Origin of the sequence: Alicyclobacillus sp. SP_1, from assembly GCF_024706985.1 — a bacterium.
In the GTDB taxonomy this organism is placed as follows: Bacteria; Bacillota; Bacilli; order Alicyclobacillales; family Alicyclobacillaceae; genus Alicyclobacillus_I.
Genome location: NZ_JAMCCX010000007.1, coordinates 57,672 through 101,860, shown reverse-complemented (window position 1 = coordinate 101,860; position 44,189 = coordinate 57,672). Strand labels below are relative to the sequence as shown.

The following is a 44,189-nucleotide window of genomic DNA, read 5'->3' as shown; positions in this document are numbered from 1 at the left end:
ACCGTGAAGACCTCCAGCGCCGAGAATACTTGGGGTGCAGACCCCTGGGAAGGTAGGACGTTGCCAGGCGAGAGAGATTTCCTTCTATGCGGGTGTGGCGGAATTGGCAGACGCACCAGATTTAGGTTCTGGCGGGAAACCGTGGGGGTTCGAGTCCCTTCACCCGCACCAAATGGACTGGAATGGAAACTGTCAGAGATTCATGTCGTCGATATGAATCTCTTTTTATGTAGATTCTCGGTCTCTCATTGCCATGATGTTTGAAGAAAACTTGCATATTTCGTCGCCATCTTGCTGACCTTCCTTGTTATAGACTCTATTCCATTGATATCATTCTCCTATGACTACACTTAGGAGTGGCTCTGATGACTGTGACAATATATGATGTAGCACGCGAAGCAAAGGTCTCCATGGCGACTGTTTCGAGAGTAATTAATGGCACAGCTGTCGTTAAGGACGACACCAAACGCCGTGTTTTAGAGGCGATTTCACAGCTGGGATATCGCCCGAATGCAGTGGCTCGGGGCCTAGCGAGCAAGCGAACGAGGACCATTGGCGTCATTGTCCCAGACGTTTCTGCCGCGTTCGTAGCAGAGATTGTGCGGGGTATTGAAGACATTGCGACCATGTACGATTATCACATCGTCTTGGCGAACTCTGACGGACAAATTCCAAGGGAAGTCAGTCTGATTGGAACAATGTGGGAGAAGCAGGTGGATGGTATCCTCTACATGACCAACGCGCTCCGTGGGGAACATATTGAAGCATTTGAAGACGCTCAAATTCCGGTTGTGCTGTGTGCGACAGAGGATACGGAACGACGCATTCCGTCTGTTAATATCGACAATCGCCGAGCAGGTGCGGATGCTGCAAATTATTTGCTGGAAAAAGGGTGCAAAAGGATAGCCTTTGTTACATCGGATGAAGGTATTTCAGTGATTGCCGACCATCGCCTACATGGTGTGCGCCGACAACTGGATAACCACAATTTTCGTGTACTGCATGTTGGAGAAGGTCGATACGAACATGCAATACAGTTGCTTCGTGATGAGTTTCAGACATTAAACATCGATGGGTTGATTGCTGCGAGTGATGAATTGGGGCTGGCTTCGGTTCATGCCATTCAAGACTCTGGACACTCTGTTCCTGAAGATGTACGGATTATCGCTTTTGACAACACGCGTTTAGCGACGATGGTCCGTCCCGAACTGACCGTCATTGCACAGCCCATGTACGATTTTGGTGCCGTTTCTATGCGTCTTTTGACAAAGATGCTTTTGGACGAACCTGTTGAGAACTATACAGTGACCTTGTTGCACAATATAATTGAGCGGAAATCCAGTTGATTTTCTCAGGCCTTAGTTGTTAAATGGAGTGACACGATGCTATCCATCATCGTCTGTTCAGGTTCCGCAGATGCTTGGCGAGTAGTGGGCACATCCATCGATATGGAGTCGTTCGAAAGCCGCTTGATTTATGCGGGTTGAGCGTCTTTTCGTTTCCGAAAGCGAGGGTTGCGCATGAAGGTAGAACGCATCGCCCGAGACAAGGTGCGGATTTTTGTCAGTTACGAAGATTTGGCTCTCCGGGGTATCGATAAAGACGAGTTGTGGAGAAATGGTAAGAAAGTTCAAGAGCTTTTTTGGGACATGATGGAGACGGCATATTCAGAGGTGGGATTTGAGGTATCTGGGCCGATTGCCGTTGAGGCATTTACCATGCCCTCTGAAGGCGTTGTAATTATTGTGACCCGTGTGCCTGCGGTACCACCTATTAGTGATGAAGAAGAAGAGTTGGATGAGGATTACGACGATTCCTATGACTTTGAGCAACCGCAGGTCACAACCTTTAAATTCTACGACTTTGAAGATGTCTTAAGGGTAGCATTTGCAATGAATGGTGAGCATATTCTCTGCTCCTTGTACGCATATGAAGGGAATTACTACTTGGTGCTAAACGGGGAAGAGGAGTTGGATCAAAACCCCAACTTGCATTACGTACTGACGGAATATGGAGATGCCTCAAATACATCCTTGGCATTTCTACAGGAGTATGGAAAGTGCGTTTTGACCGAACAAGCACTACAACAACTGAATGACAAATTTGCAAAGCCGGAGTAAACTCTATATTTGGAGAGAGCCTCCGACATGCCAAAGGGTTGGACAACCCATCTCCAGCGTAGACGTCAGTTCATCGTGACCAAAGGAGTATTGATGTGAGTACGAATGAAACTCATGTGGAAGCAGCGGAGTCATTAAATGTATTACTCGCTACACAGCAGGTGATTAAAGAAGCCTTAAACCGCCTTGGATACGGAGATGACCTCTATAACTTACTGAGTCAACCGTTGCGCACCCTTACTGTACGCTTTCCGGTGACGATGGATGACGGCTCGGTCAAAGTGTTTACTGGTTATCGTGCTCAGCACAATGATGCCGTCGGGCCTACAAAGGGCGGAATTCGACTTCATCCGGATGTGAATGAAGAGGAAATCCAAGCTCTTTCCATGTGGATGTCAGTGAAATGCGGTATTGCGGACCTTCCCTATGGCGGAGGAAAAGGAGGCATAGTTTGCGATCCTCGTGACATGTCTTTCGCTGAAATAGAGCGGTTAAGTCGCGCATACGTTCGAGCTATTAGTCAAATTGTGGGTCCGGCCAAAGACATACCTGCACCGGATGTCTTTTCAAACTCCCAAAATATGGCTTGGATGTTTGATGAATACTCGCGGATTCGTGAGTCAGATTCTCCTGGTTTTATAACCGGCAAACCAGTTGTGCTCGGTGGTAGTGTTGGTCGGGAAAGAGCCACGGCTCGTGGCGTTGCGATATGTATAGACGAAGCCTGTCGCGTCAAGGGAATTCAATTAAGTGGAGCTAGAGTTGTTGTTCAGGGATTTGGCAACGCAGGAAGTTATCTTGCTAAATATATGAAAGACGCTGGTGCTTTGGTGGTAGGCATTTCCGATGCATATGGTGCTCTTTATCAGCCAAACGGGTTAGATGTCGATGAACTGTTAGAGCGTCGCGACTCTTTTGGGAGTGTTACGAAATTGTACAGAGACACCATCACGAATAAGGAATTGCTGGAGCTTCCATGTGACATTCTAGTGCCAGCAGCCATTGAAAATCAAATTACGACCGACAATGCGTCGAACATTCAAGCTTCAATTGTTGTAGAAGCAGCGAACGGACCGACGACGATGGCCGCGACGGATATTCTTGACCGACGCGGGGTACTTGTGGTTCCGGATGTCTTAGGTAACTCAGGCGGAGTCATCGTGTCATACTTTGAATGGGTACAGAATAATCAGGGCTATTACTGGTCAGACAGTGAAGTAGATACAAATCTCTCGAGAGTCCTGCAGCGAAGTTTTTCTGCCGTGTATGCGGCGTCTCAAAAATATTCGGTCAATATGCGACTTGCGGCCTATATCGTTGGTGTACAACGAATGGCCGAAGCAGCCCGATGGCGCGGTTGGGTTTAGTGAACTCGGTCGTTCGTCACAAACTTGTGTCTTAAGAGGGCAGATTCACCAAGTCATTTGAGCCATGAGCGATGTTTTCAATTTTGTGGGCAACCTATCACGGAACGGTGTCCCGTATTCGTAATTTCACAGTTGCTTCTCGGGGGGTAAAGTGGCATGCGGATGGATACACTCACTTGCGAGGGAGTGAGCGACGAGGTGATTGTTCAGAATCAGCGAGTAAAAGTACACATTCGTTGCAAAAAGTGTGGAGAGACATTTATTTTACGTGGAGTTCGAGATGTTAAAGGCAATATTGAGACTGGTTTTAAACGGTGCCTGTGCGATAACGAGAGTGATTTCGATATCGAAACCTTACAATAATGCCTGATGTACTCCTAGGACCCGTATGATGACTTGTAGACTGTTTGTGAGATGAGCCCGCGCGTCAGCGGGCATATTTTGTGTTTTTGGTGGAATCCTTTTCAGCGTGTAAAGTGCCATGCGCTGACGCAGGGAGAGGAGAATCCACGAATCATGGTTCGTTCATCCTATTGGTTAGGCTCAGCACTCGTCGTCCTTGGAATTATCAGTATAGCGGCTGTCGCCTTTGGTGTTGTGGAATCTCAACATAATGAGCAGTTAGAGAACCAGGCCGAAGCGACGCGCACGATATCTTTAGAGCAAGCCCGTTGGGATGCACAAAAAGTGGATCAGGAGGCGCTCGAGACCGAGATTCTCCGTCGCAATGAGGATTTACAAGCTCGTTTCGATAAACTTACCACGACGGCGACAGCGCTCGAAGAAACTGCTTCGTATCTACCACGTACGAATGACGTGCTTCAAAAAAACTTGCACATACTATCACAAATCCCAGAAAAGATCAATCAATGGAAAGCAAGTTCGAATGTGACCGAAAAAGAACGGCTCAGTACCTTACAGGCATGGCAAGGGTCATCAACCATCGTGCAAGAGCAGCTTGCGAAACTGACGCACTCGTCGGATGATAACGGGACTGACCTTTCAGCAACCATCCATAACTTTCATCGAAAGGTGAAGCAATGGATGGGCGGAGTGAAGAGTTCCGCGCCCATGGGCCCCAAACTTCCTGCATCCGGCACCGACGAGTTGATGACGCACTCACATATGTCAAAATCAACCTTGAATACCCTCGAAAAATTCACGTTTCCGATGACCATGACAGAAGTACAAAGCGTGGGTCAGGTTCCAGGCACGTCCGACCTGCACTCTTACGAAGCCAAACTTCATGGTACTGCGGCATGGTTTCAGGTGTCTGAACGGAATCATCAAGTCGTCGCTTATGAAGAGCAAAGTAGTTCGCAAGGACCAGCCCGTTATGACGTGGAAGAGGCGCGTACTGCTGCGAAAACGTGGCTCAACCGACGTGGATTCTCAAGTCTCGTATGGACAAATACGTCGCGAATTGGAAATGTGTGTTATATTACCTTCGTTGCTAAGCAAGGCGACCGCATGGTCGACAAAAAATCGGTGGTTGTCAAAGTCAATTTGGTGAACAACCACGTAGTTGGAATGAATGCGATATCTTGGTTCAATCACCAAGTTAATCCGGTCTCAGCGGCACAGACTGTCATGTCTTCCAACCAGTTCTCCGGATTGTTCTCATCCAGTTTCCACCCGAAGGTATATCGTCCAGCTTGGTATGCTGCAGCAGACGGGGCCTACATACCGGCCACTTCAATTCTCGGAACTGAACATGGACATACGTTTGACGTGGTGGTCAGTGACAAGTCAAAAGCCATCCTCGACATCCGGTATCTGGATTAATTTGCTGACCGTTGTGACGAACGACAATTTGCGTTTCATCGATACACAATTGCACACTGTCTAGTATAATCGGGATAATGAACTGGACAGGCGGTGATGCAAATGGCGTTAACACCCGCAGTGGGACAGCACATCAAAATTCGCTTTGCGCGAGAAGAGGAACAGTATTTTCGCTCGGAAGTGGCAGAACACGACGACGAGTGGATGTATTTACATATGCCCATCGACACGGCCTCCAGCAAGGCGGCCAAAGTAGCTCAGGGAACGCCGTTGTGGATTGAATATCAATCCTACGACGGATGCATCTACCGATACCAATCAGAGGTTGTCGAAATTTTATATCTGCCGATGCCGACATTACAAGTATATCCGCCAAGTCGCTGCACCGTGGAGCGAGATCAAAAACGGGAATTCGTCCGCGTTCCAGTGGACTTGCCTGTGACGTTGAGGTGGCTGAGCGGTGAGGTTAAACAGCAAGAAGTCGTGTATTCTCGAGACTTAAGTGGTGGTGGTCTTGCACTGTTGATTCCTCGCTCGGTTCGACTGACCGTGGGCCAAGAGGTATATGTTCAGTTCAGAATACCCAATAACTCGTTCGACGTACTGACGCAAGCGGTCGTCTCGCGCGTGGGGGAGAGAAATGACCGCGGTTATGCCGTAGCATCCCTTCAGTTTCGCGGAATGAAGGAAAGCACGCGTCAAAAAATTATTCAATTTACATTCAATCGCCAACGGATGATCCGTTAACGGCATGTGTGACCACGATGGCGAAAGAATGGAGGATATGTCGTTGGAAGACCATTGCAGTTTGACCATCGCGATTGACGGCCCGGCTGGGTCAGGGAAGAGTACCGTCGCTCGCGCCTTGGCGGATAGTTTGGGGATTTTTTATCTAGATACCGGTTCTCTCTACCGCACGTGGACGTGGCTTGTTCTTCATCTTGGTATTTCTCCAACATCTGAAGATCAGGTTTTAGATGCACTTCAGGCACACTCTATCGACCTCCAGATTTCCAGAGACCGTGAACTCATTATCGGGATTGATGGTCGGCGCATGGGGCCCGAGTTGCGTTCGCCAGAAGTTACAACATGTGTCCCACAACTTGCAGTTCATTCCCGCGTGCGCGAGATCATTACCGACTGGCAACGCCAATTGGCTGTGGGAAGAAAGATGGTCGTAGATGGACGTGACATCGGAACGGTCGTATTCCCTGAAGCAGATGTAAAGATTTTCTTGACTGCTGACGTACACGAACGAGCTGAGAGACGTCTTCAAGAAATGAATCGCCACGGACACATGAGCAGCTTTTCCGAGGTAAAAAAGGCGTTGGTAGAAAGAGATTTGGTCGATTCGACACGGAGTATATCGCCGCTGCGAGTGGCGGATGGCGCCATTGTGATTGACACGACCAACAGGGATGTGAAGACTGTGGTAGACACCATTCTTATCGAAATAAAAATGCTGCGAAAGCGAACGGCACGTGATTGCCTTGACTTCTAAAAACATGATGTATGTCAATCGATATTACCATCCAGTTTATCTGTTTTGCCGTTACGTGGTCTATGTTGTCCTACACGTTCTGTTTCGCATCTGCGTCGTACACCCCGAGAACGTCCCTCGGGAAGGCGGTGTGATATTGGCCAGCAATCATATTCACAATTTCGATCCGCCAACCGTCGGGATTACCCTTTCGCGCTATGTTTCGTTCATGGCCAAAGAAGAGCTGTTCGCACTTCCTGTAGCGTCTAGTCTTTTAAAGACCATTGGGGGGTTTCCGGTAAGGCGCGGAGGACAGGACCGGTCTGCACTACGGTTTTCCTTCGACGTTCTCGAACAAGGCGGTTGCCTGATGATGTTTCCGGAAGGACATCGCTCGAAGACGGGAGTTCTCGGAAAAGGCATGCCAGGAGTGGCAATGATTGCAAAGAGAAGTGAAAAGCCCATCGTGCCTATCGGGATCATTGGAAGTTATAAAATATTTAGCAAGGTGACGATCCGCTTCGGAACTCCCTATTATGCAAGTCCATCAGAATCCAATCAGGAGATCGTGAACACTTTAATGAACAAAATTCAACAACTTGTCGACTTAGGGCACGAAGAGGCGAAAAGGACATTTGGAGATTGAAGGAGACTTTAGTACATTAGTAGTGAGGCTCTACCGTGTAGTGTAACGATCGCATTACGTCGTCCATTGCATACTGAGTTATCGTGGGCGATAATGGGAATGATATCGGCGCAGTGCTCTCGTTACACAACACGTTCGGCACCTCAGTCGTTCATCGGGGAGGCAAATATGATGTCGGAAGACCTGCAGGAAATGTTGACGGATTCAAATCTCCAAATTGGGGATTTAATAAAAGGAGAAGTAGTCGCCGTCGATTCAGAAGGTGTTACAGTGAATCTGCCACATGGTTTCGAAGGGCATATCCCAACCAAGGAACTTTCTGCCCTGCCTACGGATGACCCCTCCGAGGTCGTCCATGTGGGAGAGACCTTGATTGCAGTCGTAAAACAGATTGATAGGGAAAGCGGCTTGGTCACTTTGTCGAAACGCCAAGCAGATAGCCGCGAAGCTTGGGATGAATTGCAAGCGAAGTTTGACCGCGGCGAGGTCTTTGAAGTCACCGTCAGAGACGTCGTCAAAGGCGGTTTGGTCACTGATGTTGGGGTGCGAGGTTTCATCCCGGCTTCTCTCGTGGATCTCCGGTTCGTCGGGGACCTGCAAGACTTTAAAGGAAAGCAAATTCAGGTCAAGGTTGTGGAGCTAGACGCTGCCCACAACAAGCTGATTCTGTCGAGAAAGGCAGTTCTTGAGGCCGAGCAGCAAGAGAAAGCCGTTGAGGTCATGCAAGAGCTAACCGAGGGCCAGGTTCTAGAGGGAACCGTGCAGCGTCTTACAACATTTGGGGCTTTCGTGGATGTCCATGGAGTGGATGGCTTGGTACATATATCGGAGCTGTCGTGGAGTCACGCTGAGCATCCTTCGGATGTTGTCAAAGAAGGCGAAGTGGTTCGCGTAAAGGTGTTGAAAGTAGACCCAGAGAAGGGCAAGATTTCTTTGTCCATCAAACAGGCTGAGCCCGACCCATTTGAGCGTTACGCCTCTCTCTTCCACGAAGGTGACGTGGTGGAAGGAACGGTAAAGAGAGTTGTGGATTTCGGCGTTTTTGTCGAACTGCAACCTGGCTTAGAAGGCTTGGTTCACATCTCTCAGATTGCCCATCATCGAATTGGGCATCCGAGCGAAGCCGTTGCACCTGGAGATGTCGTTCAGGTCAAGATTCTCGGTGTAGACCCTGACAGAAAGCGGATTTCGTTGTCTATCCGCGAGGCAGATCCAAAGCCGATATCGAGTCCGGCGCCTACCCGTCGGGAATCGCACGGACGTACGAATCCAGCGCCAGCTCCATCAAAGCCAGCGGAGACGACGCAAGGAACAGGCGCGACCTTGGGAGACTTGTTTGGAGACTTGTTTAAACGAGACTGAAATTGACGGTTATTCAATATTTCATGCGATGAATTGAATGGCGTGTTGATGAATTGCGGCCTTCAGCGAGGAAAGGGTTCTTTCTTTCCGGCGCGAAGGCCGTTCTCGGCGTGAGTCATCCGAAAACTTTCAGCCGTCGACTTGACTGCTGCTGAAGTCAACTGAGATAATCGGGAGATGACGTCACATGAGAGGAGGTAATGACAATGCCGCGCATTCATAAGGTGCAACCGAATTCCTTGGCGGAAGAATTGGGTCTTACCTCTGGCGACGACTTAGTTCGCGTCAACGATGTCACTATCCGCGACTTGGTCGACTTGCAGTTTGCGATGGCTGCAGAAGAGATTGAACTTGAAGTCAAAAAGGCTTCTGGGGAGATATGGATTGTAGAAGTCGATAAACTATATGATGAAGACCTCGGGGTGGAATGGGAACATCCCACTTTAGATAGAGTGAAATTGTGTCATAACAAATGTGTGTTTTGTTTTGTTGACCAGATTCCATCCAATATGAGACAGACTCTCAATGTGCGAGACGACGATTACCGTTTGTCGTTTCTTCACGGGAATTTTGTGACGCTCACCAATGTCAAGCAGGATGATTTAGACCGAATCATACAACTGAAGATGTCACCCTTAAACATTTCAGTTCACACCACGAACCCTGAACTGCGCGTAAGGATGCTCGCCAATCGTCGGTCGGGCGAAATTCTACAGCAAATTTCCTATCTCGCGGAGCATCAAATTGTCATGAACACACAGGTAGTCCTTTGTCCAGAATGGAATGACGGCCCAGAGTTGGACCGAACCATTGAGGATTTGGCTACCTTTTATCCGCACGTGCAATCACTTTCGGTCGTTCCGGTGGGCCTCACAAAGCATCGCAGAGGATTGCATAAATTGCGTCCGTGCACGAGTGTCGAAGCGGATCGAACCATTCATCAAATCACTCGGTGGCAAGAGAAACTTCGCACCGAACTTGGCGTCTCATTTGTCCATGCGGCCGATGAACTGTATGTCATGGCAAAGCGAGATGTGCCACCCAAAGAGTACTACGATGACTTTGGTCAAATTGAAAACGGCGTGGGTGTCATTCGTACGTTTTTGGAAGAGATTAGTCAAGCAAAACAGAGTTGCGTCCGTCTTTCGCCTGTTCCGAATCGCAGCGTGGGAATCGTGACCGGTGTCTCAGCGCAACAGGTGATTCAAGATATTACGACAGACATTACAAAGGAACACTCCGTTCAATGCACCGTCTTTCCAGTGACGAATAACTTCTATGGAACCAATGTCACCGTAACCGGATTGCTGACAGCGACAGATATCATCGACCACTTACGAGGACATGTGGATGGTTTAGACACCATTCTTTTACCGGACATCATGTTAAAGGATGACGATGACGTTTTTTTGGACGATCTTCGCGTGAGTGATGTAGAAGAGGCACTTCAAACCCGAGTGACCGTCGTACCTGCGACTGGTTTGGGGTTATTTATGGGGATATTGGGGCACACGCAACATCTGCCACCGCGTAGAAGATATGAAACGACCTTACAAGATGGAATATCAGCAAGTCGTTCCGTTTCTTGACCGTCTGCTTCTCTGGATGGTCATGCAGTCAGACCACGATGAATCGAGATATGTTTCAACACGTCAACGCGTGTCAAATTGCCCGTCAAGGTGGAGTAATTCATGAGTTTACCGACCGTTGCGATTGTAGGTCGCGCGAATGTGGGGAAAAGCACTCTGTTTAATCGAATCATCGGCCAACGCCTTTCGATTGTTGAGGATACGCCAGGTGTCACACGGGATCGGTTATACGCCTCAGCGGAGTGGAACGGACGAGAATTTCATTTAATTGACACGGGCGGTATTGAATTAGACGAAGCGGACGAATTCACGAATCTCATCAGAGTACAAGCCGAATTAGCGATTGATGAGGCGGATGTGATTGTCTTCGTCGTAGACGGACAAGCTGGCTTGTTAGAAGCGGATCGTTCTGTCGCAGAAATCCTTCGGAAATCAAGAAAGCCGATTATCTTAGCCGTCAATAAGTTGGACCATCCAACCCATCACACGGCTCGCTATGAGTTCTTTGAATTGGGCTTTTCTGAACCTATCCCGATTTCCAGTGAGCATGGCATCGGTACGGGCGATGTATTAGATGAAGTGGTTCGCAGTTTTCCAGAGTCCGACGCACTGTTCGACGATGAAGATTCTGTTCGAGTTTCTTTTGTCGGGCGGCCAAATGTCGGAAAATCGTCTTTGGTGAATGCTCTGATGGGATTCAATCGAGTGATGGTCAGCGACATTGCCGGCACCACTAGAGATTCGATTGACACGCCGATCACGGTTGACGATAAGTCCTATATCCTCATTGATACGGCTGGGCTGAGACGTCGCGGCAAAGTCTATGAGCGGATCGAAAAATATAGTGCCATGAGGGCAGTGCGGGCCATTGAACGGTCGGATGTCGTGTTCGTCGTACTTGACGGCAAGGAAGGCATAGCGGAACAAGACAAAAGAGTCGCTGGCTATGCGTTGGATGCGGGACGCGCTGTTGCGTTTCTTGTGAATAAGTGGGATATTGTAGAAAAAGATGATAAGACCTCACACAAGTTTGAACAGATGATTCATGCGGAATTCCCTTTTATGCGCTTTGCACCTGTCTTGTTTGTATCTGCTCTGACGCGACAGAGGGTGTTGAAGATTTTGCCGCTGGCCGCCGATATAGCGAATAATCATGCCATGCGTATTTCTACATCGACCCTGAACGGCTTGATTCAGGAGGCTGTGGTCTCCGTTGCACCTCCAAGTGACAAGGGACGTCGACTCAAGATATATTATGCGACGCAGGTATCCGTTAAGCCTCCGACCTTCGCACTATTTGTCAATGATAGAGAATTGATGCATTTTTCATATGAGCGATATCTGGAGAACCAATTGAGAGAGGCATTCGGGTTTGAAGGGACTCCTATTCGAATCTTAGTTCGAAATAAGTCGCAATAGCACGGTCGCGATTTTCTACAGGTACCAACATCCTTCGATTCGGTGTAGGGGGTTCATGGCATGCTCACACTATTGTCAATTTTACTTGCCTATCTCATTGGCTCTATTTCTGTGAGTACTCTGCTTGTCCGCGTGGTGAAACGAGTCGACATCCGCTCCTATGGGAGTGGCAATGCTGGGGCAACCAACACGTTGCGCCTTCTTGGTTGGAAGTACGGCATCTTGGTATTGCTCCTAGACGCTCTAAAAGGAGCTGTCTCAGTCTACGTGGCATACGCATTCACCCATCATTCGCTCCCAGTCGAATATGTTGCGGGTCTTGCCGTCATTGTCGGCCATAACTGGCCCATTTTCTTTGGCTTTCGCGGCGGCAAGGGAATTGCGACAACCATCGGTGTGTTCTTGGTGTTGTTACCACTTCCGGCCCTGCTGGCTGGTATTGTGGCTCTCATTGTGGTCGCAGTAACGCGTTTTGTGTCCTTGGGCGCTATCTCCTTCGTGGTGCTATCGCCCATATTTCTAGCACTGTTGACGAATCGCACAGGGGCATTGCTGTTTTCCGCCGCAGCGGCAGTTCTCGCCATCTACCGGCATCGAGAAAATTTAGTGCGATTGGCCCAAGGGAAAGAGAGGAGGCTGTTCGACCATTCTTAGCTCTGATGCTTACCATTTGAGCACAGGTGAACCGCATCTCCCTGCACACAGTGTGGGCGTTGTCGGAGCCGGTAGCTGGGGAACGGCGTTAGCACATGTTCTGGCCAGCAATGGTCACCGCGTCCGGCTATGGTCAAGACAGCGGTCGATTGTAGAGGATATTAATGAGCATCACAGCAATGCGCGCTACTTGCCTGGCGCTTTGCTTCACAGCGGCGTTTATGCGACCATGTCCATTCAAGAATGTCTAAAATCAGCTAATTGGATATTTTTGTGTGTTCCCTCCACAGCTATTTCGGAAATAGTGGAAACCATACGACCTTATGTCTCGGACGAAACAAACATCTGTCATGCCATCAAAGGCTTTGCCCCTGATGAGCAAGTCGTTCTGAGCGCATTTCTCCACAAGAGGCTTGGCGTGCCACGGAGAATTACCGTCATCGGCGGCCCCAGTCACGCGGAGGAAGTCATTCGCGAACAGCCGACGACACTGGTCGTCTCTGGATACTCTCAGGCCGTGGTCGAGACCCTCCAGGACGTCTTGATGACCCCATTTACGAGAGTCTATACAAATCCCGACCGAGTTGGCGTGGAAGTTGGTGGAGCTCTTAAAAATGTCATTGCGCTCAGTGTCGGGGTAGCGAGTGGACTCGGCTTTGGCGACAATGCGAAAGCGGCCTTGATGACTCGTGGATTGGCGGAACTTACACGGCTGGGAGTCGCGCTGGGTGCCTCACCCATGACGTTTTCTGGCTTAGCTGGGGTGGGCGATTTAATTGTCACGTGCACGAGTGAGCACAGCCGTAACTTTCGAGCCGGTCGACTCATTGGACAAGGGTTTACATTAGACGAGGCAATTCAAAAGTTAGGAATGGTTGTGGAAGGAGCAAAAGCTACGAAAAGAGCGCTAGAGCTTGGGGCAGAACATGACATCAAATTGCCCATTGCCGAAGCGATGGGTGAGGTCCTGTTTGAAAACGCGAATCCTCGAGACATTGTTAGGAAATTGATGGAGCGGGGCAAAACGGGAGAACTTGAAGACGTAGCAGCAACGCCTACTATTGGCTCATGGTTTGAGAAGTAAACAGAATGTCAGAGAATTATGCTTAGGGCCTCGAGTTTTCTGTCAACACGATAGCATCAACGTTACTTTCCTGATACACTGTCGGTGCAGCAGTGTTGTTTGGACAACAATGATTCGCAATGATCGAAATGGGTCGTGGAGGGATTTTGATGAGTCAAGTGCCATCTCATTTGAAGTATTCCAAAGAACATGAATGGATTCACGTAGAAGGAACCAAAGTGCGGATAGGCATCACTGATTTTGCGCAAGATGAACTCGGAGATATTGTGTTCGTCGAACTTCCCAACGTAGGAGATACGGTGTCTGCAAATTCTACTTTTGGAACTGTGGAATCCGTAAAAACTGTCTCCGACTTGTACGCCCCGGTGTCTGGTACTATCCTTGAGGTCAATTCTTCTTTAGAAGACTCTCCAGAAAAAGTAAACCAGTCGCCATATGACGCTGGATGGATGATTGTCGTCGAGATGAGTGACCCATCCGAATTGAATTCGCTGTTGGACGCTGAAGAATATGGATCTCATACTCAATCGTAATCGAGCGGTGTGCGCTTCGCGCTCCGCGAGTTACATCGAATTGGTCTAGACTGAGACGCAATGGAACAAGATTAGCATGCCGAAACCTGCATGCTATTTTTGCATCCGTCGGTTAGGAACTCGAGCCTATTTGTTCTGTTTTCAGCTTGGACTACATACCCTGAACTCAAGCCAATATCGCCGCAATCAGCATAGATTGCCTGCCGGGGCATATACATTAACCGTCCTAACGATTCTTTGGACATTCCGCGGAGGATTGTCAGTGGCTCGGGGCGGTATGTACGGGCGAAGCAATCTGCGCCGGTCATCTTGAGGAGGGGGAAGCGTGGAAAAATTCGACGTATTCAGGGACATAGCTGAGCGGACGGGGGGAGACGTCTATCTCGGCGTCGTCGGCCCCGTGCGCACTGGTAAGTCCACGTTCATTAAGAAGTTCATGGAATTAATTGTGCTTCCGAACATCAAGGAGGAAGCCGATAGAACGCGGGCTGTGGACGAACTTCCACAAAGTGCGGCAGGCCGAACAATTATGACGACCGAACCCAAGTTTGTTCCAAATCAAGCTGTTGAAGTAGAGGTCGCAGAAGGTTTGGAAGTCAATATTCGCGTGGTCGACTGTGTCGGATATGCAGTCACCGGAGCGCGTGGATATGAAGATGAGAACGGCCCACGAATGGTCACCACACCGTGGTTTGATGAGCCAGTGCCTTTTCAAGAGGCCGCAGAAATCGGCACACGAAAAGTCATTGCAGACCACTCGACCATTGGAATTGTCGTGACGACGGACGGGAGTGTAGCAGAAATTCCCCGCGAAGGTTATGTGGAGGCAGAAGAGCGAGTCGTTGAGGAATTGAAGGAACTTGGCAAGCCTTTCGTCATTTTGGTGAATTCCGCTCATCCCGAGCATCCACGTGCGCAGGATTTGAGAGTTGAACTTGCAGCCAAATACGACGTACCGGTGATTGCCTTATCCTGTGCGACTGTGACTTCGCAAGAGATATATACTGTATTGCGCGAGGCTCTCTACGAGTTCCCAGTCAAGGAGGTAAGCGTCAACCTTCCAAATTGGGTCATGGTTCTGGACGAAGACCATTGGTTGCGAAAGCAATTTCAGGAAACGGTGCGGGAAACCATTCAAGATATTCGGAGAATCCGGGACATTGACCGAGTGGTATCGAATCTGTCGAAATACGAGGTCGTTTCTTACGCAGGGCTGTCGCATATGGATATGGGCCAAGGCATTGCGGTTATCGATGTTTCCGCACCGGATGAGCTTTATGACCAAGTATTGACTGAAGTTGTCGGCGTTCACATCACTGGGCGAGACCAACTGCTGCGGATGATGAAAGACTTCGTTCATGCCAAGAAAGAGTACGACAAAGTCTCGGAAGCCCTGCGCATGGTCAAGCTAACTGGTTATGGAATTGCCCCACCTTCGCTTGAAGAAATGACCTTAGATGAACCGGAACTCATTCGCCAGGGTTCACGTTTCGGTGTACGGTTGAAAGCCACTGCCCCATCGATTCACATGATTCGGGTGGATGTAGAAAGTGAGTTCGCGCCCATCGTTGGCACTGAGCGCCAGTCGGAAGAGCTTGTTCGTTACTTAATGCAGGACTTCGAACAGAACCCGCTGAAAATTTGGGAGAGCGACATTTTCGGGAAGTCTCTTGCTGCCATTGTGCGCGAAGGTATATCGGGAAAACTGTCCCTGATGCCCGAAAATGCTCAATACAAGCTGAAGGAAACTCTGCAACGCATTATCAACGAGGGTAGCGGCGGTCTGATTGCCATCATCTTGTAAACCCCTGGAACGGACGAAGCGACCACACGGTCCTTCGTCCGCTTCTGTATTTTGTCGCTGCCTGTACAGAGAGACCGTTGAATGCATTGCAAAAGCAGAAAGGTCATAGTATACTTACGGTCAGTGTCCATTGCGGGATGTGGCGCAGCCTGGTAGCGCGCTACCTTGGGGAGGTAGAGGTCCCGGGTTCGAATCCCGGCATTCCGACCAAGAAGCCAGCGTCACAGACGCTGGCTTTTGCATCGATGAAAGAAACTTTGGAGGCTATTCAACGAACGAGATCTGACTGAGGATGAAACGATTTGCCGTCTTAAGCACTGAAGAGGGGGCAACGACCCCAAGACGCCTGTAACATAGATTGAATGGATAGGAGGATATCCATGTCTGATGGAGTAGAACAGGGGGATTATTTCGTCATTCGGGCTCTAGAGAACGGCGTGCAAGTCATAGGAATGACGCGGGGGACGGAAACGAAGTTCCACCATTCCGAAAAACTTGATAAAGGTGAAATCATGATAGCTCAGTTTACGGAACATACATCAGCCATGAAAATACGGGGTAAGGTAGAACTATACACGAAACACGGTACAATCACCCCACTAGAGTGACACTTACCTAGCAGGATGCAATGGTACCTAGTGTGGTATAATTGCGCTTGGATTGATGGGAGTTTGTACGGATGCTCTTTTCGCCGCGAGGAGATGAATGGATGCCGGACGAGGTAAATCAGTTGTTTCTTTCTGTTCAGAAACAGGTGCAGTCGCACATGCGGCATCCATTTTTAGTTGCACAACACATGAATCAAACCCTAAGTCAGTTTCATTTCGAAGTGGGCCTCGCCATCCTTCGAGCGGCTGGTCTCGCAGAGAACGATATCTTGGCCATTCTCAGCGCTTTTTTGTTGCTTCAACAGGGATTATCCATTCACGATTCTGTGGACAGTGAACGTGGCGTACGGCAGCAACTGGTTGTCTTAGCAGGAGACTATGACAGTAGCAAGTATTATCGGATGCTCGCTTTTCGCGGGGATTTTGCGTTGCTCTGTCGATTGTCCGATGGTATTGCCAAGACGAATGAAGCAAAGATGACCTTGCTGTCGAGAGATGGGAAGCTTACGCCAGCTACCTATTTGTCGTTGCGAGAAGTCGTGGAAGGACAAATTTTACACAGCTTGGCGGAACATTTTCTGGGTAACCATGAGCCGTGGAAAATGTATGTTCAATCGTTTGTCCGAGCTTACATTGTGCAGACCGAATTGCATGTGAAAAACGGGTTGCGGTATGTGACGTTTCGTCAAGCGTACGATTGGCTGTCCGAAATGTGGGACCGAGTGGTGAGTTTGTCCCCGTTACCAAGAAACGACCCCATTCTCACGTCCCTGACGGACTATGTCCAGCCTCTTAAAGACATGCTAGAAGTAATGAAGTTGGCGGAAGGAAGTTCGTGATGGTACGAGAAAACGTCAATAAGGCAGAACATGTACATTCGGTGTTTTCGCAGATTGCCGGTCGATATGATTTCATGAATTCGGTACTGAGTTTTCAGCAACATCGCCTGTGGCGGCGTTTCGCCATGAGACAATTGCAAATTCCTGCGGCTGGGAAAGTACTCGACGTAGCAGCAGGTACTGGGGCTTGGACGTTTGCCTTGGCGGAGACCGTGGGTGAAGATGGAAGGGTTGTTGGACTCGACTTTTGTAAGGAAATGCTCGACGTAGCTCGCGTTCGCCAAAATGAGATGAAGACTCCAAGCGACCATGTTCTGTTTATTGAAGGAAATGCAATGGAAATGCCGTTTCAAGATAATGAATTTGATGTCGCGACCATCGGATTTGCACTGCGCAACGTTCCCGATGTCAGACAATGTCTGTCCGAAATGATGCGCGTCATCAAACCTGGTGGCACAGTCGTGTCTTTGGAGCTGTCCAAACCGCAGATCCCCGTTTTTCGTCAAATGTATTATTTTTACTTTCAAAAAATACTTCCATATCTAGGCGCGATGGCAGTTGGTAGTAAGACCCCGTATGCATGGCTGCCCGAGTCTTTGGCTGATTTTCCTGACCGCATTCGCCTTGAAGGAATCTTTCGGGAAGTGGGACTACAGCGTGTTCGAAGCTATGCCTTGACAGGTGGAATTGCGGCTCTGCACATTGGATTGAAACCAGAGGAGTCGACTGCACCATGAGCTTCGTACAAGTTTACAACCGATATGAGTCTCGCTTGCATTCGGTCGAACTGCGCTTGCGCGGAGAAGTTCACTCCGAACAAGCGACACTGTCGCGGGCAGCGCTTCATTTATTGGAGGCGGGTGGGAAGCGGATTAGGCCGCTTTTTGCTGTTATTTGCGGTAGCTTAGGGCAGCGCGAAAACACGGAAGATGTGGAGCGCGTCGCCTGTGCCTTGGAGCTTATACACATGGCCACGCTCGTTCATGATGACGTCATCGACGATTCGTCATTACGCCGCGGCCAACCCACTGTGAAAGCCCAATTTGGAAATCGTGCTGCTATGTACGTAGGGGATTTCCTATTTGCCCGGGCGATTGGTATTTTGAGTCGCATTGAAAGAGTCGACATTCATCAGGAATTCTCAACGGCAATTGCGAAAATGTGTCGCGGTGAAATTGAGCAGATAAGAGACTTGTTCAACTGGACACAGACTCTTCGTACCTACTTCCGGAGAATCGAACGCAAGACGGCACTCCTCATTTCTGTCAGTTGCAGTCTCGGCGCTTCGGCCGCAGGTGCCTCTGCGCAAAACGTCAGTGCATTGCGACGTTTTGGTTATTGGACTGGGATGGCATTTCAAATTATTGACGATGTACTCGACTTCTCAGGAGATGAATCTCACGTTGGGAAACCAGTAGCCGGTGACCTGCGCCAAGGAAATCTCACGCTACCGACGTTATTGGCTTCGCTCGATGTACCAGTGGGTGAACAGTTGAGACGTCTGGTGCAAAAAGATATGACGAGCGAACAAGCGACTTTAGCCATTCAAATCGTGCGAGATTCTGGCTGCATTGAATCTGCACGAGGAATAGCGAAGAAATGTATGGCGAAAGCGGTACAACACTTGCAGTGCATTGACATTCCCGAGGTGCGGGTCGAGTTACAGACGGTCGCCGACTTTGTTTACGAACGGCTGTTTTGACTTCACAGTTGCAGAAACATCGTCTCATGCTCTACAATACGCGCGATACATATATGAAAAGGAGTTGTTTTGCTTGGCCTTGGAATCGACATTTATTATGCTCAAACCAGACGGGGTTCAAAGAGGACTCATTGGCGAAGTGATTTCCCGGTTCGAACGGAGAGGTCTTCGCTTAGTGGCTGCCAAGCTCATGTCAGTGGATGAAGCAACCGCTAAAGCGCATTACGCAGAGCATAAAGAACGCCCGTTTTTTGGAGAATTGGTCTCGTTTATCACCTCCTCTCCCGTGTTCGCCATGGTCTGGCAAGGTGAAAATGCCATCTCTGTAGCACGTACCATGATGGGTAAAACGAATCCATCAGAGTCGGCACCAGGCACTATTCGCGGCGATTTTGGTCTGTCTATCGGGATGAACATCATTCACGGCTCAGACAGTAGCGAAAGTGCCGACCGAGAAATATCGTTGTGGTTTGACAACCAACTCATTCGTTATGAAAAATCTTCGGACGTTTGGGTCAGTTAGTCATCACGTCTTAGAAACGATGTTCACCTGAGTCTCTTGGGCTCGCGTCAACGTGGGTCCGACTGCTGAGAAACTGTTGCAGTTTGGGCAAAACCTCTGCAACAGCCACCTCTCCGCGATGAACGTGTTGCTTCATATCGCGCAACGACCAGACCGAAGCACTTGTGAAACGAGGTTCGAGGACAAAGACATCTTGTTGTTGCGTGTCATTGTCGATGGATTCGCGCAACAAGATGTCGAACGATCTCGCTAGGACGTCGACCGTTGTTTTTGGACTGTAGTCTCTAGGAAGTTGATACAAGTTGACTGCGATAATTTTGGTACAGCCACATTGCCGCAGTGCCTCCACTGGGACGTAGTGGCGCATGGCGCCATCAACTAGTAAATACGGGGGATAGGAAACGGGCGTGAAAATTCCCGGCAACGCACTCGATCCCAAAATGGCGGTCGGCAGGTCCTTGGAGGAAATGGGCGTGAATTTTCCGTGTGCGTCGCGATTCACAGCGAAAACGATTGGGTTTCCAGTCAGTAAGTCCGTTGAAATCACGAGTAACGGCTTCTCGCAAATTCGGTTTTGTAACAAATCACAAATATATCTTTGGAGCTTTAATCCTCGGATGAAGCCATGCGGATAGACACGAAGCAGAGAAGACTGTTTGGCCAGTCGTCGATGAAGTACCGTGTAGAGAGAGGACATCACCGGAAATCCGTAGTCCATTAATTTTTCTGGGGAAAAGTGGTCAATGATCTTCAGGAAATCGTTGATTTTGTATCCATGAGTATAGAGGGCAGCGACCAGTCCTCCTGCGCTCGTTCCTGCCACCATATCGGGTTTGATGTTCAGTTCCTGTAGTGCCTTTAACACACCAATGTGAGCCGCAGCCTTTAAAGTACCGCCACTGAGAGCGAGCCCCAGTTTCATTGGAGCCATCCGTATCCCTCCAGACTCGGTTCCTGCCGATGAACGGTTACGACATCCTATTCATCGGCAAGTATACGAAGATGCATGTTGACACCATTGATTTCCACTAGCCACGAGGAGACGTCATGGCATGGATGAATTCGAACAATTTATGATTGACTTTTTACACCTCACAGGGATAGACCTTTCCCTGTACAAAAGACCTCAGATGGAACGACGACTCACTTCTCTTCGCAATCAGCTCGGCTGCGATACCTATCCACAATTTGCAGAGAAGCTCTCATTGCAACCAGAATGGCTACATCGAGTCTTAGATAAAATGACCATCAATGTTTCGGAGTTTTTTCGGAATAGAGAACGTTGGACCATGTTATCGACGTACATTTTCAAAGGCCCGATGACACACCCATTCCGGTTTTGGAGTGCGGCGTGTTCAACTGGAGAAGAACCATACTCACTTCGCATTCTCGCGTCGCAAGCAGGCGTAACTGAAATCGACCTTCTTGCAACCGACATCGACAGCACCGCATTGTCCCACGCACGGCAAGGTATTTACCAACAGCACCAACTCCGTGAAGTAACAAAAAGTGAACTCGCGGCATATTTTCAGGAAACCCCGGTCGGATGGCAAATTAACCGGGAGATTGCCGAATCGGTGCATTTTCAGCAGCACAATCTGCTGTCTGACCCGTATCCGAGCGCGCTAGATCTCATCATATGCCGCAATGTTCTCATCTATTTCACCGACGGTGCGAAGCATCACGTCATCTCGGAATTTGCAAAAGCGTTGCGAACTGGAGGTCTGTTGTTTCTCGGCAGTACAGAACAATTGTTACATGCAAAAGAGTATTCGCTTTATCCAGTCGCTCCATTTTTGTACCAAAAGCTTTCCACGATGCCCTGAGTTCGCTCAGGGAGGTATAGCTCCTTTCCTAACTCCTCAAGCTAAGATAGTCACCTTGCTCAGGTGAACGGGAGGAGAGATTGGTCATGGAGAAAGAACCTCGAGAGTTAGACAACTCGTGGAACTCGTCATCCAACGTGGATGACTCATACCAGGACAGCGTTTTGGACGCACTCGACCGGCTTCAGGAAGATGGCGGAATCGCCCCGGAAGTGATGCACCGGAAACCAACCCATTCCGTTCGATTCCAAAAGAGCAATTCGTGACCGATAAGGAGGGGGACATCACGTCCCTCTTCTCCTTTTTAGAGGACATTAGGACAGGTATTCTGCAGAAGACTCAGAAGACGAGCGAGCACCGTGAAAGACCATTCTTACGTGACATCTGTTACACTGTCTAATGAGATAGAGCTAAACAACGGGTCCATTCTGTATAATGGATAGGGCTTTAAAAGTCACAGTTCACAGGAAGACGGTGGCATTGCATGTTAGATTGGATGGATCGACCGATTCACAATGAGGTATTTGCAAAACTGATTATGCCGGCTCAAAATGTGGCTTGCGTTGAAGATAAGAATTCGGCAGAGCACGCCTTGCTCGTCTTGATTAAAACGAGGTATTCGGCGATACCCGTTTTATCCGGTAGAACTCGCGTTGTTGGCACGATCAGTAAAACGATAATTTTAGATGCCATTCTTGGCCTTGAGCGAATCGAAGTAGAGAGGCTCGCGGACTTACAAGTGGGAAACTTGATGAACACGCATGTACCCGCGATTCAGCCCACCGATACGGTCCGTAAAGCGGTACAACTTTCCATCAATCAACCCTTTCTTTGTCTGGTCGACAATGACAATTTTGCTGGTCTGGTGACGCGCCGCGCACTCTTGGCGCATATCTTTGAACAGACAAAGGTCCACTCCAGCAAATTCACTGAAAAGGCGTGATGCAGGCTTGCGGTCCAGTCGCTTCTTGCGATGGTTGTTCGGGGCATTGCTGACAATATCATTGTTCTTCGGCGGTTTGAATGTCTACTTTCACACTTCATTTCCAATTCGACAAAAAGTACAGACCGCAGCAGCGGCAATGTTTCGCGAACACCATGTTCATATCGTGCCGTACGCAGAAATTCCTCACTTTTACAAAGAGGCGGTCATCGCGACGGAGGATCGACGATTTTCGTGGGATCCCGGTATTGACCCAATAGGTATACTTCGTTCCTTCGTCGTCGATGTGGAAAAAGACGGCTATGTCGAAGGGGGTTCGACAATTACCCAACAATTAGTCGACAACACGATCATTCGCCACCAAAAAACGTTGGGCTATAAAATTCGCCAGGCTCTTTACGCGATCGGACTCTACGATACCATGTCAAAACCAGAGACCTTTGACTTGTACGCAAACGTCATTTACTTCGGGAACGGTGCCTATGGTCTGTACAACGCAGCAGAAACGTATTTTGGCAGACGACCTGATGCCTGCAATCTTGGCGAATTGGCGATGTTGGCTGGCTTGCCTAATGCACCCAGTGATTACGATCCGTTCTATGCCTATCCACTGGCACGAAAACGAGAAAGTATTGTGTTGGAGAATATGGTGGACGCCGGGATGATGACTGTGCGCGAAAGCCATGTGATTTTTAACATGCCTATACAATTGAGGGGCCACGCTTAAAAACTGCGATTCTCGAAAGTTGGCTGACCGCGATACCGCATGATAGACTTATCAACACGATGGTAAAGTGCAACAATCAGAATGATTTTGTTAGATGGCGGGAGGACTTGCAGATGTACGATGTAAAGTTACCTCAGTTGGGTGAAACGGTTGATTCTTGCTTGGTTACGGCATGGCTGAAAAATGTTGGCGAAACGGTGCACGTAGGAGACGGTATTGTCGAAGTCACCACAGACAAAGTGACCGTTGAAGTGCCATCAGAGGTATCTGGTACACTCAGCGAAATATTGGTGACCGTAGGAGCCGAGGTTCACTCAGACACCGTTTTGTGTCGCATTCAGGAGTCTTAATTCGCTGAGCAAAACACAGGTACCGATACGCGTATGACAGGTCAGAGGGTTCTGATGCATGAGCCAGTAACCCCCTGACTTTTTGTGTCGCTGAGACCTGGTGACGTACGCGTCAACGTTGGGGCGGGCCGAGCCAACGGCGATTGAATCTCTTCCAAGCCTGTTGTTGGCACCGTTCGACTCGAACCATACCTGGTTTGTATCCATCCCGAAGATTCTCCTCAGAATTAAATTCGCCTATTTAGGACTAGCCTCCGCCTGTTTCGCGTATGCATCAACATGCAGACTCGAGAACAGGAGGAAGATGGCGGTGCGATTTGAACTCAAGTCGTTGTGGATTTGGTTTGCGTTCATCCTGACCTTCTTGTGGTGCGGACTGTCCCCGCAAACTCTGTCTATTCCCGGGCAAAGCATTCAACAGGACTACCCAATATCACAGAGACCCCTCGTCTTACAGAGAGACATAGAACCCATGCCCTTATCCTTTGACCTGACTGCCTACCGGTCTATCCGAACGCGCACATTGCAAGGTTTTGTTCCGTCCGTCGGGCGGAGCTTGGACACTCCTATAGTTCGCGACCTTGTTCTCAAAGTGGCCATCACACGCCACATTTACGCGAACACCGTGCGGAACACGCCGACCCATCATCGAAACGCAGCAGAGCGACATCTCGCCACCGTCATTGATTATACGGTGCAATCAGGAAACACTCTTTGGGCGCTTTCCGAACTGTACGGCATCCCAGTAGTGCGCATCCAAAAAGACAATCATCTTTCCGGAGACACTATCTATCCAGGCCAGAAACTCCGCTTGGTCAATCCATCCAGTCACCCCCCTGCGATGCCGCGTTTGTTGAAAAACGCTCCGGCTGAACTCATCCCAATCTACATGCAAGCTGCTGCACGCTATAAAGTCCCTTGGACCGTATTGGCCGCAATACACAAGACAGAAACTGACTTTTCCCTCGGCGGACCCATAACATCGTGTGCTGGCGCACAAGGTCCGATGCAATTCATGCCTGCCACTTTTGCCGAATTTGGCGTCGCTGCACCAGGAGTACCGGGACCACCCGACATCGACAACGTCGAAGATGCCATCTACAGCGCTGCTCACATGTTAAGCGTGGACGGATTCGACAACAACCCCTGGCAAGCCGTATGGGATTACAATCACTCTGCACGATATGTATCGACCATCTTGCAAATTGCGAACTTTTGACGAGATGGTGGTTTTAAAATCAATTTGAAAGCGGGCAGACTAAAAAGGAGGACCGAACGAGAGAATGAGGTGAATGCAACAGTGGACCTTCAGATACGGACGGTTGCTGGTCACGCATTGTGGCAGACCAAGCCAGTGGACGATGGGGAGGACCGACTACCTCATTTGCACGTGGAATGGTACTTTGGAACGGATCGAACGAAACTCTTGGTGAAACGGACAAAGCAGTGGATTGGGGCAGACCGAGACTTGGTCGAAGCTTTGATTGCTGACTTGTGGTGCCAAGATGCCTATCGACCGAGCGGTCTCGAAGTTTGCCTGCTGACGGAGGGTCCGGCACTGATGGGAGTCTTGACCGGGCACGTCTTCAGACCGTGGCATGCATACTACGTGCAGCGTTGCGCCGCCGGGAGCCATGGTAGCCACAGTTTGGCTGTCCTCTATCGAAAACTCATCGATGCAGCTTATGACCGCAGTTGCGGATACGGGTATGGTGGTCAGTTAAGTGCAAACGCCGATACCTTCTGTTGCCTTCACAATATGGGCATCGTGACTGAAACCCATCCGGAGCGGTTTATCTTTCGTAAAAACTGAGACGCCCAGTCACTCTGGACGCCGCAGTTTTCGACACAAGACATAGAGTGGATTTGATGCAGGACTTTTGGAACACATTCTCTTGCAGCAGGGCACGTAGACTACCAAAGGAAAGCCAGCCAAAAAATCCATGCGAACGCGTGACACCTTAAATACCTAAACGCGCCATACGACCCGGAGACGTTCTTCCGGTTCCAAGTACATTCGGTCCACCAGCGACCGCAAAAGTTCTTTGCGCTCGACCGGGAGGGCTAAGGGCCATACCTGCTCAAACGACAACGCCAGGTCTCTTACGAGTTGAAGGTCGGCTCCAGACGCCTCCTCTAGACGCACAATTTCACTCTCCAGTCTCCGTATCCTCTCCGACGTGGCATCCAAATGCTCTCTAAGCTCCTCGCCGCTGATGACCCCGTCCCCAAACGCATCCATCCATCGTGAGCGGCGCAATTTTGCCTGTTTTAGCTCCGTTTGCAGGGCGGCCATGGTATTCTCCATATTTCTCGGAACACCACCCTCAGAGGCCACGGAAAGTCGGTCGCGATACTCCTTGAGGGCGGAAAGGAAAGATCCTTCTACTTTGTCCTCCCGGATGGGCTTTTGCGGACACAGTCCGGAATGGGCACTTGTCCCGCACACATAATAACGATAGGATCGGCCTTTGCGTGTGACGGTGTTCCCAGACATAGCGGCGCCACACAGAGAGCACCGGAGAACACCCGAAAAGGGGAAAGACCCGGTGCCCGCCCGCACTGGGAAGGTGGCCCTTTCTTTCCTCATCTGTTCCGCTTTCTCCCAGAGATCCCGTGAAATAATGGGCTCGTGCTGCCCCGGTTGGATCAAGGGAGTCCCTGTTCGTCGGCCGCCCACAGTCCGATACCCGTATCGCACATATCCCGCGTAAAGGGGGTTTCTTAGGCAATATTTCAAGGCATTGAGGGTCCACGCTTGCCTAGGAGCCAGACGGGGATGGGAGGGGTCGTTCAGACGGGCTAAAATCGTGCGCAGGCCGAGCCCACTCGTATACCACTCAAAGATATCCCGGACGACCTCAGCCTGCGACTCGTTTACGTGCAGCTCCCCGTCGTAACTGTACCCGAAGGCGGCCCGCCCCCCAGACCATCTCCCTTGACGGGTCATTTCAATCATCCCTGCCTTGGTCCTCTCCCCCAATTGTTCACGCTCCCACTGGGCCAACGCCGCTACGATGGTCACAAAGAGACGACCCATCGCCGAGGTGGTGTCGAAGACCTCGGTCACGGATCGAAACCCGACCTTGTGGTCTTCGAAAAATTGGAGGAGCTCGTATAAGTCCAGGACGGAGCGGGTGAGGCGGTCCAACTTGTAGACCACCACCACATCCATGGCACCTTCCACGATGGCTTGCATCATCCGTTGCAGCTCAGGGCGCTCGGTGTCCTTGGCGCTGGCTCCCGCATCGGTGTACACGCCGACCACCTGCCAATCCTGCCCAGCACAAAAATCACGCAAGCGTTGCAGCTGCGCATCGAGGGAGAATCCTTCATCGGCTTGCATGGCGGTTGAGACTCGGGAGTAGAGGGCTGCTCTCAACTTTCGTTGTCCCTTTCGTTTTCCTCCATAGAACGCACTATAATCTTGAAGATGGCAGTTACATTGCGTGCTGACAAGAACAAAGAGTGCAATGCAATAAAAATTCCTATTGAAAAAAATAAATCAAAGACAGGGACTTCGCCAGATTCGAGAGAATGAGGAAGTGAAAAAGGGGCGAAAAATCTTGTAAGAGAAAAGTATATCAAAGACAGCACCAGGACAATGATCTGTACAAGAACAGCCCATGCAAACATGGACATGAGGCCCTCTAACACGTTAATTTCGGTATTCGATGTTACTTTTGCAAGGTTTTTAATGAAACTGCCTGGCGCAGCTCCGATCATAGCCATACTCGCTACATTAAACCCCGCCAAGATTGCAATAACAGTGACGCCGAGAGATAAAACAGATATCGAGAAATGACTGAACTCATCGAAGGTGGCATGAGACATTAACGAAAAGATAAAAAAACACGCACCCAAAAGGGCTGGAATGAATAAATCCGTCGTTAATTCATAAAGAGTAGAAAAAGAAAAATATACTTTTGCGACTCTCATGTACGGTCTATTCGTCGTCATCCATGTCTTCACCAATTTCTTCATCGTCGAGCGGCTCCCTTTTGCTTAGAGGTTCCCTCGTGGTCGCGATATTTATAAGTATAGAATACATATGCTCAGAATTCACCAAATTACCTTCATCAACATTTACCTGAACTGGTATCTCTTCAGTGACTTTGCTAAAGTCAAGCAATTTACTCTTTCCATCTTGCTTGCCTCGAATTCGAATATTTGTAATGTCGGCGCCATTCTTTATGGCATGCACCTTATCTTTAATATACCTGTTGGCTCGTGCTTTCGAAAAAACATTTCCTCTTTTCATTTGCAATCCTAACGTGGTTACTTCGGTCCCTATTTCTTCTCCTTCTCCATACATCGCTTCAAAAGCCTTATTTTGACCACTTTGAATCGCCCTGTCTAGCTTTATGGTAATTGCATTTAAATCTTGCAGCTTGTCTAATTCCTCAAAAAAGTCACCATTGATCAATTGAGAGATGAAATAATTACTAATGCCTATATTCTTTCGGTATTCCTTTGTTTTGCGACGGATATATGTTTCGAAATCTGTTCTACCCACACACCTTGATTGCGCTTTTTCCAAAAACATAGCTCCATCACTACGACGAACCAGAAAATGAGTCTTTTGCTCGTCTCCTTCATGAATTTCTCGTGTATTAATTCTGCTGGTCAAAGTCTGTGAATCCAATAAATCGGGTTTCGTGCCAAACGAAGTGCTTTTCAAAAAACCCAAAATATATTTCTCTTGAAACTGTATCTGCGCCAAAAAACACACTTTTGTGTTTTGCTTGTAATAAAAACCTTTCTCTGTATCGTCTAAGTTGTATAGGAACTCCATTGTCTCTTTAAATTTGTCTTCTAACCACACAATTTCTTTATCGAACCGTCCTTTTTCCTTCATTTTTACTTCACATACCTCAATTTTCCTTTCGGCTGTTTTCGCCACAAACATACCCCTTCCTTAATTTATAAATATTTTCAATAAATGACTTTGTGTTAAACATTGATGTAAGAATCGACTTTTAATGCAGATACCTTCCGGCGGTTCGAGTTAGCATCTCTAAGAGTCCGCTCGTAGCGTTTTTAAGTTCCTCTTGTTCTCTTTTCAAATCCTTCGCGAGCTGATTAACATCCGTTAGACGTTGTTCCAGCGAAGTCAGCGCCTCCAGAATCCGGTCGAGCTTGTCCATCTGCACACCTCCCTCAATCACTCGGAACCTGCGGCGTGTTCGTCGGGGATGAGGTCCTCAACTCGGCGCGGGTCGTCGGATAGACCAACTAAGTAATCCAAAGAAACCCCAAAATACTCGGCGAGCTTTAAGAGGCCATCAAAATCGGGCTTTTGTTCTCCTGTCTCATAACGATGGAATTGTCTGTAAGTGACCCCAATGAATTCTGCGATGTCTTTCTTTTGGCACCCGTCGAAGGCAATCAACTCCGAAAGCCTTGTAGAAAAATCAGCCACATTCTCACTTCCAAATGCTTGACATGACTACATTAGTCATCCATAATGTGACCATATTAGTCACGTTGACGAGGGGTGGTGATGTTCGGTTCGTCGCTTCGGCCGACGAGATAGTCTATCGAGACATCAAGATAATCCGCTAATTTTAGCAGTCTGTCGTAATCTGGTTTGCTTTGTCCGGATTCGTATCGGTGAAGTTGCCTATACGTGATGTCGAGTTTATGCGCAATTTCTTTTTTCTGTTCTTCCTGTTGAAAAAGTAATTCGCTTAGTCGTCGTGAGAAAAGATCCAAATTATCTTCCCCGGTTCTTGACATGACATCTGGTGTCCTTTATTATCGAGGAGTGACATGTGGTGTCACTCGCGACAAAGGAGGTGATACAGTGCAGATTGGCGGGAATCTCAGGAAGATTCGCCTCTCTAAAGGACTTACGCAGTCGGAAGTTGCGGCAGCCCTCAATGTTTCCGTGCGACAGCTGCAACGTTGGGAACAGGACGAAAACGCACCGCCACTCAGTCGTTTGGTCGTCATCTGTGATTTCTACGATGTCGATATTTACGACATTTTATGTCGTAATCCTACCACAAACACCGCTACTGGAAAAGAGGAACAGGCCGCTGCATCGCAATAACCCACCGCGCAGGTGCTGCATATCGTGCAAAGAGGAGGCGATCCCATGTCAGAGTTGCGTGTGGTCCATATTGGTCAGCCATCCGAAGCGGCACTTCGGGCAGCTGCCCAACAGGTCGAAATGATTCGGCGACGTTGCATCGATCAGGTTCTCCAGGCGGCGAAAGAGCAGAGAGTGCCGGTGACACGGGAGTTCATCGGCAAGGTCCTGGGCATACCGACTGAGGAAGTGCATCTCCGCTCGTCCGTGTCGTCGGCATCCTCGATATGACAACGATTGGATCGACTATACATCATTTTCTCTGCAAAAAATCAATTGGGGAGGATCCTATGGAAAAACAAGCCGAACAAAGGATGTACGAAGCCGTCGACCGCTCCATGCGTCGATTCTTGGACTCGCTGAGGGAAGAGGGCATAGCGAAGACGCCCGTCGGGCAGGACGGGCGAAAAGCAGACGGTATTGCCACTTTATCATACCAGAAGGAGGGATCATGGTGCCATCGGCTCATCCGTCTGAAGACCAAGATTTCGAAGTTTTCGAGGTAAGGATTGGTCCCCTCCGGAAGACTTTATGGATCCGGCCCTCGATGGGGGCCGCCGTGGTCAAGCAACAGACCGAGTATGACGTGGGAAGTCAGCACATCCGTCATTTCGATGCCCCGTTCCTCACTCTGCCGAAACAGGCCTGGCTCAGCATAGGACAGGCTATGGGATGGCTAGGGGACGACCAACTCACCGAGAGAGGAGGAAGACTATGACGCAGCCCTCAACGGTCCCTCAGTGCGCCTGCTGCACCCCGACGATTCCCATTCTCACCAGTTACGACTTGAACCAACACCATCATTTCCCTTACCAGATGAGGATCATGGACTGGAAATTCGTCTCAGGCTCAGTGGAGGCGTGCCGCGTGTCCTGGCATACTGGAGGCTGAACTCTATGCACGGTTCTATGAGTAGAAGGGCAGGGGAGAGAGTTGTGAAGGTCTACAAGCGTAAAAATCTGGTACGATACGATGCTGTCCAATTCGACCCTTTACAAATTCATCGGTATCCCTTCGAGGTCTCCATTGAGCGTAGGGAGGGTCGCTGCATCGAAAGGGCCTATTGCTTATACTGCGACGGTATGAAGGTCCGCCTCTATCCTGGGGATTGGTTGGTTTCGCCCAAGATTAACGGGCTACCGGCTGTGTTCACAGTGTATTCCGAAGGCGAGTTTCTTAGGCTCTTCGAGGAGATACAGGAGTGAAACGGTTGAGCGATGTTTTGTCGTTGGCCGAGCAACAAGAGAGATACTTAGCAGGAACTCTGCACCTTTTTATGGTGACGCAACGGGACATAGGTGCCCTGTACGACTGGTTCCGAACGGTGTGCCCTGGTGCACATGCATGGGAGTTCAGCTGTTGGCCAGCGACGCCCCAGGGCCCCGAGGGAGGGCTCTGGTACGTCCGCGCGCCTAGGCTCCCCTGAAAGGAGGGAAAACCGCGTGGACCGTCAACTCATTGAGAGCTTGAAGCGCGAGCGAGAAGCGATTGGAACTTGGGTAAGTGAGCACTACGACATGCCTCACTACATCTACCGCATCTGTAAGGAAAAAATGGACGAGCTCGATTACAGCATCCGGCATCACACCGGAACGCTGCGGATATTGGAGAAGACCGCAGGGGGTTTAGGAGACTTCTGACTCTGGGAAAGGAGACCTTTCATGAACTTTTTCCAGGAGTGGCGAGCGTTTTCCAATTGGACGCTTCGGAGTCACCCTCCAACCGGCCAGATAGTGTTGTGGTACGCCTTAATGGATGTATGCAACTTTGAGGGCTGGTCAGAGTGGTTCCAAGTGAGCACGAGCCAACTCCAGGCGTTAACCGGCATGAGCAAAATTGGGGTCCAAAAAGCACGGGACCAACTGGTGCAAAAAGGGCTGATTCAATACCATAAAGGGACTAAAAAAGGGCATGGAAGATACAAGGTGGTAACTTTCACGAATGTGAAAGTATCCATTCAAGTAACCGCCCAAGTAACCGGTGAAGTAACCGCTGAAGTAACCGCCTCGGAAAAAACTCCGAGTTTCTACAAGGAGTCTTTTAAAGATCTTAAAGATCTAGACTTAGACATAGACAAAGACTCTCTCTCTCTCTCTTACGCGCATCCGCGCGAGAGGGAGGAACTTAAATGCTTGGTGCAAAAAAACTACGGGCACGAACCGCACGACGGTGAGGTTGATCTGCTCCTCGGATACGTGCACCAGGGTATGCGTCTGGACCTGGTCGAGTGGGCTATTCAGGAGGCCAAGATACGTGACAAGCCCTGGGCCTACGCCTTCCGAACCGTCCAGCATCTCTGTTTGCGAGGGATCCAGAGCGCTGAAGAAGCCGAGGTGCGGGAGAAAACTCTCCCCCCCAAGACTACGAAACCGCAAGCGGAACCGAGGGGCTTGAGGGAGAAAGGAGCCATGCGGGATGAGCGCTACGAAGCATTCTATGACCTCTATCCAGAACTGCGATAGACCGCAGACGGAGAACCTGCGTGAGCATGATTTCGCGTGCAAGAAGTGCGGAGAGGAGCGAGTCATTTGGGCGATGGGGCACGTGGTCTCCCTGCCCAAGTGCTCTTGCGGAGGGGAGTACAGGCGGGTCTTTTGGGAGCAAATTCCGTTCCTGTAAACCCGATATCCATTAAAAGGTAAAAATCACAATACCATAAGGGGTCGGTGTCGGTGTGTGAAAATGGGGTATGGTCGCTCGAAAGGCTCGCCCAACACGGCGTGGGAAAAATCGGAACAGGCGCAAAAAGGCGCTTTTGCGCCGAACTCGGAGTCTCGCCCTTGGGCCCGGAAAAACGCATCACGGAGCGCTTAGAAAAGGCGGTTGCAGCACGTCTATCCCTAACACGAGCCTCCGAAATGGACCTCCGCAAATGGGATAAAAGGGATTTGGTGGAGCTTGTGCGCCAACTCCGACTCGATGATGTGCGCACCAAAGGGGAGGCCGTGCAGCGACTCCTTCAGTGGCGAGACGGCCCCAGTCCCTATGTTCCTCTCGCCCAAACAGACCGTCTTTGACACAACTACTTCGTAGTTAAGGATCTTTAATGGAGCAGTGCGGGAACGGCGCCGAGGAGGCACCAGGGAGGGGGACGTCGAGTGAGTCTCAGTAAAATACTCAGCCAGGGGCGAGCGGTCTGGATCCACATGTACGTCTTCGACCTGCACCACCACCTGATGAATGTCCAGCCCGGGAACGTGATATTGGGCTTGGAAGTGGTCGCCGTCGGGGGGTACGGGCTGATGAGTTGGTTGGACAGGCACGACGATAAAAAAAATTTGTAGTATGCGAATTCGCTCGAAAATCAATGAAATCGGGAGATATATCCGCCTAAACCGCTCTAATCCGTACTGGATGCGATTCGCCAAAATGCGTTTGGTCGTATACTCTCTCCATCCCAGAGAAGATGGCGGAAACTGGGATAGAGACACGGGGCAATGGAGTACACCTGGGCCGGGGAGACCCCCCGACCATCAAGGAGGCAGCCAACGTTGGGGACCAGCTTGGGACAGACGGTCGCTGTAGGGCATACCGCCTTTTACGTGGCCTACCAAGTCACCCTCGGGCAAGTGCTTCTAGGCATCCTGTTGCTCGGAATCCTAACGATTCTCGTCTTGCGTTGGTTCGCCGATGCTTGGTGGAGGTGATGGGGATGTGGGAGGTACTCACCGGACCTGCTTGTGAGGGGGTGTGGCTGCTGATGTCGGTCCCTCTGACCCTGATAGGCATCGTGGCGCTGCTGCCTAGGTTTGGAGCCGATGACTAACGTTTCCGCCTCGGTGCTTTTGTGGTTCTTTTCGGACCCTGTGGTGCTCGAATATTGCTTCTTCCTCGGGGTGTTGGTGGCGACGGTGATAGCTCTCGTGGAGTTTTCGAGGAGGTAGCGACATGTACTTCGGCAATGTCTGGGACTGGAGCTTCTTTTGGCAGGTATTCCAGAACTTCCTTGCCTCGGGTGCGCCCTTCATCCTCATCGTCGTGGCCGCTTCCGTGATGGGACTCGTGCTCGGATTCATCGTGCGAGCCATCCGAGGCGCCAAGTGACATGTTTACCTGGACAAGCCCTGGACAAGGGATTTGGTCCACGGGAGCCTTCCCGTTCTTGTATCAAGTGCTGACCTGGCTCATGAGTCAGGCGGCGCCGGTTCTCCTGTTGATGTTTGCGGCTGCACTCGCCGGTTGGATTTTCGTCCTGATCAAGCGAATGGTTCTCCCTGGCGATGAGCATATCTCCCCTTATTTTGGGGAGGAAGAAGAGTGGGAGGAGGAGGATGAAGAATGAGTACGAGCATCATCCCGTCGTCTGGCATTGATTGGGGCTTCAGCGCGTCGCAACTGCTGAGCAACTCGGCGGCTTTGTACGAGTCGATTGCCGGATTCGTCATTTTGGCCCTGGCGTTCCCAGTCGGCCGTCTGCTTATCCGATTCATCAAGTCGCTGTTTACCAATTCCAAGGCGTAATGAAAGGGGAGCGAGGGGGCATGAGGAAAGCCATCCGCTGGTTGGCCGGTATCGTCATCGCCTTTTCGCTCTCTCTTGCTTTTCCCGTCCATGCGTTGGCCTCCGTGCCCGCCGTGTATGACCAATCGCTGTATGTCGGCAGCTCATGGAGCTCCGCAGGCACGTATTCCGATTCGGTCCCCGGAGAAGACAGCGCGGACACGGATGGCGAAATCGTGGCCAATGCGAACAACGCCTCGGCGGTGTTCCAAGACGTCGAAATCGAGGGCTCCTTACCGTCCGGGGATTCGATTACGGTGACCGCTTATGCCTATGGCGCAAATGGCGGGACGGCCGGGACGACCTGGACGCTCACGAGTGCTGACGTGGGGAAAGAAGTGGCCCTCCCGTCGGATGTGACCGACGCCTGGGGACTTTCGTTTCTCACCAACGCTTCCAGCTCGTCTCCCGGGGAATGGTGGCTGAAATACACGTGGTCCACCGACCGAGAACTCAGCTCGACGGGGGAGATTCTCTGGGTGACGCCCACGTGGGCTAACTCCCCTGGGACCTCCGCCCCGAGCCCTGGTTCGAGTGGGCCTGGCGTCACGGCTACGACGGGAACGAGCGTCTCCGGTGGCAGCACGTATGTGACCACGCATGTCTCGGTGTACTACCCACCTCCGGACTGGAACGCGATTACGAGCGAGATCGCGCAGAAGATAGGGGCTCTTTTCCCACCGATTCCCGCTCCGCCTACGGACACCGATGAAATTTCGGCATCGTCTTCCATCACGCCTCCAGAGGTGCCTGGTCCGCCCGCTTTGAACGTGCCGACCATCGTTGTGCCTTCGGATCCGCCTGAACCCGGTACCGAATCGGTGAATCTGCTCCAGGGCTTCACGCCCATAGAGGTGCCGATGAGTTCTAGCCAGGCGTTCAACATTCAGGATCCCCTGGCCTCTTTGCCGCATACCTCGGCCAGTGCTCCACCTGTCCCGGGTCAGAGTGGGATAGTTGGGTTTACTCCCTCCGCCCCGACCCTGCTCACGGCGTCTCCTCTTCCTGGGTTCACCGCGCCAGGGGCGGCACTCGGACCGGATTACGCCCCTCCGGGGACGGCCCCCATGGGTATCATGCCGAATTTTTCGGGACCATCCGAAGCAGGGGGCGGGCCGGTGCCTGTGATCACGGGGTCCGCGTCCGGTGAAATGCCCCTCCCGGGGGAGTCGGGGGAGCCCACTCCGGGATATACGGTCGGAGGGGGCACGAGCGGGCCCACGTATGACTTTGGAGGTGGGGGATAGGGATGAGTCCAGGCGAGATCTGGAATGCGACGCTACCGTATCTCCAGGGGTTGGCGCCCTTCCTGGGCGTGATTGCGGTGCTTCGCATCGCCCTGATGTTGAGAGATTTCATCGTCGAATTGTTTGAGGACCTGCGGTAATGCTGGCCTCGTTCGCATCGGACTTCTGGAACTGGCTGTCGAATCTCTGGAACAGTTTCGCGGGCTGGCTGCAAGGATTGGTACAATCCGCCATTTCGGCGATAGGGGGATTCTTTTCTGCCCTGCTCTCGGGGATGGCATCCCTGATGCAGCAACTGCTCTCTGGCCTCGTCCATGCGCTTGAGACCTTATTTGCTCCAGTCTTCGGTTTGATTCGAGCGGTCTTTTATTTTGTCCAAAAAGTGTTCCATGTCTTGTATCTGTTGCTGCAATTGATGGTCGCTTTGGTGCATTTATTACTCAGCTTTATATGGGGGCTCATACAGACTCTGGCGGGCTTTTCGTTCTCCGGGACCGCACCGACTATGCCAGCGGATGTGGCCAGTCCCTTCACGCATATGGCCAGTGTCTTTAGCCTTTTGCAGCTGAACAACGTGGCCTATGTTATGCGCTTTGGCATCTGGATTTTCACCGCTCTTGCGGTCATCCGGCTCATCAGTAACTTCGGGGCTTCGGGGGGATCCGATTGATAGACTTTATCAATTCTCTGTTCCAATTACCCGACCAATTGTTGGATGAAGCCTTGTCTTTCTTGAACCATCTCTCGACCTTGGTCGGAGCGGGGATCCAGTTATCGGACTATTTCAGTTGGGTGGCGGTCTTAGGCCCAGCGTGGGTGGGGGTAGTGGAAAGTCTCATCGGCAGTCTCGTGCTCATCGCCTGGCTGCTCATCATTCGTTCGGTCTACCGAATCTACCTCGCCGCTAAGGATGGCATTCAGTGGTGGTAGGCGGGGAGCTAACAGCCAAAGGTCTTAGGGGGGTACCGGGGTGATATTCGGTTATTTTTTCCAAGTCGGAGCAGGTGCAGCGCTGGGAGCGCTCTTTATCCTCTTCCCGGCCATGTGGGTCTATCGTCGCTGGTGGGGAGGGAAGACCCGATGAGATCAGAACCGACAAGCCCGCTACGAGAGCGGGTCATCGTGCTCGCCCATGAGGGCCACTCTGCGGAGATCCTCGATGTGGTCGATATCGACCATGCCCGCATCCTCGCCGGTCCAGACCACCAAAGACGGAGCATTCCCATCGCCGACGTGCGCGAATACATCGCCCCTGAGGGAAGAGTTTGGGTGCTCCATGCGCCAGACTGGTATGTGCAAGAAACCAAACACCTCGCCTCCGTGGAGATGTCTCGGGTCATTCAGGCAGCGGTCAATTATCAGAGGCCGGGAGCTGCCTCCCCCAAAAAGAATCGGTGGGCTATTCTGCTGCCGATTCTGCTGATCATCTTCGTCCTTATCTTTGTGATGGCGGTGATGCACTCATGACGAGCGAAGACAAGCTTCAGCAAGTCATCAATGCGGACCTGTTCAGCTCGACTCCCAGCGTCGATGGTTTGCGCCAGGTGCTCCAGTTCATGGAGCCTCATGCGCAACCTCTTTCGACCCCTCAGCTGCAGGCCCTCGCTTATCTGAACTATCTGGGCATGCGAGATTTGCACGCAGAATTTCGGGAGAAGAACAAAGGGAAGCATCCCTATACCAATCTCGTGAAATGGATTATGGATAGTGCGATCAGTCACGCGGATCCCGGAGTTTTTCTACGCACCATCGAAGCCGTGCTCCCCCCATCTCCCGTCGTGACGGCCGGGGATGGAAAGTCGGGCAAAAGGAGGCGGTAACGTGCCGCATTTTTTTCTAGTGGAGGGGCCTTTAGGGGCAGGTAAGACGCTCACGGCTTCTCTGCTCGCGCACTATTGGCGGCAGCGCAGTGGCGCTTCCGTGCAGCTGTTCGCCAATTACGATTTGCTGCATGCGACGCCTCTGGATGCGGTAGACCGATGGCTGGAAGTCGCGGAGGCCAGAGGCTCGATTTGTATTTGGGATGAAGCCCAGCTCCAATTCGACCGGCGGCTGTGGAGCCGAAACACTTTCATCACACAAATCTTCAACATGACCCGCAAGCTCCGCGCAGTGCACGTATTCGTCAATCCTGTGGGGATGAACCTAGACTCACGGATCCTCGATCTGGTGGAGGTCCTTATCCATGTTACGAAATATCCCTCCGGAGCGATGGGGCTCGATTTGTACGAATTCCAGGACAAGCGATGGGGGCCATACGGGAGACGCTTGACCAGGCTCTCTCTACCGGCCTATAAGGTGCGTAAGGTCCAACGATTGGCCCTGTACGATACCGACCAGGTCCTCTATCCGTTCCCTTCCCCAAAGACGGAGGTGGAACAAACTAAGCTCCTGAAAGCGATCGTGCAGGCCCAGCAAGAAGCCAGCGCCAAGGAGAAACACCAGGAGGGAACCCGTGACGGATGGGTCCATCAAACGACCCACTATCTCGCGCGAACTCTGGCAGAGGAGGAAGACGATGAAGCATCCGGCGAACCTAGCTTATCTTTTTCCTAGTATCCCTCCTGCCTCTCTCGCACGGCAATTCCGCAAATACCATGCGGAGAAGATGGAGGGCTTGGCCCATCAACTGCTCCACATCACTGGATGCTTAGGCCTCCCAAGGGAGGCTCTCAGTGCGCATATGCGCCTCAAACTCTCAGACCATCGGTTCCGGATCGGAGCGAAGGTGTATTATGCCCTGCGCCCCGAAGATTTCACTCCGAATCTCGCTCGCAGGTGGGGCGACCGTGTCGGGTTAGTTCGCCGAGAGGGGGGCGAGGGATGAAGGGCCAGGTGTCGGAGCGGATGCAAGATTGGACGATTGCGCTCGGCATCTACGCCCTCTCGCGCGTCGTGATGTCGCTAGGAGCTATCCTGGCGTTGGCCGTGGCCCATGTCCCGCTGTCCGGGGGAATTTATGAGGCGGTGGTCGGCAGCCAAATCCATGACGACTCAACCTGGTATGCGGCCATCGCCATGACAGGGTACTGGCCCCAAGATACCGCTTTTTTTCCTGGGTATCCGCTCCTCATCCGGGGGTTGATGGACGTGACGGGGCTGAGCGCCGGGGCGTCTGGTCTTATCGTGGCGAGCGGATTCTACATTGCGGACTTATACCTGTTCCAGCGTATGGCCCGGTCCCTGTTTGGTAGAAAACCGGCCTGGGGGGCCGCCTTAGTTTGGGCCCTTTGCCCCGTGGCCTTCTTTCTCAGCTCCGCGTATACGGAGCCCGAATTCGCCTTCGGTATTTTGCTTTGTCTTTATATGATTTCTCGACGCAAGTATGGTCTGGCGGCTTTCGGCGCCGCGTTCGCTTGCGCGGTGCGAAACGAAGGGGTGGTCCTCTTGATCCCGTTTCTGTTCGCCCTCGTACAAGACTGGCGCGCGTCCGGTCGGCCCGCTCTCCGGGCACTCGCTTGGACCGCTGTCCCGGCTGGGGTGCTGCTCTCCTATGCAGGTTTTCTATGGGTCACGTTCGGGCATCCTTTCTTGTTCTCCAAAGTAGAAGCCTTGTGGGGACGGCATCTTGCGTGGCCGTGGATGACGCTCTACCACGGGTTCATGAGCCTTCCATATTTGTTCAGCATCAATGGATGGTACGGCAAAGCATATTATGCCCTCGAAGCCGTTTCGGTCGTCTTTGCGATCCTTGCCTTGGTGTACGGCTATCGTCGATTACCTAAAGGCTGGTGGTGGATGTCCCTCGCCCTGATAGCCATCCCCCTCTGTGACCCTGGGCATGGTCTGGAATCCATCACCTATCACCCGCGCCCCATACTCGATTACTTTTTCAGCTTTGACCGCTTTACTCTCACCATGATCCCGCTGTGGTTTGTCGCCGGTGCTGCTTTTGACCGGGCCTCCCGGGTATTGCGGATGGTGTGGCTCACGCTGTCGAGTGGGCTTCTAGGCACGTTAACTCTCTTTTTAGCGTTGGGTTACTTTTGGGGGTGAGGGTATGAAGCGAGTCCTGCGATTCCTGGCAGGTGCCATGGTGTTTGGGTTGGTCGTCGGTGCACCTCTGACCGCGCGTGCAGCCGGACAGCCTGCCTTTTGGGAAACCTATACGTCGAGCGGAGGTTGGACTTTCCATTTCATGGACCTTCCGGACCCTGGACAGACCCTCACCTTTTATGGAGGGTTTGAGTTTGGCACTGTGGAAGGTACGGCAGTCAACCCCGCCTCCAACAGCGACCCCAACGCGATAGGATCGTTCCAAGTCGAGAACGGAGACTTGCAGGGCAACGATGTGGACGTCAGGAATGCAAGCAATACTATCCTAGCTTACTCAGTCGTAGCTGGGTCGCCGCCGGTGGTCCCTGGTCCAGTGTCTTCCCTCTCCCTTTCCAACGAGACCTATGATTCGGCGACGCTCTCTTGGAGCCCTCCCTCCACGGGGGCCAACGACTATCAGGTGTATCAGAATGGGAATGCCGTAGGAAGTCCAACGAGCGCCTTAGATTACGTGGCGGGGAACTTGCAAGCCGGAACCACGTATACATGGCGAGTGCAACCCCTTGATGACGCCGGGGCAGGTCCGGACTCCTATGCCGTCACCTATACGCCGCACCTCACACCGATGGATCCTGTGACTGGGCTGACTGTGCATCCCATGGGGGACGGAGGAGCGACACTTGCCTGGTCCCCCCCTGCCAACGCTCCTGATGGGACCACGTACACGGTCTATGCCAACGGCCGAGAGGTTGGGACTTCGACGCAGCCCACTTATACGGTGCCCTCCTACAACCCGAACACCGTCTACACCGTCGTCGCGTCAGCTCCCGGTTTCCAAGGCACCGTTCCCGCAGCAGTCGGCGGGGTGGGGGGCTTCCAGAACCCCTTTTCTCCCGCCCAGGTGATCGCAGCCTCCGGCTCACTGGTCCTGACGGTCTACCGGTTCTTGCTCCTCCTCCTCGCTTTCTACGTTGGGCGTTGGCTCTACAGGTTGTTGCAATATCTTTTCCGACATCCCGCAGGGGAAGGACCCGACTACGTCGACAACACCTCGGACTGGGATGCACGGCCCGATAGGGGGGACGCGCCGTATGCCCGATCCTTCCTGGAGTCAGACGTCGCGCGTCCCATTCCAACTTACCAAGAAAAGGAGCGCCATTATGATGAATCGGACGATTAGTGTGATTGTGCCCACGCGCAATGAAGGGAGCAATCCCCATGCCTTGACGGCGCGGGTGACTTCGGTTTGTGGGGAGGAGGACTATGAAATCATCTTTGTGGATGCGTCCTCCGACCCGCGTTCTCTGGCGGTGCTCTCCCACCTCAGCCAAACCGTCCCAGGCGTGCGGGTGCTCCCCCAGACATCACGGAGCGGGTTGGCAGGGGCCGTGCTGGAAGGTGTTCAAGCGGCCAAGGGCGAGTATCTCATCGTCATGGACGGCGACTTACAGCACCCGCCCGAACTCATCCCTTATCTCTTGGATGCGCTGCGGCGAGGGGATGACCTATGCGTAGGGGCAAGGGCTCAGGTGCTGCCCACATCGGGTTTTTCGTCGCTCCTCCGGGCCCGGATGTCCGACAGCGCGACGCATGTGGCGCATTGGCTCCTCCCGGGCGCTCGTAAGACACCTGATCCCATGTCCGGCTACTTTGCTTGCCGCGCGTCAGCCATAGGAGACATCTCCGATCTGCGGCCTGTCGGTTTCAAGATTTTGTTGGAGATCCTCTGTCGTCGCCCCGCGCTCCGTGTGTCCATGGCGCCCTATGGTTTCGGGTGTCGGCAGGAGGGAGTGTCCAAGTTCTCGGGACGGGTGTTTATGCAATTCGGCCTCCATCTGGCGCGTCTCTTTTTGCTGCGAAAAGGGGCACGGTACGCCTTTGTGGGTGCGTTAGGGGCCGGGGTGAATGTGGTGGTGATGCAGGCGCTGCTGGGAGCGGGGATTCCCGCCCTGGGAGCCTCCCTGGGAGCAGGGTGGGCCGCTCTGGTGTTTAACTTTCTCACCAACAACGGCTGGACCTGGTCGGACATAGGCTCTCCGAGACTGCCCTATTGGTCCCGGTTGTTGGTGTACGTGCTGGTGGCCCTCCTCGGACTGGGATCCACGGCCTTCGTCATGCTCTCTCTAAGAGACCTCGGGATCCTCCCCATCCTTGGGCAAGCGGTGGGGATAGGAGTGACCTCGGTCTGGACTTTTCAGGCGCATAAGCGCTTAACCTTCCGCCCGCGGGTGCCAAGGGGGACGAGGTCTGCGTGAGCACTACAACGCCCGGCGGCACGACACAGACCCAGGCTCAGCCGGTTCGTTATGCCGCCCTTGATGGACTCAGAGGGCTGGCGTCCTTGGCGGTGCTCAATATGCACGTCTTTGGTGCTTTTCCGTTTTTCTATGGCGCGGCCAGGACGTGGGGCGAAAAAGCGCTCAAGTGGTGGCCCTTCACCCTCCTGTCGGATGGCCGCCAGGCGGTTATCTTGTTCTTCTGCCTCTCCGGCTTTGTCCTGTCCCTAGCTTGGGAGAGAGAGAATCGCTACTGGGTCTTCCTCAGACGGAGATTCTGGAGACTCTACATCCCATTCTCGGCTGCCGTGCTGCTGGCCCTTGCCGTGAATCGGTTCCATGTGCCGCCCTCCGCAGGGATATCAGCCTGGGGGAGCCAGTTTTGGCGGGTCCCACTGTCGTGGGGGCAAACGGTCAATACCTTGCTCTTGGTAGATCCGTTTCGGTACAACCAAGTGAATCCCGTCTTCTGGTCCCTCACCTTTGAGGCACGCCTCTCCCTCCTTTTCCCGGTCCTCTTTTGGGTCGCGCGGCGGGCATCTGCCTATTCGAGGGGGACATGGTTCCTTGGTGCCGTCCTTGCGGCGTATGTTTTAGATCTCCTCTTTCCGACGAAGCATCTGAACAATTGGGCCGACACATTGCTGTACGCGATTGCGTTTACGGTGGGCATTTGGCTGGCCGGTCATCGCGCTCAGTTACAGCATCTGAGCAGAGGATGGAGTAGGGCGTGTCTCATAGGGGGCCTCTTTGCGGTGGGGTGGCAATGGGACTGGATCCCGGGCAATTGGGTCATCGACGCTCGGACCTCTGCTTGTCTCTCCGCCTTGCTGGGATCGATCCTGCTCCTCATATGGGGGATGAGTGGACGCGACATGGGCTTGTTAACGAGTCCCCCTGTTCGGTTTCTCGGGCGCATTTCCTATAGTCTGTACTTGGTGCATTTCCCTATCGCATTCTCTCTTCTCTACCTGCTCTGGGGGAAGATGCCGACCGTGCTGCTGCTAACGCTTATGTACGGGTGCGTGGTGCTGGGGGCCTACGTGTTTTGGCGCTCAGTGGAGCGGCCAGCTACGGGGAGGTCCCGGCAGATCCGAGGAGCGCCCAGCAGTGAAGCCATAACTCCTGAGGCGGCCAATCAGAGGGAAGGGGGGTGAGATCTTAGAGCGTATGGACCAGTTATTTGCCAAGCATCTCGACAAATTCAGCGACGGACAAGCCGGTACTCTTCAGGATGGACCGCAGCGTGCCTACTTTCAGATCTCGGTTTGCATGCACTGGGACCGAGAACGGATCGTGGCCCGGTTTGTGAAGGATATAATGAGAGCCGCTGATGCGTGCGACCGTCCAACCGTGGCGTGTGAGCACCGCCACCACGGCCTTTCCGGACATCCGAGGCAACTCAGGCATGCTTCACATCCACGTACTTCCATTCAAGGGTGTCCGGCAGACCCTGTTGCCTGCGCACTTCCAAAAGGCCCTCAATCGCCTCTTGAATGTTTGAGAGCGCTTCGTCCACGGTCTCTCCTTCAGAGATGCAGCCGGGAATGATCGGGCACTCGACCACATACCCTCCGACGTCGTCCTGGTGGAGTACCACCGGATACTGCATAACGGCACCACCGCCTCGCCATAGGTTGCCTTCCCATTTACTCTGTCCACTCCCGCGCGTGCGCATACTGCCTCTTATCTTTATGCTCCGATGCACCGGAAATCACCTCCAAGGACCTTCTGTGCACAATATAGCATGTGCATGCTGCACAGTCCACACCTGGGCCAGGGCGCACCCCAGAGGTTATGCGTTTATGCTTTTTGTACGTCATGCGAACGCGAGCCACCACCACCACCATCCAGCGTAGTAAGCTCCATAGCCGGGATATCCCCATGCTCGGCCATTGCCGTATGGTCGATAGGCGCCGTTGCCGGCGTAGACAGGCCCAGGGCCATATCCGTAGGCAACTAAAGCCGCATCGAGTCGCTCGCTCTCGGCATCCGTGGCATCGGCTGCGTAGGAAGCAAGTCCAGACGGAGCGTACTGTCGGGGGACGCGCATCAATACGCCTTGGGGTGTGACCTGTTGAACAATTCCACGATGAACGCCCCACTTTGTTTGAAACTGTACCCATTTACCAAGAGATTGGTAGCACTGTCCGTAGGTGCACAAGGAAACTTCCTCCTTTCCAAAGGAATACCTCAGTCTACGTTCTCAATAAAATTGGTGGCTTGGCATCCGCCTGGTACAGTTCAGAAATGGGCGTGGCCCTCGGGGAATGAGAAGTTGAGAACGTCGCCATCCGCAATTATTTTTGTCAGACGTTCGCGAGAGTTGGATGTGCCCTCAAAATGTTGTATAATGACTGCAGATACCTGCGGATGTAGTTCAATTGGCAGAGCGTCAGCTTCCCAAGCTGAATGTTGCGGGTTCGAGCCCCGTCATCCGCTCCAAAACATAGACGAGCGACAGAGTTCTGTCGATACGGGAGCACAGAGACTACTCTGCGCTCCTTTTTTATGAAGCTTAGCCGTGCCGCAAAGGATGTCGACTCCTCTATATCAAAGGTGGCGCATGCATATTTTCACCTTGGAATTTACGGTCCCAGATAATCTTGATGGAGGCACAGTGGAACACATTTTGCGCTCTCATCTAAAAATGTCGCAAAGAATGATTCGGACGCTCAAACAAACCGATGGTGTTCTTCGAAACGGGGTGCTTGT

At 51.7% G+C, this 44,189-nt stretch carries 59 protein-coding genes and 3 tRNA genes (1 of these 62 only partly in view); 52 read left to right on the top strand and 10 right to left on the bottom strand.

Features of this window, described 5'->3' with window-relative positions; translation table 11 throughout:
* Positions 1–88: 88 nt before the first annotated feature.
* The 21 genes from M4I36_RS00655 (at position 89) to ndk (ending at position 19,515) form a co-directional block, all read left to right on the top strand.
* Positions 89–171, top strand: a tRNA-Leu gene (locus M4I36_RS00655).
* Positions 172–365: 194 nt separating this feature from the next.
* Positions 366–1,346 carry a LacI family DNA-binding transcriptional regulator gene (locus M4I36_RS00650; RefSeq protein WP_258109670.1) on the top strand — a complete coding sequence of 327 codons (981 nt, stop codon included), beginning with the start codon at positions 366–368 and terminating at the stop codon, positions 1,344–1,346.
* Positions 1,347–1,520: 174 nt separating this feature from the next.
* Entirely contained in the window at positions 1,521–2,120 is a 600-nt protein-coding gene (locus tag M4I36_RS00645; RefSeq protein WP_258109669.1) for an adaptor protein MecA, read from the top strand.
* A gap of 95 nt (positions 2,121–2,215) precedes the next feature.
* Positions 2,216–3,487 carry a Glu/Leu/Phe/Val family dehydrogenase gene (locus tag M4I36_RS00640; protein WP_258109668.1) on the top strand — a complete coding sequence of 424 codons (1,272 nt, stop codon included), beginning with the start codon at positions 2,216–2,218 and terminating at the stop codon, positions 3,485–3,487.
* A 516-nt stretch (positions 3,488–4,003) separates the two neighbouring features.
* Positions 4,004–5,272, top strand: a complete 1,269-nt coding sequence (locus tag M4I36_RS00630) for a germination protein YpeB (protein ID WP_258109667.1) — start codon at positions 4,004–4,006, stop codon at positions 5,270–5,272.
* Positions 5,273–5,374: 102 nt separating this feature from the next.
* On the top strand, positions 5,375–6,019 hold the full coding sequence (locus M4I36_RS00625) for a flagellar brake protein (RefSeq protein ID WP_258109666.1): 645 nt from the start codon (positions 5,375–5,377) through the stop codon (positions 6,017–6,019).
* A gap of 43 nt (positions 6,020–6,062) precedes the next feature.
* Entirely contained in the window at positions 6,063–6,773 is a 711-nt protein-coding gene (gene cmk, locus M4I36_RS00620; RefSeq protein WP_258109665.1) for a (d)CMP kinase, read from the top strand.
* A complete protein-coding gene (locus tag M4I36_RS00615) occupies positions 6,754–7,398 on the top strand; it encodes a lysophospholipid acyltransferase family protein (protein ID WP_258109663.1) in 645 nt (214 codons plus the stop codon). The genes cmk and M4I36_RS00615 overlap by 20 nt, the downstream gene beginning before the upstream one ends.
* Positions 7,399–7,569: 171 nt before the next feature.
* Positions 7,570–8,760 carry a 30S ribosomal protein S1 gene (rpsA, locus tag M4I36_RS00610; RefSeq protein WP_483860613.1) on the top strand — a complete coding sequence of 397 codons (1,191 nt, stop codon included), beginning with the start codon at positions 7,570–7,572 and terminating at the stop codon, positions 8,758–8,760.
* A gap of 206 nt (positions 8,761–8,966) precedes the next feature.
* Entirely contained in the window at positions 8,967–10,349 is a 1,383-nt protein-coding gene (locus tag M4I36_RS00605; RefSeq protein WP_258109661.1) for a DUF512 domain-containing protein, read from the top strand.
* Positions 10,350–10,451: 102 nt separating this feature from the next.
* Complete coding sequence (der, locus tag M4I36_RS00600) at positions 10,452–11,768, top strand: ribosome biogenesis GTPase Der (RefSeq protein WP_258109660.1); 1,317 nt, start codon at positions 10,452–10,454, stop codon at positions 11,766–11,768.
* Between the two features lie 60 nt (positions 11,769–11,828).
* Complete coding sequence (plsY, locus tag M4I36_RS00595; RefSeq protein WP_258109659.1) at positions 11,829–12,422, top strand: glycerol-3-phosphate 1-O-acyltransferase PlsY; 594 nt, start codon at positions 11,829–11,831, stop codon at positions 12,420–12,422.
* 16 nt (positions 12,423–12,438) lie between these two features.
* Complete coding sequence (locus tag M4I36_RS00590) at positions 12,439–13,506, top strand: NAD(P)H-dependent glycerol-3-phosphate dehydrogenase (protein ID WP_258109658.1); 1,068 nt, start codon at positions 12,439–12,441, stop codon at positions 13,504–13,506.
* 149 nt (positions 13,507–13,655) lie between these two features.
* Positions 13,656–14,039 carry a glycine cleavage system protein GcvH gene (gcvH, locus tag M4I36_RS00585; protein ID WP_258109657.1) on the top strand — a complete coding sequence of 128 codons (384 nt, stop codon included), beginning with the start codon at positions 13,656–13,658 and terminating at the stop codon, positions 14,037–14,039.
* A gap of 325 nt (positions 14,040–14,364) precedes the next feature.
* On the top strand, positions 14,365–15,843 hold the full coding sequence (spoIVA, locus tag M4I36_RS00580; RefSeq protein WP_258109656.1) for a stage IV sporulation protein A: 1,479 nt from the start codon (positions 14,365–14,367) through the stop codon (positions 15,841–15,843).
* Between the two features lie 133 nt (positions 15,844–15,976).
* Positions 15,977–16,053 (top strand) — tRNA-Pro (locus tag M4I36_RS00575).
* A gap of 170 nt (positions 16,054–16,223) precedes the next feature.
* Positions 16,224–16,451 (top strand): trp RNA-binding attenuation protein MtrB, encoded by a 228-nt coding sequence (gene mtrB, locus M4I36_RS00570; RefSeq protein WP_258109655.1) that lies wholly within the window; start codon positions 16,224–16,226, stop codon positions 16,449–16,451.
* A gap of 101 nt (positions 16,452–16,552) precedes the next feature.
* Positions 16,553–17,290 carry a heptaprenyl diphosphate synthase component 1 gene (locus M4I36_RS00565; protein ID WP_258109654.1) on the top strand — a complete coding sequence of 246 codons (738 nt, stop codon included), beginning with the start codon at positions 16,553–16,555 and terminating at the stop codon, positions 17,288–17,290.
* Positions 17,290–18,027 (top strand): demethylmenaquinone methyltransferase, encoded by a 738-nt coding sequence (locus M4I36_RS00560; protein WP_258109678.1) that lies wholly within the window; start codon positions 17,290–17,292, stop codon positions 18,025–18,027. The genes M4I36_RS00565 and M4I36_RS00560 overlap by 1 nt, the downstream gene beginning before the upstream one ends.
* The gene (locus M4I36_RS00555; protein WP_258109653.1) at positions 18,024–18,992 is read left to right on the top strand and encodes a polyprenyl synthetase family protein; all 969 of its coding nucleotides are present in this window, start codon (positions 18,024–18,026) and stop codon (positions 18,990–18,992) included. Before M4I36_RS00560 ends, M4I36_RS00555 begins: the two co-directional genes overlap by 4 nt.
* A gap of 79 nt (positions 18,993–19,071) precedes the next feature.
* Entirely contained in the window at positions 19,072–19,515 is a 444-nt protein-coding gene (gene ndk, locus M4I36_RS00550; protein ID WP_258109676.1) for a nucleoside-diphosphate kinase, read from the top strand.
* A 10-nt stretch (positions 19,516–19,525) separates the two neighbouring features.
* Here the strand turns inward: ndk and M4I36_RS00545 are convergent, their stop codons facing one another.
* A complete protein-coding gene (locus tag M4I36_RS00545) occupies positions 19,526–20,446 on the bottom strand; it encodes a patatin-like phospholipase family protein (protein ID WP_258109652.1) in 921 nt (306 codons plus the stop codon).
* A 121-nt stretch (positions 20,447–20,567) separates the two neighbouring features.
* On the opposite strand from M4I36_RS00545, the gene M4I36_RS00540 reads away from it, so the two are divergent.
* The 7 genes from M4I36_RS00540 to M4I36_RS00510 all read left to right on the top strand — a co-directional run bounded on the left by M4I36_RS00540 (position 20,568) and on the right by M4I36_RS00510 (position 25,174).
* The gene (locus M4I36_RS00540; protein ID WP_258109651.1) at positions 20,568–21,341 is read left to right on the top strand and encodes a CheR family methyltransferase; all 774 of its coding nucleotides are present in this window, start codon (positions 20,568–20,570) and stop codon (positions 21,339–21,341) included.
* 86 nt (positions 21,342–21,427) lie between these two features.
* A complete protein-coding gene (locus tag M4I36_RS00535; RefSeq protein WP_258109650.1) occupies positions 21,428–21,607 on the top strand; it encodes a hypothetical protein in 180 nt (59 codons plus the stop codon).
* A 218-nt stretch (positions 21,608–21,825) separates the two neighbouring features.
* Complete coding sequence (gene cbpB / locus M4I36_RS00530; protein WP_258109649.1) at positions 21,826–22,284, top strand: cyclic-di-AMP-binding protein CbpB; 459 nt, start codon at positions 21,826–21,828, stop codon at positions 22,282–22,284.
* 46 nt (positions 22,285–22,330) lie between these two features.
* On the top strand, positions 22,331–23,011 hold the full coding sequence (locus tag M4I36_RS00525; protein ID WP_258109648.1) for a biosynthetic peptidoglycan transglycosylase: 681 nt from the start codon (positions 22,331–22,333) through the stop codon (positions 23,009–23,011).
* 113 nt (positions 23,012–23,124) lie between these two features.
* On the top strand, positions 23,125–23,361 hold the full coding sequence (locus M4I36_RS00520; RefSeq protein ID WP_258109647.1) for a biotin/lipoyl-containing protein: 237 nt from the start codon (positions 23,125–23,127) through the stop codon (positions 23,359–23,361).
* 310 nt (positions 23,362–23,671) lie between these two features.
* Entirely contained in the window at positions 23,672–24,580 is a 909-nt protein-coding gene (locus M4I36_RS00515) for a LysM peptidoglycan-binding domain-containing protein (protein WP_258109646.1), read from the top strand.
* 69 nt (positions 24,581–24,649) lie between these two features.
* A complete protein-coding gene (locus M4I36_RS00510; protein ID WP_258109645.1) occupies positions 24,650–25,174 on the top strand; it encodes a hypothetical protein in 525 nt (174 codons plus the stop codon).
* 156 nt (positions 25,175–25,330) lie between these two features.
* Here the strand turns inward: M4I36_RS00510 and M4I36_RS00505 are convergent, their stop codons facing one another.
* The 6 genes from M4I36_RS00505 to M4I36_RS00480 all read right to left on the bottom strand — a co-directional run bounded on the left by M4I36_RS00505 (position 25,331) and on the right by M4I36_RS00480 (position 29,100).
* On the bottom strand, positions 25,331–26,743 hold the full coding sequence (locus tag M4I36_RS00505) for a recombinase family protein (protein WP_258109644.1): 1,413 nt from the start codon (positions 26,741–26,743) through the stop codon (positions 25,331–25,333).
* Positions 26,740–27,345, bottom strand: coding sequence for a hypothetical protein (locus tag M4I36_RS00500; RefSeq protein ID WP_258109643.1), 606 nt, complete (start codon positions 27,343–27,345; stop codon positions 26,740–26,742). The genes M4I36_RS00505 and M4I36_RS00500 overlap by 4 nt, the downstream gene beginning before the upstream one ends.
* The gene (locus M4I36_RS00495; protein WP_258109642.1) at positions 27,308–28,264 is read right to left on the bottom strand and encodes a hypothetical protein; all 957 of its coding nucleotides are present in this window, start codon (positions 28,262–28,264) and stop codon (positions 27,308–27,310) included. Before M4I36_RS00495 ends, M4I36_RS00500 begins: the two co-directional genes overlap by 38 nt.
* Before the next feature lie 76 nt (positions 28,265–28,340).
* A complete protein-coding gene (locus tag M4I36_RS00490) occupies positions 28,341–28,508 on the bottom strand; it encodes a hypothetical protein (RefSeq protein WP_258109641.1) in 168 nt (55 codons plus the stop codon).
* Positions 28,509–28,525: 17 nt separating this feature from the next.
* Entirely contained in the window at positions 28,526–28,783 is a 258-nt protein-coding gene (locus M4I36_RS00485) for a helix-turn-helix domain-containing protein (RefSeq protein WP_258109640.1), read from the bottom strand.
* Between the two features lie 56 nt (positions 28,784–28,839).
* Positions 28,840–29,100, bottom strand: a complete 261-nt coding sequence (locus M4I36_RS00480; protein WP_258109639.1) for a helix-turn-helix domain-containing protein — start codon at positions 29,098–29,100, stop codon at positions 28,840–28,842.
* A 67-nt stretch (positions 29,101–29,167) separates the two neighbouring features.
* Here M4I36_RS00480 and M4I36_RS00475 point away from each other — a divergent pair, with 67 nt between their 5' ends.
* The 22 genes from M4I36_RS00475 (at position 29,168) to M4I36_RS00370 (ending at position 42,631) form a co-directional block, all read left to right on the top strand.
* Positions 29,168–29,416 carry a helix-turn-helix domain-containing protein gene (locus M4I36_RS00475; RefSeq protein WP_258109638.1) on the top strand — a complete coding sequence of 83 codons (249 nt, stop codon included), beginning with the start codon at positions 29,168–29,170 and terminating at the stop codon, positions 29,414–29,416.
* Positions 29,417–29,461: 45 nt separating this feature from the next.
* Entirely contained in the window at positions 29,462–29,686 is a 225-nt protein-coding gene (locus M4I36_RS00470) for a hypothetical protein (RefSeq protein WP_258109637.1), read from the top strand.
* A 220-nt stretch (positions 29,687–29,906) separates the two neighbouring features.
* On the top strand, positions 29,907–30,173 hold the full coding sequence (locus M4I36_RS00465) for a hypothetical protein (protein WP_258109636.1): 267 nt from the start codon (positions 29,907–29,909) through the stop codon (positions 30,171–30,173).
* Positions 30,174–30,897: 724 nt separating this feature from the next.
* Positions 30,898–31,095 carry a hypothetical protein gene (locus M4I36_RS00460; RefSeq protein WP_258109635.1) on the top strand — a complete coding sequence of 66 codons (198 nt, stop codon included), beginning with the start codon at positions 30,898–30,900 and terminating at the stop codon, positions 31,093–31,095.
* Positions 31,096–31,281: 186 nt separating this feature from the next.
* A complete protein-coding gene (locus M4I36_RS00455; RefSeq protein ID WP_258109634.1) occupies positions 31,282–31,917 on the top strand; it encodes a hypothetical protein in 636 nt (211 codons plus the stop codon).
* Positions 31,918–32,127: 210 nt separating this feature from the next.
* Entirely contained in the window at positions 32,128–32,472 is a 345-nt protein-coding gene (locus M4I36_RS00450) for a hypothetical protein (protein ID WP_258109633.1), read from the top strand.
* Positions 32,473–32,553: 81 nt separating this feature from the next.
* On the top strand, positions 32,554–32,739 hold the full coding sequence (locus tag M4I36_RS00445; protein ID WP_258109632.1) for a hypothetical protein: 186 nt from the start codon (positions 32,554–32,556) through the stop codon (positions 32,737–32,739).
* 207 nt (positions 32,740–32,946) lie between these two features.
* The gene (locus tag M4I36_RS00440; protein ID WP_258109631.1) at positions 32,947–33,102 is read left to right on the top strand and encodes a hypothetical protein; all 156 of its coding nucleotides are present in this window, start codon (positions 32,947–32,949) and stop codon (positions 33,100–33,102) included.
* Between the two features lie 241 nt (positions 33,103–33,343).
* Entirely contained in the window at positions 33,344–33,499 is a 156-nt protein-coding gene (locus M4I36_RS00435) for a PTS ascorbate transporter subunit IIC (RefSeq protein WP_258109630.1), read from the top strand.
* A gap of 1 nt (position 33,500) precedes the next feature.
* A complete protein-coding gene (locus M4I36_RS00430; protein ID WP_258109629.1) occupies positions 33,501–33,737 on the top strand; it encodes a hypothetical protein in 237 nt (78 codons plus the stop codon).
* Positions 33,734–33,916, top strand: coding sequence for a hypothetical protein (locus M4I36_RS00425; RefSeq protein ID WP_258109627.1), 183 nt, complete (start codon positions 33,734–33,736; stop codon positions 33,914–33,916). Before M4I36_RS00430 ends, M4I36_RS00425 begins: the two co-directional genes overlap by 4 nt.
* A 20-nt stretch (positions 33,917–33,936) precedes the next feature.
* Positions 33,937–35,202: a hypothetical protein gene (locus tag M4I36_RS00420; RefSeq protein WP_258109626.1), complete on the top strand. Its 1,266-nt coding sequence runs from the start codon at positions 33,937–33,939 to the stop codon at positions 35,200–35,202.
* A 2-nt stretch (positions 35,203–35,204) separates the two neighbouring features.
* Positions 35,205–35,342, top strand: a complete 138-nt coding sequence (locus M4I36_RS00415) for a hypothetical protein (protein WP_258109625.1) — start codon at positions 35,205–35,207, stop codon at positions 35,340–35,342.
* The gene (locus M4I36_RS00410; RefSeq protein WP_258109624.1) at positions 35,342–35,872 is read left to right on the top strand and encodes a hypothetical protein; all 531 of its coding nucleotides are present in this window, start codon (positions 35,342–35,344) and stop codon (positions 35,870–35,872) included. Before M4I36_RS00415 ends, M4I36_RS00410 begins: the two co-directional genes overlap by 1 nt.
* On the top strand, positions 35,869–36,132 hold the full coding sequence (locus M4I36_RS00405; RefSeq protein WP_258109623.1) for a hypothetical protein: 264 nt from the start codon (positions 35,869–35,871) through the stop codon (positions 36,130–36,132). Before M4I36_RS00410 ends, M4I36_RS00405 begins: the two co-directional genes overlap by 4 nt.
* Before the next feature lie 150 nt (positions 36,133–36,282).
* On the top strand, positions 36,283–36,669 hold the full coding sequence (locus tag M4I36_RS00400; protein ID WP_258109622.1) for a hypothetical protein: 387 nt from the start codon (positions 36,283–36,285) through the stop codon (positions 36,667–36,669).
* Entirely contained in the window at positions 36,666–37,022 is a 357-nt protein-coding gene (locus M4I36_RS00395; protein ID WP_258109621.1) for a hypothetical protein, read from the top strand. Before M4I36_RS00400 ends, M4I36_RS00395 begins: the two co-directional genes overlap by 4 nt.
* A gap of 1 nt (position 37,023) precedes the next feature.
* Positions 37,024–37,758, top strand: coding sequence for an ATPase (locus tag M4I36_RS00390; RefSeq protein ID WP_258109620.1), 735 nt, complete (start codon positions 37,024–37,026; stop codon positions 37,756–37,758).
* A 267-nt stretch (positions 37,759–38,025) separates the two neighbouring features.
* Positions 38,026–39,198, top strand: a complete 1,173-nt coding sequence (locus M4I36_RS00385; RefSeq protein ID WP_258109619.1) for a mannosyltransferase family protein — start codon at positions 38,026–38,028, stop codon at positions 39,196–39,198.
* Between the two features lie 4 nt (positions 39,199–39,202).
* On the top strand, positions 39,203–40,378 hold the full coding sequence (locus M4I36_RS00380) for a fibronectin type III domain-containing protein (RefSeq protein WP_258109618.1): 1,176 nt from the start codon (positions 39,203–39,205) through the stop codon (positions 40,376–40,378).
* A complete protein-coding gene (locus tag M4I36_RS00375; protein WP_258109617.1) occupies positions 40,359–41,453 on the top strand; it encodes a glycosyltransferase in 1,095 nt (364 codons plus the stop codon). The genes M4I36_RS00380 and M4I36_RS00375 overlap by 20 nt, the downstream gene beginning before the upstream one ends.
* Positions 41,450–42,631: an acyltransferase family protein gene (locus tag M4I36_RS00370; RefSeq protein ID WP_258109616.1), complete on the top strand. Its 1,182-nt coding sequence runs from the start codon at positions 41,450–41,452 to the stop codon at positions 42,629–42,631. The genes M4I36_RS00375 and M4I36_RS00370 overlap by 4 nt, the downstream gene beginning before the upstream one ends.
* A gap of 22 nt (positions 42,632–42,653) precedes the next feature.
* On the opposite strand, the gene M4I36_RS00365 is transcribed toward M4I36_RS00370, so the two are convergent.
* The 3 genes from M4I36_RS00365 to M4I36_RS00355 all read right to left on the bottom strand — a co-directional run bounded on the left by M4I36_RS00365 (position 42,654) and on the right by M4I36_RS00355 (position 43,638).
* Complete coding sequence (locus M4I36_RS00365) at positions 42,654–42,884, bottom strand: type II toxin-antitoxin system HicA family toxin (protein ID WP_258109615.1); 231 nt, start codon at positions 42,882–42,884, stop codon at positions 42,654–42,656.
* On the bottom strand, positions 42,877–43,182 hold the full coding sequence (locus tag M4I36_RS00360; RefSeq protein WP_258109614.1) for a type II toxin-antitoxin system HicB family antitoxin: 306 nt from the start codon (positions 43,180–43,182) through the stop codon (positions 42,877–42,879). The genes M4I36_RS00365 and M4I36_RS00360 overlap by 8 nt, the downstream gene beginning before the upstream one ends.
* Before the next feature lie 111 nt (positions 43,183–43,293).
* A complete protein-coding gene (locus M4I36_RS00355) occupies positions 43,294–43,638 on the bottom strand; it encodes a hypothetical protein (RefSeq protein ID WP_258109613.1) in 345 nt (114 codons plus the stop codon).
* Between the two features lie 205 nt (positions 43,639–43,843).
* Between M4I36_RS00355 and M4I36_RS00350 the strand changes: the two genes are divergently transcribed.
* Positions 43,844–43,919 (top strand) — tRNA-Gly (locus tag M4I36_RS00350).
* Between the two features lie 175 nt (positions 43,920–44,094).
* Positions 44,095–44,189, top strand: partial view of an RluA family pseudouridine synthase gene (locus M4I36_RS00345; RefSeq protein WP_258109612.1) — the 5' end (the start) only. 856 nt of this gene lie beyond the right edge of the window; 95 of the gene's 951 nt are visible here — the first part of the coding sequence; its start codon is at positions 44,095–44,097; its stop codon lies beyond the right edge, outside the window.

What these genes read in the sequence shown, in the direction of transcription:
- M4I36_RS00650 (WP_258109670.1), top strand. Translation starts at nt 366, where the DNA reads ATGACTGTGACAATATATGATGTAGCACGCGAAGCAAAGGTCTCCATG.
- M4I36_RS00645 (WP_258109669.1), top strand. Translation starts at nt 1,521, where the DNA reads ATGAAGGTAGAACGCATCGCCCGAGACAAGGTGCGGATTTTTGTCAGT.
- M4I36_RS00630 (WP_258109667.1), top strand. Translation starts at nt 4,004, where the DNA reads ATGGTTCGTTCATCCTATTGGTTAGGCTCAGCACTCGTCGTCCTTGGA.
- M4I36_RS00625 (WP_258109666.1), top strand. Translation starts at nt 5,375, where the DNA reads ATGGCGTTAACACCCGCAGTGGGACAGCACATCAAAATTCGCTTTGCG.
- rpsA (WP_483860613.1), top strand. Translation starts at nt 7,570, where the DNA reads ATGTCGGAAGACCTGCAGGAAATGTTGACGGATTCAAATCTCCAAATT.
- M4I36_RS00605 (WP_258109661.1), top strand. Translation starts at nt 8,967, where the DNA reads ATGCCGCGCATTCATAAGGTGCAACCGAATTCCTTGGCGGAAGAATTG.
- der (WP_258109660.1), top strand. Translation starts at nt 10,452, where the DNA reads ATGAGTTTACCGACCGTTGCGATTGTAGGTCGCGCGAATGTGGGGAAA.
- plsY (WP_258109659.1), top strand. Translation starts at nt 11,829, where the DNA reads ATGCTCACACTATTGTCAATTTTACTTGCCTATCTCATTGGCTCTATT.
- gcvH (WP_258109657.1), top strand. Translation starts at nt 13,656, where the DNA reads ATGAGTCAAGTGCCATCTCATTTGAAGTATTCCAAAGAACATGAATGG.
- mtrB (WP_258109655.1), top strand. Translation starts at nt 16,224, where the DNA reads ATGTCTGATGGAGTAGAACAGGGGGATTATTTCGTCATTCGGGCTCTA.
- M4I36_RS00565 (WP_258109654.1), top strand. Translation starts at nt 16,553, where the DNA reads ATGCCGGACGAGGTAAATCAGTTGTTTCTTTCTGTTCAGAAACAGGTG.
- M4I36_RS00560 (WP_258109678.1), top strand. Translation starts at nt 17,290, where the DNA reads ATGGTACGAGAAAACGTCAATAAGGCAGAACATGTACATTCGGTGTTT.
- M4I36_RS00555 (WP_258109653.1), top strand. Translation starts at nt 18,024, where the DNA reads ATGAGCTTCGTACAAGTTTACAACCGATATGAGTCTCGCTTGCATTCG.
- M4I36_RS00545 (WP_258109652.1), bottom strand. Translation starts at nt 20,446, where the DNA reads ATGGCTCCAATGAAACTGGGGCTCGCTCTCAGTGGCGGTACTTTAAAG.
- M4I36_RS00540 (WP_258109651.1), top strand. Translation starts at nt 20,568, where the DNA reads ATGGATGAATTCGAACAATTTATGATTGACTTTTTACACCTCACAGGG.
- M4I36_RS00535 (WP_258109650.1), top strand. Translation starts at nt 21,428, where the DNA reads ATGGAGAAAGAACCTCGAGAGTTAGACAACTCGTGGAACTCGTCATCC.
- cbpB (WP_258109649.1), top strand. Translation starts at nt 21,826, where the DNA reads ATGTTAGATTGGATGGATCGACCGATTCACAATGAGGTATTTGCAAAA.
- M4I36_RS00520 (WP_258109647.1), top strand. Translation starts at nt 23,125, where the DNA reads ATGTACGATGTAAAGTTACCTCAGTTGGGTGAAACGGTTGATTCTTGC.
- M4I36_RS00500 (WP_258109643.1), bottom strand. Translation starts at nt 27,345, where the DNA reads ATGAAGAAATTGGTGAAGACATGGATGACGACGAATAGACCGTACATG.
- M4I36_RS00490 (WP_258109641.1), bottom strand. Translation starts at nt 28,508, where the DNA reads ATGGACAAGCTCGACCGGATTCTGGAGGCGCTGACTTCGCTGGAACAA.
- M4I36_RS00480 (WP_258109639.1), bottom strand. Translation starts at nt 29,100, where the DNA reads ATGTCAAGAACCGGGGAAGATAATTTGGATCTTTTCTCACGACGACTA.
- M4I36_RS00470 (WP_258109637.1), top strand. Translation starts at nt 29,462, where the DNA reads ATGTCAGAGTTGCGTGTGGTCCATATTGGTCAGCCATCCGAAGCGGCA.
- M4I36_RS00465 (WP_258109636.1), top strand. Translation starts at nt 29,907, where the DNA reads ATGGTGCCATCGGCTCATCCGTCTGAAGACCAAGATTTCGAAGTTTTC.
- M4I36_RS00455 (WP_258109634.1), top strand. Translation starts at nt 31,282, where the DNA reads ATGAGCAAAATTGGGGTCCAAAAAGCACGGGACCAACTGGTGCAAAAA.
- M4I36_RS00435 (WP_258109630.1), top strand. Translation starts at nt 33,344, where the DNA reads ATGTACTTCGGCAATGTCTGGGACTGGAGCTTCTTTTGGCAGGTATTC.
- M4I36_RS00430 (WP_258109629.1), top strand. Translation starts at nt 33,501, where the DNA reads ATGTTTACCTGGACAAGCCCTGGACAAGGGATTTGGTCCACGGGAGCC.
- M4I36_RS00425 (WP_258109627.1), top strand. Translation starts at nt 33,734, where the DNA reads ATGAGTACGAGCATCATCCCGTCGTCTGGCATTGATTGGGGCTTCAGC.
- M4I36_RS00420 (WP_258109626.1), top strand. Translation starts at nt 33,937, where the DNA reads ATGAGGAAAGCCATCCGCTGGTTGGCCGGTATCGTCATCGCCTTTTCG.
- M4I36_RS00415 (WP_258109625.1), top strand. Translation starts at nt 35,205, where the DNA reads ATGAGTCCAGGCGAGATCTGGAATGCGACGCTACCGTATCTCCAGGGG.
- M4I36_RS00410 (WP_258109624.1), top strand. Translation starts at nt 35,342, where the DNA reads ATGCTGGCCTCGTTCGCATCGGACTTCTGGAACTGGCTGTCGAATCTC.
- M4I36_RS00400 (WP_258109622.1), top strand. Translation starts at nt 36,283, where the DNA reads ATGAGATCAGAACCGACAAGCCCGCTACGAGAGCGGGTCATCGTGCTC.
- M4I36_RS00395 (WP_258109621.1), top strand. Translation starts at nt 36,666, where the DNA reads ATGACGAGCGAAGACAAGCTTCAGCAAGTCATCAATGCGGACCTGTTC.
- M4I36_RS00385 (WP_258109619.1), top strand. Translation starts at nt 38,026, where the DNA reads ATGAAGGGCCAGGTGTCGGAGCGGATGCAAGATTGGACGATTGCGCTC.
- M4I36_RS00380 (WP_258109618.1), top strand. Translation starts at nt 39,203, where the DNA reads ATGAAGCGAGTCCTGCGATTCCTGGCAGGTGCCATGGTGTTTGGGTTG.
- M4I36_RS00375 (WP_258109617.1), top strand. Translation starts at nt 40,359, where the DNA reads ATGATGAATCGGACGATTAGTGTGATTGTGCCCACGCGCAATGAAGGG.
- M4I36_RS00365 (WP_258109615.1), bottom strand. Translation starts at nt 42,884, where the DNA reads ATGCCTGAGTTGCCTCGGATGTCCGGAAAGGCCGTGGTGGCGGTGCTC.